Source organism: Streptomyces sp. NPDC002690 (assembly GCF_053592415.1).
In genome coordinates, this window is sequence record NZ_JBSFVR010000029.1 from 1 (window position 1) to 40,724 (window position 40,724).

General features: G+C 71.6%; 37 protein-coding genes. 15 read left to right on the top strand and 22 right to left on the bottom strand.

Translation table 11 applies throughout. The features are described from left to right. Positions 1–150 precede the first annotated feature (150 nt). Positions 151–852: a DUF2238 domain-containing protein gene (locus ACWD3D_RS06765; protein WP_451459841.1), complete on the bottom strand. Its 702-nt coding sequence runs from the start codon at positions 850–852 to the stop codon at positions 151–153. Positions 853–968: 116 nt separating this feature from the next. Next, positions 969–1,922, bottom strand: coding sequence for a LysR family transcriptional regulator (locus ACWD3D_RS06770; RefSeq protein WP_451459842.1), 954 nt, complete (start codon positions 1,920–1,922; stop codon positions 969–971). A gap of 62 nt (positions 1,923–1,984) precedes the next feature. On the opposite strand from ACWD3D_RS06770, the gene ACWD3D_RS06775 reads away from it, so the two are divergent. The 3 genes from ACWD3D_RS06775 (at position 1,985) to ACWD3D_RS06785 (ending at position 5,370) form a co-directional block, all read left to right on the top strand. After that, positions 1,985–3,343 (top strand): MFS transporter, encoded by a 1,359-nt coding sequence (locus ACWD3D_RS06775; RefSeq protein ID WP_451459843.1) that lies wholly within the window; start codon positions 1,985–1,987, stop codon positions 3,341–3,343. 115 nt (positions 3,344–3,458) lie between these two features. Further along, on the top strand, positions 3,459–4,220 hold the full coding sequence (locus ACWD3D_RS06780) for a L,D-transpeptidase family protein (protein WP_451459844.1): 762 nt from the start codon (positions 3,459–3,461) through the stop codon (positions 4,218–4,220). A gap of 91 nt (positions 4,221–4,311) precedes the next feature. Then, the gene (locus ACWD3D_RS06785; protein WP_451459845.1) at positions 4,312–5,370 is read left to right on the top strand and encodes a sigma-70 family RNA polymerase sigma factor; all 1,059 of its coding nucleotides are present in this window, start codon (positions 4,312–4,314) and stop codon (positions 5,368–5,370) included. Between the two features lie 7 nt (positions 5,371–5,377). Here ACWD3D_RS06785 and ACWD3D_RS06790 read toward each other — a convergent pair whose 3' ends face one another. From ACWD3D_RS06790 to ACWD3D_RS06845, 12 genes are all read right to left on the bottom strand, one after another. Continuing rightward, positions 5,378–5,716 (bottom strand): STAS domain-containing protein, encoded by a 339-nt coding sequence (locus ACWD3D_RS06790; protein WP_451459846.1) that lies wholly within the window; start codon positions 5,714–5,716, stop codon positions 5,378–5,380. Positions 5,717–5,862: 146 nt separating this feature from the next. Continuing rightward, positions 5,863–7,140: a thymidine phosphorylase gene (locus ACWD3D_RS06795; protein WP_451459847.1), complete on the bottom strand. Its 1,278-nt coding sequence runs from the start codon at positions 7,138–7,140 to the stop codon at positions 5,863–5,865. A gap of 151 nt (positions 7,141–7,291) precedes the next feature. Continuing rightward, the gene (locus tag ACWD3D_RS06800; RefSeq protein ID WP_451459848.1) at positions 7,292–7,690 is read right to left on the bottom strand and encodes a cytidine deaminase; all 399 of its coding nucleotides are present in this window, start codon (positions 7,688–7,690) and stop codon (positions 7,292–7,294) included. Beyond that, positions 7,687–8,955, bottom strand: coding sequence for an ABC transporter permease (locus ACWD3D_RS06805; protein ID WP_451459849.1), 1,269 nt, complete (start codon positions 8,953–8,955; stop codon positions 7,687–7,689). The genes ACWD3D_RS06800 and ACWD3D_RS06805 overlap by 4 nt, the downstream gene beginning before the upstream one ends. After that, a complete protein-coding gene (locus tag ACWD3D_RS06810; RefSeq protein WP_451459850.1) occupies positions 8,952–10,064 on the bottom strand; it encodes an ABC transporter permease in 1,113 nt (370 codons plus the stop codon). Before ACWD3D_RS06810 ends, ACWD3D_RS06805 begins: the two co-directional genes overlap by 4 nt. After that, the gene (locus ACWD3D_RS06815) at positions 10,061–11,638 is read right to left on the bottom strand and encodes an ABC transporter ATP-binding protein (RefSeq protein WP_451459871.1); all 1,578 of its coding nucleotides are present in this window, start codon (positions 11,636–11,638) and stop codon (positions 10,061–10,063) included. Before ACWD3D_RS06815 ends, ACWD3D_RS06810 begins: the two co-directional genes overlap by 4 nt. A gap of 278 nt (positions 11,639–11,916) precedes the next feature. After that, a complete protein-coding gene (locus ACWD3D_RS06820; protein WP_451459851.1) occupies positions 11,917–12,984 on the bottom strand; it encodes a BMP family lipoprotein in 1,068 nt (355 codons plus the stop codon). Positions 12,985–13,297: 313 nt separating this feature from the next. Continuing rightward, entirely contained in the window at positions 13,298–14,548 is a 1,251-nt protein-coding gene (locus ACWD3D_RS06825) for an amidohydrolase (protein WP_451459872.1), read from the bottom strand. Positions 14,549–14,830: 282 nt separating this feature from the next. Beyond that, entirely contained in the window at positions 14,831–15,880 is a 1,050-nt protein-coding gene (locus ACWD3D_RS06830) for a hypothetical protein (protein ID WP_451459852.1), read from the bottom strand. Positions 15,881–15,891: 11 nt separating this feature from the next. Further along, positions 15,892–16,824: an N-acetylneuraminate synthase family protein gene (locus tag ACWD3D_RS06835; protein WP_328719752.1), complete on the bottom strand. Its 933-nt coding sequence runs from the start codon at positions 16,822–16,824 to the stop codon at positions 15,892–15,894. A 14-nt stretch (positions 16,825–16,838) separates the two neighbouring features. Continuing rightward, entirely contained in the window at positions 16,839–18,125 is a 1,287-nt protein-coding gene (locus ACWD3D_RS06840; RefSeq protein WP_451459853.1) for a cytidylyltransferase domain-containing protein, read from the bottom strand. A 20-nt stretch (positions 18,126–18,145) separates the two neighbouring features. After that, positions 18,146–19,528, bottom strand: a complete 1,383-nt coding sequence (locus ACWD3D_RS06845; protein ID WP_451459854.1) for a DUF6716 putative glycosyltransferase — start codon at positions 19,526–19,528, stop codon at positions 18,146–18,148. Between the two features lie 206 nt (positions 19,529–19,734). Between ACWD3D_RS06845 and ACWD3D_RS06850 the strand changes: the two genes are divergently transcribed. The 3 genes from ACWD3D_RS06850 (at position 19,735) to ACWD3D_RS06860 (ending at position 22,353) form a co-directional block, all read left to right on the top strand. Then, the gene (locus ACWD3D_RS06850; protein ID WP_451459855.1) at positions 19,735–20,718 is read left to right on the top strand and encodes a glycosyltransferase family 2 protein; all 984 of its coding nucleotides are present in this window, start codon (positions 19,735–19,737) and stop codon (positions 20,716–20,718) included. After that, the gene (locus ACWD3D_RS06855) at positions 20,715–22,091 is read left to right on the top strand and encodes an alpha-2,8-polysialyltransferase family protein (protein WP_451459856.1); all 1,377 of its coding nucleotides are present in this window, start codon (positions 20,715–20,717) and stop codon (positions 22,089–22,091) included. The genes ACWD3D_RS06850 and ACWD3D_RS06855 overlap by 4 nt, the downstream gene beginning before the upstream one ends. Before the next feature lie 103 nt (positions 22,092–22,194). Then, positions 22,195–22,353 (top strand): hypothetical protein, encoded by a 159-nt coding sequence (locus ACWD3D_RS06860; RefSeq protein ID WP_451459857.1) that lies wholly within the window; start codon positions 22,195–22,197, stop codon positions 22,351–22,353. Between the two features lie 171 nt (positions 22,354–22,524). On the opposite strand, the gene ACWD3D_RS06865 is transcribed toward ACWD3D_RS06860, so the two are convergent. Further along, positions 22,525–23,169: a TetR/AcrR family transcriptional regulator C-terminal domain-containing protein gene (locus ACWD3D_RS06865; protein WP_451459858.1), complete on the bottom strand. Its 645-nt coding sequence runs from the start codon at positions 23,167–23,169 to the stop codon at positions 22,525–22,527. A 60-nt stretch (positions 23,170–23,229) separates the two neighbouring features. Between ACWD3D_RS06865 and ACWD3D_RS06870 the strand changes: the two genes are divergently transcribed. After that, positions 23,230–24,684, top strand: coding sequence for an FAD-dependent monooxygenase (locus tag ACWD3D_RS06870; RefSeq protein ID WP_451459859.1), 1,455 nt, complete (start codon positions 23,230–23,232; stop codon positions 24,682–24,684). Between the two features lie 13 nt (positions 24,685–24,697). Here the strand turns inward: ACWD3D_RS06870 and leuE are convergent, their stop codons facing one another. Continuing rightward, entirely contained in the window at positions 24,698–25,372 is a 675-nt protein-coding gene (leuE, locus tag ACWD3D_RS06875) for a leucine efflux protein LeuE (RefSeq protein ID WP_451459860.1), read from the bottom strand. Positions 25,373–25,444: 72 nt separating this feature from the next. Continuing rightward, entirely contained in the window at positions 25,445–26,719 is a 1,275-nt protein-coding gene (locus ACWD3D_RS06880) for a cytochrome P450 family protein (RefSeq protein ID WP_451459861.1), read from the bottom strand. Positions 26,720–27,229: 510 nt separating this feature from the next. Here ACWD3D_RS06880 and ACWD3D_RS06885 point away from each other — a divergent pair. Continuing rightward, positions 27,230–28,099, top strand: coding sequence for a L,D-transpeptidase family protein (locus tag ACWD3D_RS06885; protein WP_451459862.1), 870 nt, complete (start codon positions 27,230–27,232; stop codon positions 28,097–28,099). 243 nt (positions 28,100–28,342) lie between these two features. Here ACWD3D_RS06885 and ACWD3D_RS06890 read toward each other — a convergent pair whose 3' ends face one another. The 4 genes from ACWD3D_RS06890 to ACWD3D_RS06905 all read right to left on the bottom strand — a co-directional run bounded on the left by ACWD3D_RS06890 (position 28,343) and on the right by ACWD3D_RS06905 (position 33,974). Beyond that, positions 28,343–29,725 (bottom strand): hypothetical protein, encoded by a 1,383-nt coding sequence (locus ACWD3D_RS06890; RefSeq protein ID WP_451459863.1) that lies wholly within the window; start codon positions 29,723–29,725, stop codon positions 28,343–28,345. Next, positions 29,725–30,489: an RNA polymerase sigma factor gene (locus ACWD3D_RS06895; protein WP_451459864.1), complete on the bottom strand. Its 765-nt coding sequence runs from the start codon at positions 30,487–30,489 to the stop codon at positions 29,725–29,727. The genes ACWD3D_RS06890 and ACWD3D_RS06895 overlap by 1 nt, the downstream gene beginning before the upstream one ends. Before the next feature lie 869 nt (positions 30,490–31,358). Continuing rightward, complete coding sequence (locus tag ACWD3D_RS06900; protein WP_451459865.1) at positions 31,359–32,033, bottom strand: hypothetical protein; 675 nt, start codon at positions 32,031–32,033, stop codon at positions 31,359–31,361. A 318-nt stretch (positions 32,034–32,351) separates the two neighbouring features. Beyond that, on the bottom strand, positions 32,352–33,974 hold the full coding sequence (locus tag ACWD3D_RS06905) for a family 20 glycosylhydrolase (RefSeq protein ID WP_451459866.1): 1,623 nt from the start codon (positions 33,972–33,974) through the stop codon (positions 32,352–32,354). A gap of 375 nt (positions 33,975–34,349) precedes the next feature. On the opposite strand from ACWD3D_RS06905, the gene ACWD3D_RS06910 reads away from it, so the two are divergent. From ACWD3D_RS06910 to ACWD3D_RS06935, 6 genes are all read left to right on the top strand, one after another. Continuing rightward, positions 34,350–35,030 (top strand): 2-oxo-4-hydroxy-4-carboxy-5-ureidoimidazoline decarboxylase, encoded by a 681-nt coding sequence (locus ACWD3D_RS06910; protein ID WP_451459867.1) that lies wholly within the window; start codon positions 34,350–34,352, stop codon positions 35,028–35,030. A gap of 135 nt (positions 35,031–35,165) precedes the next feature. Further along, positions 35,166–35,546, top strand: a complete 381-nt coding sequence (gene sdhC, locus ACWD3D_RS06915; RefSeq protein ID WP_327177610.1) for a succinate dehydrogenase, cytochrome b556 subunit — start codon at positions 35,166–35,168, stop codon at positions 35,544–35,546. 5 nt (positions 35,547–35,551) lie between these two features. Continuing rightward, entirely contained in the window at positions 35,552–36,028 is a 477-nt protein-coding gene (locus ACWD3D_RS06920) for a succinate dehydrogenase hydrophobic membrane anchor subunit (protein WP_327177609.1), read from the top strand. Positions 36,029–36,057: 29 nt separating this feature from the next. Beyond that, positions 36,058–37,818, top strand: a complete 1,761-nt coding sequence (gene sdhA, locus ACWD3D_RS06925) for a succinate dehydrogenase flavoprotein subunit (RefSeq protein WP_451459868.1) — start codon at positions 36,058–36,060, stop codon at positions 37,816–37,818. After that, positions 37,818–38,585: a succinate dehydrogenase iron-sulfur subunit gene (locus ACWD3D_RS06930; protein ID WP_328719773.1), complete on the top strand. Its 768-nt coding sequence runs from the start codon at positions 37,818–37,820 to the stop codon at positions 38,583–38,585. Before sdhA ends, ACWD3D_RS06930 begins: the two co-directional genes overlap by 1 nt. Positions 38,586–38,715: 130 nt before the next feature. Continuing rightward, complete coding sequence (locus tag ACWD3D_RS06935; protein ID WP_451459873.1) at positions 38,716–39,306, top strand: hypothetical protein; 591 nt, start codon at positions 38,716–38,718, stop codon at positions 39,304–39,306. 34 nt (positions 39,307–39,340) lie between these two features. On the opposite strand, the gene ACWD3D_RS06940 is transcribed toward ACWD3D_RS06935, so the two are convergent. Next, complete coding sequence (locus ACWD3D_RS06940) at positions 39,341–39,850, bottom strand: MarR family winged helix-turn-helix transcriptional regulator (protein ID WP_451459869.1); 510 nt, start codon at positions 39,848–39,850, stop codon at positions 39,341–39,343. 350 nt (positions 39,851–40,200) lie between these two features. Here ACWD3D_RS06940 and ACWD3D_RS06945 point away from each other — a divergent pair, with 350 nt between their 5' ends. Beyond that, positions 40,201–40,629, top strand: a complete 429-nt coding sequence (locus ACWD3D_RS06945) for a hypothetical protein (protein ID WP_451459870.1) — start codon at positions 40,201–40,203, stop codon at positions 40,627–40,629. Positions 40,630–40,724: the final 95 nt, after the last annotated feature.

The window sequence follows — 40,724 nt, forward strand, 5'->3', positions numbered from 1 at the left end:
GCTGGTGTGTCTGTTTTTGTTTGGTTTGATTGTGTGCTCGCGCGCGGCGCCGCCGCGCCCGCCGCGGCCGCCGCCCCCCCCAGCCGGTCGACGGACCGTTCCCGGATACCGCGCCGGGTCCTCGCCGGGTCCTCGCCGGGTCCTCGCCGGTCAGAGCTTCTCGGCCGGTGGGAGCGTCTCGTGCGCCGCGAGGCGGGCGAGGCTGCGGTCGTGCAGGCGGCTGAGGAGCAGCAGGGAGCAGACGGCGCCGATCAGCGCGCAGAACATGTCCCACTGGGTGTCCCACACGTCGCCCTGGGTGGCGAGGAACGAGTCGGCGGCCTCCCCTCCGGTCACGGCGGCCAGCCACTCCAGCATCTCGAAGACGGCGCTGAAGGCGAGGCAGGCGCACACGGTCAGCGGCGGGAGCCAGCGGCTGCCACGCAAGGGCGAGGTGCGGACCAGGAGTTCCCGGACCAGGATCGCGGGGACGAAGCCCTGCGTGAGGTGGCCGAGGCGGTCGTACGGGTTGCGTTCCAGGCCGAGCCAGTCGCGTACCCAGTCACCGGCGGGCACCTCGGCGTACGTGTAGTGCCCGCCCACCATGAGGACGAGGGCGTGGAAGGCCAGCAGCCCGCAGAGCAGGCCACTGAGCGGGAAGCGGCGGCGCAGCAGGAACAGGACCGGCAGCCCCAGCATCACCCACACCGTCTCCAGTACCCACGTGCCGGGTTCCTTGGCGCCCCACGCGGACACCGCGAGCGCCACGGCGACGGCGGGCGCGAGAACGGTGGGCAGCAGACGGCCGGTGCGACCGGTGGCCGACGGGACGGCATCCGACGAAAGGTCCTCGGACTGGTGGGTGGCGGACATCGGGGGCTCCTCGTGTCTGGGCTGTGCCGCCATCCTCCGGCACCCCCGCGAGGCCCCGACTGAGTGCGGGTACTCAACGACCGTGCTTCTGCTACCTGGTCGAGGGACCGCGGGGTTCAGTCCGGGAGCAGGTGGCCGCGTCGTGAGATCAGGAACTGCTTGAAGGCGGCGACCGGCGGGGTGTCCGGGTGGCCGTCCAGCCAGGCGACGCCGATCTCGCGGACCGCGCGCGGGGCCGTGACCGTCAGCTCGACGACTCCGGGGCGGGCGACGGCGGGAGGGGGCAGCAGGGCGACACCGAGTCCGGCCGCGACCAGCCCGCGCAGGGTCTCCGCCTCCTCGCCCTCGAACGCGACCCTGGGCACGAACCCGGCCTCCGCGCAGAGGTCGTCGGTGATCCGCCGCAGGCCGTACCCCGGTTCCAGGGTCACGAAGGTCTCGTCGGCGGCCTCCGCGAGCCGGACCCGGCGGCGGGAGGCCAGCCGGTGGTCGTCGGGGACCACCAGCCGCAGGCGCTGTTCGTCCAGTCGGCGGGCCACCAGATCGGGCGCGTCCGGGACCGGTGAGGTGAGGCAGAGGTCCAGCCTCCCCGCGCGCAGCCGCTCGATCATCGCCTCGCCGTAGTTCTGCACCAGTTGGAAGCGGACGCCCGGGTGGTCGACGCGGAACGCCCGGATCAAGGCGGGTACGGTCTCCGATCCCATGGTGTGCAGGAACCCGAAGGCGACCTTGCCGGAGGCCGGGTCGGCGTCGGCCCGGACGGAGTCGGCGGCCTTCTCCACCTCGGCCAGCGCGCGTTCCGCGGAGCCGAGGAAGGTGCGCCCGGCGGGAGTGAGGGAGACGGTCCGGCCCCGGCGCGCGAACAGCGCGACACCGAGGTCCTGTTCGAGGCGGACCATGGCCCGCGACAGCGTGGACTGGGGCACCCCGAGCTCGTGCGCGGCACGGGTGACGTGCTCGTGGCGGGCGACCGCCTCGAAGTACGCGAGCCGGGGAGCTAGGACCGCGCGGATGTCTTCTTCGTAACTGCTCGGTGACAGTCGAGCCTGTGAGCTGCGGTCATGCGCCATGGGAACGATTATGGCTGTTTCATGCATTGGACGCATCAAACGCACCGGCCTACGGTCGCGGTATGCCTCCTGCCAGTACCGGGGCATCCACCCTCGCGGTGGATGCCTCCGCACAGCCCGTTCCGCACGCGTCCGCCACGGCCGTCGCGCCCGCCCCGCCCGTCGCGGCCACCACGCCCGCGGCGTCCGCCGACACGCGGCTCGAACCCGGCCGGCCCGGCTACCGCCGCATGAGCTTCGGGCTCTTCGCCGCCGGGGTCGCGACCTTCGCCCTCCTCTACTCCACCCAGGCCCTGCTGCCCTCGGTCTCCGCGTCGTTCGGCGCCACGGCAGGGCAGGCGAGCTGGACGGTCTCCGCCGCGACGGGGGCACTGGCGCTCGCCGTGCTGCCGCTGAGCGCGCTCTCCGAGCGCTTCGGCCGCCGGCAGATGATGACCGCCTCGCTGACCATCGCCGTCACGATCGGCATGCTGGTGCCGTTCGCCCCCTCGCTCGGCACCCTGATCGCCCTGCGCGCGGTGCAGGGCGCGGCACTGGCCGGGCTGCCCGCCTCCGCGATGGCCTTCCTCGCGGAGGAGGTCCGGCCCAAGGCGCTGGTCGCCGCGATCGGTCTGTTCGTGGCGGGCAACAGCATCGGCGGCATGAGCGGCCGCATCCTGACCGGCTGGATCGCCCAGCTCTGGGGCTGGCGGGTCTCGCTCGGCGCGGTCGGCCTGCTGGCCGTGGGCTGCGCGGTCGCCTTCCATCTGCTGATGCCGCGGGCACGGCACTTCGTGCCGGGCTCGCTGAACCCGAGGGCGCTGGCACGCACGGTCGGCGGGCACCTGTCCGACCCGCTGCTGCGCCGCCTCTTCCTCATCGGCGGACTCTTCATGACGGTGTTCGGTGCCGTCTACACGGTGATCGGCTACCGGCTGGTGGCCGCTCCGTTCGACCTGCCTCAGGGCGTGGTCGGTTCGATCTTCCTCGTCTACCTGGTCGGTACGGTCTCCTCCGCCGCGGCGGGCCGCCTGGTCGGCCGCCTGGGCCGCCGGGGCGCGCTCTACCTCGCCGTCTCCACCACCGCCGCCGGGCTGCTGCTCTCGCTCGCCGACCAGCTGGCCGCGGTGCTGCTGGGCCTGGTGCTGATCACGGCGGGGTTCTTCGCCGGCCACGCGGTCGCCTCCTCCTCGGTGAGCCGTACGGCCACCACGGGCCGCGCCCAGGCGTCGGCGCTCTACCAGTCCGCGTACTACCTCGGGTCCAGCGCGGGCGGCACGCTCGGCGCGGTCGCCTTCCACGCGGGCGGCTGGACCGGCACGGTCGGGCTCGGACTCCTCGCGGTGGCGGGTGTCGTCTCCGTGACGGTGTACGGGTCGCGGTGTGCGCGGGCCGAGCGCAGGGCGCACGCGCGGCACGCGGGGATGGCCGTCGCACGCTGAGCCGTACCCCATACGTACCGTCGCCACATCGGTACGCGTTCCCGGACAACCCCGACTCCCCTTCGCTCGTCTGTTAGGTGACCAACCTGGCGCGAGCGAAGGGGAGTTGGCGCACATGGACAACACGGAGAACTCAGGGACCACAGCGGGCGCGAAAGCCACGGCACCACCGGTGGCCGTACGGAGAACGTGGCGGCGGCGCGCGGGGGTGCTCTCGGTCGCCGGACTGGTGGCCGCCCCCGCACTGGTGCTCACCACGGGTACGGCCGCCGAGGCCGCCTCGTGCACCACGTCGAAGGGGCCCTACCAGAAACAGGTGGAGAAGTTCCTCGGCCGGCCGGTCGACGGCAAGCAGTCGACGACCGACTGCAAGGCGATCCAGAAGTTCCAGAAGACGCACGGGATCACGCCCACCATCGGCTACGCCGGGCCGATCACCTGGCGCACCATGAACACCATGCTGGCCCAGAAGGCGGCGGGGAAGAACCCGAACAAGGCGAAGAAGTGCCCCACGAACAAGGGGCGGATCGCCTGCGTCGACCTCACCCGGCAGCTGAGCTGGATCCAGGACGGCGCGAAGCTCGTCTACGGGCCGGTGCCCGTGCGGACCGGCCGGGACGGCGCGGAGACCCGTACCGGCGCCAAGAAGATCTACTGGCGGCACGCGAACCACTGGTCGACGATCTACCACGTGTGGATGCCGTACTCGCAGTTCTTCGACGGCGGCCAGGCGTTTCACTCGGTCACCAAGTCCATGTGGAACCCGCCCGGATCGGGTGGCTGCGTCAACATGCGCCCCACCGACGCGAAGGCATACTGGAATCTGCTGCGCAACGGCGACGACGTCTACGTGTACGGGCGCAAGCCCGGGACCTGAGCGGTTGTGCGCTTCCCGCCCGCTTGTCCGTGCGCTGCGGTAACTTCCCTACGTGCGGGGGGCGGTGTCACAGCGCGACAGGGGCAGAGCGATGAGTGATCTCGACGTGGCGGAGAACGCGACCGGGGACGCGGAGGCCGGAACGGCGGAGGCCGGAACGGCCGAGGCGGCGAGCGACGGCGGGAGCGTCGAGAGCCGGCTGGAGGGACACCGGGTCGAGCTCACCGGGTACTGCTACCGGATGCTCGGCTCGGCGTTCGAGGCCGAGGACGCGGTCCAGGACACCATGGTGCGCGCCTGGCGCAACTTCGAGAAGTTCGAGGGGCGTTCGTCGCTGCGCTCGTGGCTGTACCGGATCGCGACCAACGTCTGTCTGGACATGCTGACGGCCGGCAACAAGCGTGCCCGGCCCGTCGACCTGTCCGGGCCGACACCGCTCGCGCAGGCGGCGCTCAACCCGCTGCCGGAGAACACCTGGCTGGAGCCGATGCCGGACGGCCGGGTCCTCCCCTCCCCCGCCGACCCGGCGGAGGCGGCCGTCGCCCGGGAGTCGGTACGTCTCGCCTTCGTCGCGGCGCTGCAGCACCTGCCGCCCAAGCAGCGGGTGGTGCTCATCCTGCGCGAGGTCCTCGCGTGGAAGGCGTCCGAGGTCGCCGAGCTGCTCGACACCTCCGTCGCCTCGGTCAACAGCGCCCTCCAGCGGGCCCGCGCCACCCTGACCGAGGCCGGTGAACGCGGCCCGGACACCGCCGACTCGCTCGACGAGGAGCAGCGCAGACTCCTGGAGCGGTACGTCGCCGCCTTCGAGGGGTACGACATGAAGGCGCTCACCGCGCTCCTCCACGAGGACGCCGTGATGACCATGCCGCCGTTCGACCTCTGGCTCCAGGGACACGACGACATCACCGGCTTCATGCTCTCCATCGGCGCGGGCTGCGCGGGCTCCCGGCTGGTGGCCACCGCCGCCAACGGCACCCCGGCGTTCGCCCACTACAAGCCGAACCCGGACGGGCCGGGCTTCGTGCCGTGGGCGGTGCAGATCATCGACATCCAGGACGGTGCGATCACCGGGATGCACTGCTTCCTGGACACCCAGCGCTGGTTCCCTCTGTTCGGGCTGCCGGACAGTCTGGACGCAGACGGGAAGTAGGCCGCGCTCAGGCCCCGTCGGGGAAGCCGGCCAGGTCCGTCAGTCCCACCAGGTCGAGCAGGGTGCGCAGTTCGGGCGGTACGTCGCGCAGGCGCAGCGTACCGCCGCCCGCCCGGCGGGCGACCAGCGACAGCCGGGCCACCGCCTCCACGGCGGTGAGGTCGGGGCGGACCACTCCCGCCAGGTCGCACACGGCCGGGGCGGCGGCGCGACCGGGGCGGGCCAGGAGTCGTTCCAGCTCGGCGCAGAGCTCCGGCACCCGGGCGCGGGTGATCCGGCCGGTGACCACGAGGGTGACCGGGGGCGGGCCGGCCGGGGGCGTGAGGGGCGGGGGTGTGGCTTCCACACCTGTGGAGACCGTGCCGGGCGCCGTAACTCATCGGCGTGCGGCAGCGCCCTCGCCGACCCGCGGAAAGACCACGGCCGGCCGGTACGGAGTGCTCCGTACCGGCCGGCCGTCGCCGTCGCCGCAGTCAGGCGTGCCTGCCCGGGTTACGCGATGCGCTCGCGCACCACCGGGGAGGCGGTGAAGTCCGTGCCCGCCGGGGCGATGTCGTACGCGGCGGGCAGGGCGTCCAGAGCGTAGGAGAACTTCTCCGGGGTGTCCGTGTGCAGGGTCAGCAGCGGCTGGCCGGCGGTGACGGTGTCGCCGGGCTTGGCGTGCAGCTCGACGCCGGCTCCCGCCTGGACCGCGTCCTCCTTGCGGGCGCGGCCCGCGCCGAGGCGCCAGGCGGCGATGCCGATGTCGTACGCGTCGAGCCGGGTCAGCACACCGGAGGCCGGAGCGGTGAGGACGTGGCGCTCGCGGGCGACCGGGAGGGCCGCGTCCGGGTCGCCGCCCTGGGCGGAGATCATGCGGCGCCAGACGTCCATCGCGGAGCCGTCGGCGAGCGCCTTCTCGGGGTCGGCGTCCTTGAGGCCCGCCGCGTCGAGCATCTCGCGGGCGAGCGCCAGAGTGAGGGCGACGACGTCCCTCGGGCCGCCGCCGGCCAGCACCTCGACCGATTCGCGGACCTCCAGGGCGTTGCCCGCCGTGAGGCCGAGCGGGGTGGACATGTCGGTGAGCAGGGCGACCGTGCGCACCCCGCTGTCGGTGCCGAGGGCGACCATGGTGGAGGCCAGCTCGCGGGCGTCCTCGATGGTCTTCATGAAGGCGCCGCTGCCGACCTTCACGTCGAGGACGAGCGCTCCGGTGCCCTCGGCGATCTTCTTCGACATGATCGAGCTGGCGATCAGCGGGATCGACTCGACGGTGCCGGTGACGTCGCGGAGCGCGTAGAGCTTCTTGTCGGCGGGGGCGAGGCCGTCGCCCGCCGCGCAGATGACGGCGCCGGTCGTGTCGAGGACGCCGAGCATCTCCTCGTTGGTCAGGTGGGCGCGCCAGCCGGGGATGGACTCCAGCTTGTCGAGGGTTCCGCCGGTGTGGCCGAGGCCCCGGCCGCTGAGCTGCGGGACGGCCGCGCCGCAGGCGGCGACCAGCGGGGCGAGCGGCAGGGTGATCTTGTCGCCGACGCCGCCGGTGGAGTGCTTGTCGGTCGTGGGGCGGGAGAGCGCCGCGAAGTCCATCCGCTCGCCGGAGGCGATCATCGCGGCGGTCCAGCGGGCGATCTCGGTACGGTTCATGCCGTTCAGCAGGATCGCCATGGCCAGCGCGGACATCTGCTCGTCCGCGACCTCGCCGCGCGTGTACGCGTCGATGACCCAGTCGATCTGTTCGGGGGTCAGTTCGCCGCGGTCCCGCTTGGTGCGGATGACGGAGATGGCGTCCATGGGATTCCTTCCGGCAGGGAGCTCGATGATGAGGGCGCGGGTCGCGCCGGGCAAGAGGGCGGACCGGCCCGAACTCTACGCGCATAGAGGCAGAACGCGGAGGTGGCCCTCCCGACGCGCGGGAGGGCCACCGGAGTTGAGGAATACCGGCTCAGGCCAGGTTCTGCGGACCGAAGGCCTGGGGCAGCATCTCGTCGAGGGTGCGCAGCCCGTCCGGGGTCTCCAGGACGAGGTCCGGCCCCCCGAACTCGTACAGCAGCTGGCGGCAACGGCCGCACGGCACCAGGATCTCGCCCGAGCCGTCCACGCAGGTGAAGTGGGTCAGCCGGCCGCCGCCGGTGGCGACGAGCTCGGAGACCAGCCCGCACTCGGCGCAGAGGCCGATGCCGTACGAGGCGTTCTCCACGTTGCAGCCGGCGACGGTGCGGCCGTCGTCGACCAGGGCGGCGGCGCCGACCGGGTAGCCGGAGTACGGGGCGTACGCCCGGGACATCGCGTCCCGGGCCACCTTCCGCAGCCCCTCCCAGTCGGCCGCCGCCGGGGCCGTCACTTGCCCTGGCCCTTGAAGTACGGCACGCCGTCCGCCTTGGGCATCCGCAGCCGCTGCGCGGAGAGCGCGAGGACCAGCAGCGTCGCCACGTACGGGGCGGCGTCCACGAACTGGCTCGGCACCTCGTCCGTGAGCGCGTACCAGAGGAAGAGCAGCGCGGAGAAGACCGCCGAGACGGCCGCGCCCACCCAACGGCGCCGCACCAGCTGCCAGATCACGGCGGCGACCAGCAGGATCGCCAGGAAGAGCAGCACCGCGTGGACGTTCTCGGCGCCGCCGCGCAGCTTCAGACTGTCGGTGAAGCCGAAGAGGCCGGCGCCGAGCGCCATGCCGCCGGGCATCCAGTTGCCGAAGATCATCGCGGCGAGACCGATGTAACCGCGCCCGCCGGTCTGACCCTCCTGGTAGATACCGGTGGAGACGATCGTGAGGAACGCGCCCGCCAGGCCGGCGAGACCACCGGAGACGGCGACGGCGATGTACTTGTACGTGTACACGTTGACGCCGAGCGACTCGGCGGCCACCGGGTTCTCACCGCAGGAGCGCAGCCGCAGGCCGAAGGCGGTCCGCCAGAGCACCCACCAGGTGCCGGGGATCAGCAGGATCGCCACCACGGTCAGCAGCGAGAGGTGCGTGACCACACCGCCGATGATCCCGGCGAGGTCGGAGACGAAGAACCAGTGGTGGGCCTGGAGGTCCGCCATCCAGTCCGAGAGCCCCGGGACCGTGATGTCGGTGATCTCGCCGATGCGGGGCGACTGCTTGGAGGAGCCGCCCTCCGCCTCTGCGAAGGTGTAGTTCGACAGGTAGCGGGTCACACCCACCGCGAGGATGTTGATCGCCACACCGGAGACGATGTGGTTGACCTTGAACGTCACGGTCATCACGGCGTGCAGCAGGCCACCGAGGGCGCCGCCCACGATGCCCATCAGGACACCGGTCCACGGGCCCCACTGGTAGCCGGCCCAGGCACCGAACCAGGTGCCGAGGATCATCATGCCTTCGAGGCCGATGTTGACGACACCGGCGCGTTCGGCCCACAGGCCGCCGAGTCCGGCGAGGCCGATCGGGACGGCGAGCTGGAGCGCGCCGGAGACCTGGCCGACGGAGGTCAGGTCGTTCGCCCCGCTGATGACGCGGGTCAAGGAGAACAGCGCCAGACCTGCCGCGGCGATCAGGAGGACGACCGGCAGGCTCAGCCTGCGCCGGCCGCCGCCCTTCCCGGGCGCGGTGGTGGCGGTGGACGTCGTCGGGACGGTGCTCATGCCGCTGCTCCCTCACGGTTCTCGCGGGCCTGGGCGGCGAGTTCCTCGCCGACCTTCTGCTGCTGTCGGCGGAGCCCGTACTGGCGGACAAGTTCGTAGGAGACGACGACGGAGATCACGATCAGCCCCTGCATGATCATGGCGATCTCCTGCGGGTACCCGTACTGGTCCAGGGAGGCGGAGGTCTTCTCCAGGAAGGACATCAGCAGGGCCGCGAAGAACATGCCGACCGGGTTGTTGCGGCCGAGCAGGGCCACGGTGATGCCCATGAAGCCGACCCCGGCGGGAAAGCTGAGGTTGTACGTGTGGCTCTGGCCGAGCAGGATCGGCATGCCGACCAGGCCGGCGACCGCGCCGGAGATCAGCATCGCCGTCAGCACCATGCGCTTGGCGTCGACGCCGCTGGCCCGGGCGGCGCTCTCGCTGGCGCCGGTGGCGCGCAGGTCGAAGCCGAAGCGGGTGCGGCCCAGGGTGAACCAGTAGACGACGCCGAGGGCGAAGGCGACGAAGGTGAAGCCGTAGATCGTGCCGCCGTCACCGGCGTCCAGGCCGGGGAACCACCCGGAGGAGGCGATCTCGCCGGTGTTGAGGTCGTTGGAACCGGTCGGCTGGACACCGAAGTTGTCCGTCAGGATCAGCCAGGCGATCAGGCTGGTCGCGATGGCGTTGAGCATGATCGTGGAGACGACCTCGCTGACGCCCCGGAGGGTCTTGAGGAGACCCGCGATGCCGGACCAGAACGCGCCGACCGCCATCGCGGTGACCAGGATCAGCAGGATGTGCAGCGGACCCGGCAGCGTCACCGAGGCGCCGACCACGGCCGCGATCATCGCGGCGAGCCGGTACTGGCCGTCGACGCCGATGTTGAACAGGTTCATCCGGAACCCGACCGCTACGGCGAGGGCGGCGAGGTAGTACGTGCCCGTCTGGTTGACGATCAGCACCTGTACGTCGACGTACTGGGCGTTGTCGAACATCAGCCGGAACGGCTCGAAGGGGCTGTTGCCGGAGAGCAGCAGCACCACCGCGGTGAGCAGGAACGCCACCACCAGGGCGAGCGCCGGGCCGGCGACGCCCAGGAGCAGCCGGTCCCTGTCGAACTTCTTCATCGGCTCTCACCGTTCTCGTCGGGCGCGATGGTGTCGTCGTGCGCGATGTGGCCGGAGGCCGCGCCGGTCATGGCGGTGCCCAGCTCCTCCGGCGTGATGCTCGCCGGGTCGGCGTCCGCGACCAGCCGGCCCCGGTACATGACACGCAGCGTGTCGGACAGGCCGATCAGCTCGTCCAGGTCGGCCGAGATGAGCAGCACGGCGAGGCCCTCGCGGCGGGCTTCACGGATCTGGTCCCAGATCTGCGCCTGCGCGCCGACGTCCACGCCCCGGGTGGGGTGGGCGGCGATGAGGAGCTTCGGCCGGTGGCTCATCTCGCGGCCGACGATCAGCTTCTGCTGGTTGCCGCCGGAGAGGGAGGCCGCCGTGACGTCGATACCGGGGGTGCGGACGTCGTACTCGCGCACGATCCGCTCGGTGTCGGCGCGGGCCGCCTTCAGGTCGAGGAACACTCCCCGGCTGTTGGGCTTCTCGGTGACGTGGCCGAGGATGCGGTTCTCCCAGAGCGGGGACTCCAGCAGCAGTCCGTGGCGGTGCCGGTCCTCGGGGATGACACCGAGGCCGCCTTCGCGGCGCTTGCGGGTGGAGACGTGCGAGATGTCGGCGCCGTCCAGCGTGATGGTGCCGCCGTCCGGGTCGCGCAGGCCGGTGAGGGCCTCGATCAGCTCGCTCTGGCCGTTGCCCTCGACACCGGCGATGCCCAGGACCTCGCCCTTGTGGATGGTGAAGCCGATGCCGTCGAGCACCTCGCGGATCACGCCGTCGGAGTCGGTCGCGGTGAGCCGCAGCGCGTCCACGGTGAGCATGGGGACGTCGGTGACGGTCGACTCGCGGGTCTCCGGCGAGGGCAGCTCGCTGCCGACCATCAGCTCGGCGAGCTGCTTGGTCGTCGCGGTGCGCGGGTCGGCGGTGCCGACGGTGGTGCCCCGGCGGATGACGGTGATCTCGTCGGCCACGGAGAGCACTTCACCGAGCTTGTGCGAGATGAAGATGACCGTCAGGCCCTCGGCCTTGAGCTCGCGGAGGTTGGCGAAGAGCGCGTCGACCTCCTGCGGGACGAGCACCGCGGTGGGCTCGTCGAGGATGAGGGTGCGGGCGCCGCGGTAGAGAACCTTGAGGATCTCCACACGCTGGCGGTCGGCGACGCCGAGTTCCTCGACGAGGACGTCGGGGCGGACGCTGAGACCGTAGGCGTCGGAGATCTCCAGGATCTTGTTCCGGGCCGCGCCGCCGATGCCGTGCAGCTTCTCGGCGCCGAGGACGACGTTCTCCAGGACGGAGAGGTTGTCGGCGAGCATGAAGTGCTGGTGGACCATGCCGACCCCGCGCGCGATGGCGTCGGCGGGGCTGGCGAAAGTGACGGTCTCTCCGTCGATCGCGATGGTGCCCTCGTCCGGCTTCTGCATGCCGTAGAGGATCTTCATCAGGGTCGACTTGCCGGCGCCGTTCTCGCCGATGAGCGCGTGCACGGTGCCCTTGGCGACGGTGATGTCGATGTCGTGGTTGGCGACGACGCCGGGGAAACGCTTGGTGATGCCGCGGATTTCTACGGCAGGAGGGCTGGACGCGTTGATGACGCACTCTCCTTGGCGGGGAAGGAGCGGAGCACGGCTGCCGGGGATGGGGCCGTACGAGCAGGGGCCGGGGCGAAGCTACCGCGCCCGAGGGGCCTCTACACGCGTAGCGTTGCCGAATAGAAAGAACCGGACGGCGGAACGCCGTCCGGGGCCCGGAAGTTCGGCGCGTGCCGTTCTCCCTGGTCCCGGAATCATAGGGTTCCGCGTCCGGGTACCCGCGACCGCACCCGTGAGGGGCGGCGGTCGACCGCCGCCCCTCACGGGTGGTGAGGTCGTTACGGGGTGGTCTTGACCGTGATCGTGCCGGCGATGATGGCGGCCTTGGCCTTGTCGATCGCGGCGGTGACGTCCGTCATCGCGGTGAAGGCCGGGTTGGAGGTCGCGAGGCCGACACCGTCGGTGTCCAGGCCGGCGCGGATCTCACCGGTCTCCGGCTTGCCGTCCTTGACCGACTTGATCAGGTTGAAGACCGAGTCGGCGACGTCCTTGGTGACCGACGTCAGGATGTAGTCCTTGTAGTCGGCGAGACCGGCCTGGCTGTACTGGTCGGAGTCGACGCCGATGGACCACTTCTTGGCCTTCGAGGTGACCTCGATCGCGCCGGAACCGGCGAGACCGGCGGCGGAGTAGATCACGTCGGCGCCGGCGTCGAGCTGGCCCTGCGCGGCGGCCTTGCCGAGGTCAGGCTTGGAGAAGCCCGTGAAGTCCGGCGGCTGGGTCAGGTACTGGACCTTGACGTTGACACCCGCCTTGGTGTCCTTGACGCCCTGGACGAAGCCGGCCTCGAACTTCTTGATCAGCGGGGTCTCGACACCACCGATGAAGCCGACCGTGTCCGTCTTGGTGACCTTGGCGGCGGCGACACCGGCGAGGTAGGAGCCCTGCTCCTCGCTGAAGACCAGGTTCGCGGTGTTCTTGGTGGGCTTCGAGCTGTCGTCGATGATCCCGAACGTGGTGTCCGGGAACTTCGCGGCGACCTCGGCGATGGCGTTGGCGTAGACGAAGCCGACACCGATGACCGGGTTGTTGCCACCGCGCGCGAGCTCGGTCAGGCGCTGGATCTTGTCCGCGTCGCTCTCACCCTCGGAGGGCTCGGCCTCGACGCCCTTGTAGCCGAGCTCCTTCGTGGCCTTCTCCAGGCCGGCGTAGGCGGCGTCGTTGAACGACTGGTCGCCGCGGCCACCGATGTCGTAGGCGAGGGCGGTCTTGCCGCCGGCGGACGAGCTGCTGCTGCTGTCGCTGCTGCTGCCCTCGGAGGACGTCTTACCGCCACAAGCCGTGACGGACAGCGCGAAAGCCGCGGACGCAATGCCCACGGTGGCGATCCTGGTGATCCGGCGCACTGGGAGGCTCCTTAAAAACCTGACCGAAAGCGCCACTCCGGCGCTGGGTTCGCCGCGATCGTAACGCGCGTAGATGTCAGTTAAAGACACGTTCACCGGTCGTTATCGGATCGTCGTGAAGAGTTTTGGTCACATCGGGGCACCTGACACTCCGCCACAATTCGGGCGGAAGACTCCCGGTGGCGCTCCCGGGAGCCCGCGCCGGGCCCCCTATGTCCTCCACGGGGGACATCGCCGGACATCAGGGGGTGACACTCCCGAAAAGGGGACGTGACACGGAGCCCACGTCCCCCCGGGTGGCGCCCCGGTGTCACTACCTCGCGCCGTTGAGCAGAGCGGCGGCGGTGAACAGTTCGACCCCGACGGTGATGGCCTCCTCGTCCACGTCGAAGTCGCCCCGGTGCAGGTCGAGCCCCCGGGTGTCGCCGTGTGCCCGGACGCCGAGGCGGGCCATGGCGCCCGGCACGTGCTCCAGGTACCAGGAGAAGTCCTCGCCGCCGAGGCTCTGCTCGGTGTCCTCGATCGCGTAGGGTCCGCACCGCTCGGTCATGGCGGCGTCGAGCAGCCCGATGGACGCGGCGTCGTTGACGACGGGCGGCACGCCCCGGACGTAGTTGATGGCGGTCTTGGCGCCGTGCGTGGTCGCGATCTCGTCGACGGCCGCGTGCACCAGGTCGGGGGCCTCCCGCCAGGACTTCAGGTCGAGGCAGCGGACCGTGCCGGAGAGCTCCGCGTGCTGCGGGATCACGTTGCAGGCGTGCCCGGTGTGCAGTCGGCCCCAGGTGACGGCGAGGCCGGAGCGCGCGTCGACCCGGCGGGCGAGGAGCGCGGGCACGTCCACGGCGACGCGGGCGGCGGCGGTGACCAGGTCGGTGGTGAGGTGCGGGCGGGCGGTGTGGCCGCCCGCGCCGTCCAGGGTGACTTCCAGCCGGTCGCAGGCGGAGGTGATGGCCCCGATCCGCAGCCCGATCTTGCCCACGTCCACCTTGGGGTCGCAGTGCACGGCGATGATCCGGCCGACGCCCTCCAGCACCCCGGACTCGATGGCGTCGGGAGCGCCGCCGGGCAGCACCTCCTCGGCGGGCTGGAAGATCAGCCGGACCGCGTGCGGGAGCGCGCCCCTGCGGTCGAGTTCGGCGAGGACCAGGCCGGCGCCGAGGACCGTGGTGGTGTGCACGTCGTGGCCGCAGGCGTGCGCGCGGTCGGGGACGGTGGAGCGGTAGGGGACGCCCGCCTTGGCATCCGGGATCGGCAGCGCGTCGATGTCCGCGCGCAGCGCCAGCATCGGTGTCTCGCCGTCCCACTGCCCCACGTCGCACATCAGGCCCGTACCGGTGGAGAGCACCCGGGGGGCGAGCCCGGCCTGCTCCAGCCGGGCCTTGATGGCGGCGGTGGTGCGGAACTCCTGGTTGCCGAGCTCGGGGTGCATGTGGAGATCGCGGCGGAAGGCGATCAACTCGGCCCGGAGCTCTTCGGAGAGGGTGCCGGGCAGGGAGACCGCCCGGGCCGGTGAGCCACCGGCCGGTTCACCGTCGGCGTGGACGAGGGACGCGCGGGACTTCAACTGGTTCACCCATCGAAGGGTATGCCTACCAAACCCCCGATCGGACATGGATCAACAAAACTTCAGCACCTCGGATGAATATGAAACGGTGCCGAAACGTGTGGGGCGTACGACTGGTGGGTAGACTCCGCCGTTTTTCCCGACTGCGCCGTACGGGTGGGGCGTTCGGGCCCGTACGGCGTACGCGGGAACGCGCGCGGCCCCCACGCGAAACGGCGTACGCGGCTCGTGCCGCGTACGCCGTGAGGAGCGGGCCGACGGGCCGTCCCCGGGGGACCCCGGTCAGGGCCCCGCGTGCGGGACCGGCGGGGCGAAGGCCAGCCGGTGCGCGTCGCGGGCGGTCTCGGTGACCCCCGCGAGGAACCCCTGGGCGCGCGAGGACGCCGTGGCCCGCAGCCACTCGGGGTCGATGTCGCAGACCGCGACCTTGACCCCGGTTCCCGCCAGCGCGAGGGGCAGCGTGTGCACCACGGTGGAGGGGAAGCTCAGCACGGTACGGCCGATGGGGCCGCGCCGGGCGATGAGCTCCAGCGGCAGGTCGGGGCGGACGATCTCCAGACCGGTGGCGGCCTCCAGCGCGTGGAGCTTCTCCGTCGACTCGCGGCGGTGCGCGAAGTAGCGGGTGGCGCCGTGCGTACGGGCGAGGGCCGCCACCGCCTCCAGGTAGGGCGCCGTGTCGACCACGCCGGTCTCCACCAGGGAGGTGCCGACGATGTCGGCGCCCTTGGTGAGACGCGGCGGGCCGAAACGGGCGCGGGTCCAGGAGAAGGTGTTGGCGGTGACCTCGACCCCTTCGGGGGCCTCGACCGGCATCGCGGTGAACACTTCGACGCGGTGCCCGGAGGACGGGGTGAACCGACGTCGCGCGGAGGCGGTGACCGGCGCGAGCAGCAGCTCGCGCGGCCCCTTGTTCCCCTTGCGGTGCCAGCGCACCAGCCGCTCGCCGCGGGCGAGCTGTGCCACGAACTCCATCGTGGCGGTGCCGTCGTCGACCACCGTGAGATGAGCCGTCCGCACGATGCTCAGCAGGAGCTGTACGTAGCGGGAGAAAGGGTCACCGATCACGACCTGGTCGGCCTTGCGGACCAGAGCCACCAGGGCGCGCAGCGTCTTGAGCGGGGTGCCCTGTTCGCCGCGCGCCTCCTGCCAGCGCACGGTGATGCCCTCGTCGCGGGCCAGGTCGGCCATCCTGCGCAGCTGGCCGCGCGACATCGGGTCGACCGGGGGGAGGACGACGACCGTGGTGACGGCCGGCGTCTCCTCCCCCTTGGCGTGGGTCCACTCCAGAACGTTCAGGAGCTGGACCGGGCTCTCGACGAAGGCGAGATTCACCGGAGGTCGTCTCAGACCGCGGCCGGCTCGGCGGCCGTCGCGCTCTCGGTCTCGGCGACGACGCCCGCGACGCGGCGCAGCTTCTTCATCGGGCCGAGCTCCGACGCGTAGACCTTCTTGACGCCGTCACCGAGGGACGCCTCGATGGTGCGGATGTCGCGGACGAGACGGGCGAGGCCCTGCGGCTCGACGGACGCGGCCTGGTCGGAGCCCCACATGGCGCGGTCGAGGGTGATGTGGCGCTCGACGAAGGTGGCGCCCAGCGCGACGGCGGCCAGCGTGGTCTGGAGGCCGGTCTCGTGGCCGCTGTAGCCGATCGGGACGTTGGGGTACTCGGCCTGCAGGGTGTTGATGACGCGGAGGTTGAGCTCCTCGGCCACCGACGGGTACGTCGACGTGGCGTGGCACATGAGGATGTTGTCGCTGCCGAGGACCTCGACCGCGTGGCGGATCTGCTTCGGGGTCGACATGCCGGTGGAGAGGATGACGGTGCGGCCGGTGGCGCGCAGGGCGCGGAGCAGCTCGTCGTCGGTGAGGGAGGCGGAGGCGACCTTGTGGGCGGGGACGTCGAACTTCTCCAGGAAGGCGACGGCCTCGGTGTCCCACGGGGAGGCGAACCAGTCGATGCCGCGCTTGGCGCAGTGCTCGGCGATGGTGCGGTACTCGTCCTCGCCGAACTCGACGCGGTGGCGGTAGTCGATGTACGTCATCCGGCCCCAGGGGGTGTCGCGCTCGATGTCCCACTGGTCGCGCGGGGTGCAGATCTCCGGGGTCCGCTTCTGGAACTTGACGGCGTCACAGCCGGCGTCGGCGGCGACGTCGATCAGGGCGAGGGCGTTGTCCAGCTCGCCGTTGTGGTTGATGCCGATCTCGCCGGTGATGTACACGGGCCGGCCGGGGCCGGCGGTGCGGGTGCCGAAGCTGCGCAGACGGGAGTCGCTCATGGTGAGGGTGTTCCTTACTTGGTGGTGATCGTGGGGGTGTTGACGGTGGGGGTGGGGCCTGTGGGGGTGGTGGCCGGAGGGGTTCCGGCCCGGGTGAGGGTCAGTTCGGGGCCCAGCAGCCAGCCCGCGATCTCGCGGATCGCTCCCTGGCCGCCGGGGGTCCGGGTGACGGCGCGTGCCGCGGTCCGGACGGAGTCGTGGGCGCTCGCGACCGCGACGGGCCAGCCCGCCAGGGCGAAGCAGGCCAGGTCGTTGACGTCGTTGCCGGCGTAGAGGACCCGGTCGGGGCTGACGCCGTTCTCGTCGCACCACTGCTTGAGCGCGAGGTCCTTGCGGTCGATGCCGTGCAGCACGGGGACCTGGAGCTTGCGGGCGCGGGCGGCGACCACCGGGTTCTGCTCGGTCGACAGGATGAGGACGTCCAGCCCGGCGCGGCGCATGGCCGCGATGCCGAGGCCGTCGCCGCGGTGGACGGAGACCGTCTCGTGGCCGTCCTGGTCGACCATGACCCGGTCGTCGGTCTGGGTGCCGTCGAAGTCGAGGACGACGGCGTCCACGTCCGCGAGGGTCGGCAGCGCGGAGGGGTCCAGCAGCGGGGCGAGCGCGCGGGCGCGGGCCAGCTCGTGCTGGTCGTCGATCTCCAGCACCCGCGCCGGGTCCGTGCGGACCAGGGCGGTGTGTCCGAAGAAGCGGTGGCGGTGGGTGCGGAAGCCGGCCACGTCCATGGCGTACGCGGCCCCGGTCTCCAGCAGGTCCTGCGGGCGGTCCTGGCGGCGGGGGCGGAAGGCCTTGTCGTGGTTGACGCCGTAGCTGCTCTCCTCGACCGCTTCGCCGTCGCGCCACACGAAGCCGTGGAACGGGGCGACGGTGACGGCCGTGTCGGCGCCTTCCCGGGCGACCGCGCGGGCCACCCCGTCGACGTCCTCGCGGGAGAGGAACGGGCTGGTGCACTGGACGAGCAGCACCACGTCGGCGGCGGGGCCGCCGAGCGCCTCGTAGGCGTCGAGCGCGTGCAGCACGGCCGCCTCGCTCGTCGCGGTGTCCCCGGAGATGTCCGCGGGGCGCTGCACGACGTGCACCCGGCCGGGCGCTCGGGCGCTCTCGCCGGCGAGCCTGGCGGCTTCGGCGATGGCGGCGTCGTCGGTGGTGACGACGACGTCCGTGACCTCGGTGGAGCCGAGGCAGGCGCGGACCGCGCGGGCCACCAGCGGGACGCCGCCGACCTGCGCGAGGTTCTTGGCGGGGACGCCCTTGGATCCGCCCCGGGCGGGGATCACCGCGAGAACGGTGGGTGACGGCATGGATGCTCCTGAAGTGGTGGTCACAGTTCGCCCATCCGCCGGATCACGGGGGCGACGCGCTGGACGCCCTGCCGGTAGGCGCCGCGCGCCGCGTTGCGGACGGTCTCGCGCACCGCGCCCCTGATGCGGCCGGTGGCGACGGGGGCCGCAGCGCCGGGCAGCGGCCGGCCGTCGGGGCCGAGGTGATGGCGGGCGAGGATGCCGGGGAGGTATCCCGGCGCGGTGGCGGGGGTGTAGTAGGGGGCGAGCGGCGGCAGTTCGCCTGCCGCCAGCAGCGCGCCGACCCGGTCACGCGCCGCGTCGTAGGCGGTGGCGTACGTACCGTCGGCGGCGACGCCCTGGCCGGCGAGCCACTCGGGGTCCGGGACGGGGTGCAGGCCCTCGTCCAGCCGGTCCCAGGAGGTGATGAGGCCGGAGCCGACGAAGTGGTGGTTGCCGAGCGTCTCGCGGACGCCGAGGTCGCTGAGGATCGCGGTCGGGATGGACCGGTGCAGCGACTCCAGCGCGGCGGTGGAGGAGACGGTGACGAGCAGGTCGGTGCGGTCGAGCACCTCGCCCATGTGCCCGTACACCAGCTGGAAGTTGGCGGGCAGGCCACCGGGCAGCCGCTCGGCGAGCCGCTGGTAGGGCAGCTCCTCGATGTGCGTGGTCTGCTCGCCCGGCTTGGAGCGGAGCTTGAGCACCACCTCGCGGTCGGGGTGCTTGCGGGCGTGTTCGACGAGCCGGCGCAGCAGGTACGTACGGTCGGCGCGGGACGCCGGCACGGAGGGCTGCGCGGCGAACACGACCGTGTCGCGGCCTTCCCGTGCCCGGTGCGGCTCCCCGCCGAGGAACGGCAGGGCCGCCTCGGTGACGGCGCCCGCGTCGGCGCCGACCCCTTCGTACACGGCGCGGAAGCGCTCCGCGTCGTGGGCCGAGTTGGCGAGGACGACGTCCGCGCCGTGCCGGAGCAGCAGCCCGTCGGCGAGCTTCTCGTAGACGACGCCGACGTAGCCGGTGACGACGACGGGCCTGCGGGGCAGGTCCAGGGCGGCCAGTCCGTGCAGCATCGCCTGGACGCCGCCGCCGACGAGGGCGAGCACGACGACGTCGTACTTCTCCTCGCGCACGGTGTGCAGGAACTCGACGGCGGTGACCTCGCGGACCCGGCCTGCTTCCACCCCGACGTCGCCGACTTCGGCGAGCTGGCGTGCGGTGGGAGTGGCCCGTCCGCGCAGCAGGAGCCCGCTGATCTCGACCGGGCGCTCCGGGACGGAGGTTTCGCCCGAGGCGGTGAGACGGCGCGCGGTGAGCGCACCCCATTTCCACCGGGTGTCGGAGTCTGCGAGAACGGCCACCCGCAGCGCCGCGGAATTCACGGGGGCTTCGGCGGGTCCGGCCGGGTCATTGGTACGAGGAGGCACGTCCTAGAAGGTAGGAAGCCATTTCGTTCAGCGGCCCAACACGCGGGCAACAAACGGTTAACAGCGCACTGCCGCTTGGATTCGCCGCGAGAAATCGGCTCGCCACCCCGGGAAAGACGGATCATTCACGGTCTCGGCACGCGGAGTTCACCTCCCGTACTCCCTCCGGACGAGGAATGTGCCGGGTCCGCATCTAGCGTGAAGCCGTGGTCAAGCTCTCCGTCATCGTGCCGTTCTACAACGTGCAGACATACGCGCCCGACACCCTCAGAAGTCTGCGGGCGAATGCCCGCGAGGATTTCGAGTTCCTTCTCGTCGACGATTGTTCGAAGGACGGAACTGCGAAAATACTCGATCGAGCCCAGGAGGACATTCCGGGGGTGGTCGTACTCCGACACGAGCAGAATGGTGGACTGGCCACTGCCCGTAATACGGGACTGAACGCCGCACGCGGCGAATACGTCACCTTCCTGGACGGGGACGACTGGCTGGCTCCCGGTTACTACGAGGAACTCCTCACCCGTACCGAAGCGCTGGGCTGCGACTTCGTCCGAACCGACCACGTGGAGTCGAACCAGGCGGTGCGCAGTGTGCGCCGGGTCCCGCACGGCCGGCGCGACGAGGTGATGAACCCCCGGGACGCGATCCTGCCCGCCGAACGGTCCACCTCGGTGGACTACCCCTACGCCTGGGCCGGGGTCTACCACCGCCGGCTGCTCGACAAGGGGCTCCTCCACTTCACGGACGGGCTGCGCACCGCGGAGGACCGGCCCTGGATCTGGCGGCTCCACCGTCAGGCCGAGTCCTTCGCCGTACTGGACGTCCTGGGCCTCTTCTACCGGCGCGGGGTGACGTCCTCGCTGACCCAGATCGGCGACGTGCGCCAGCTGGACTTCATCCGCTCCTTCGACCAGGTCGTGCGGGAGACGGCCGAGGACAGGGACGCGGACGCGTTGCTGCCGAAGGCCGTGCGCACCTACTGCGCCATCATCTCGCACCACATCAAGTCGATCGAGCGGTTCGAACCGCCCGTCGCACGCGCCCTGAAGTCGATGAGCGGCGCCGCGCTGCGCCGGATGCCCCAGCCGGTGCTGGACGACGCACTCGACTCCATGGACCTGGAACGCGCCACGCTGCTCCGCCGCCTGCGGCGCCGGCCGGCGACCTCGAAGGAGAAGACCGCGGTATGAGGACCTTCCCCACCCCACGGCGCACCACGCAGATCTTCGTGGCGTCCACCCTGTACGGGGTGGCCACCCTCGCGGCGGCCCTGGACACCGACTGCTTCGGCCCCGCCGACCGCCGCATCCTGCTCGTCTGCAACAACGCGGGCGTCCCGGAGACGACCCTCCCCCTCGACGGGATGCCGGGGTTCGAGCGGCTCCGCGACCGCTTCGACGACGTGATCTCCTGGAACGCGACCATCGCCCCCTTCCACCCGAGCGGCTGGGCCCCGCGCCGGGACGACGCCCCCCTGTGGGAACGCCATCTGCGTCTGCTGTGGAACCTCGGCGACGACGCGGTCGAGCTCACGGTGGAGTCGATCCAGGTCAACCCGGCGCAGGCGATCGCCACGATCTTCACCGGCGCCCCGGTGGACGTGTACGCGGACGGGCTGATGAGCTACGGCCCCACCCGCAACAAGATCGACCCGTTGATCGGGACCCGGGTGCGCCGCCTGCTCCACCTCGACCTGGTGCCAGGTCTGGAACCCGTGCTGCTCGGCGAGTTCGGCGTGCGGCCCGAGATCGTGCCGACCGACGCCTTCCGGAAGGTGCTCGGTGAGCTCTCGGACGCGGCACCCCCGGTGGCCGCCGTGGAGTCCCCGGCCCTGCTGCTCGGCCAGTACCTCTCCGCGCTCGGCCTGATCTCGGCGGCCGAGGAGGAGGAGCTGCATCTGCGGATGATGCGGGGCGCGGTGGCCCTCGGCCACACCCGGCTCGTCTTCAAGCCGCACCCGACGGCACCCGCGCAGTGGTCGCAGGCCCTGAAGGAGCAGGCCGAGGCGCTGGGCGCGGAATTGACCGTCCTCGACGACGGGCTCCTCACCGCACCGGTGCTCGCCGAGGTGCTCTACGAGCGGATGCGGCCGGCCCTCGTCGTGGGCTGTTTCTCCACCGCCCTGATGACCGCCTCGGCCTTCTACGGTCTGCCGGTGGCACGGGTCGGCACCGAACTGCTGCTGGAGCGGCTCACCCCGTACGAGAACAGCAACCGGGTCCCGGTGACGCTGGTGGACGCGCTGCTCCCGGAACTCTCCGACACCGGGGCGGTGAAAGCCGGACGGCCCGGCGAGGGCTCCGAGACCGAGATCTCCGCACTGGTCCGGGCGGTGGGCTTCGCCATGCAGCCGAAGATCTACCCGAATCTGCGGTCCGAGGCCGAGTCCTACCTGTCGACCCGGCTGAACCGCACGACCTGGCGGTACTTCAAGCGGCGGCGGCTGACCTCACTCGGCCTGCCGGGCGGCGTGCCCGCCCAGTTCGCCTTCCTGCCGCGCAACACGACGGTCCGCAGGGTGGCGAAGCGGGCCCGCGCGCTGCGCCGGAACGTGGGGAAGTAGGCCACGTCCCCGTTCCGCCCGCCGGAACGGGGGCGGTGGGCCGCCCCACACCGCGCCTCACCGCACCTCACCGCGCCTCACCACCTGCCGTACGGAGCCCTGGGTGGAGGTGGAATTCCTCCACCGGCACCTGGGCATCCCGTCCGCGGCCACCATGGGGCTGACCATCGCGTCGATGCTGCTCCTCGCGTGGATCATCCACCGCCTGGTCGAGCGGCCCTTCACCCCGAAACTGCGCAACGTGCTGCTCACCGAGCTGTAGCCGGTCCGAGCGTTCGGGGAAGCCCCCGAACCCGGCCCGGACGGCGGGCCGTTCCCTCTCCCGGAGAATGCCACCGGGTGCGCGGGAGGTCGCCCCCGCCCGGTCACCCCCGCCCGGTCGACCCGCCCGGTCAGCCCCGCCCTGTCAGCCCCGCTCGGTCGACCCGCCCGGTCACGCCACTCCGTACCGCGCGCCGATCCCCGCGACGAGGATCTGGAGCCCGTCCGCGAACAACTCGTCGTACTCGGCGAAGAGTTCGGCACCGGCTGCGGCGACCAGCGGGAAGTCCGCCATCCGTGCGGCCCGCTCGGACACGTCGTAGCCGTCACGTCGTTCGCCGGGCATGGGCTGGACGCCCTGCTCCTCGGTGACGAAGCCCATCGTGTACGCGTTGACGGTGGCGGCGGCCCGTACGGCCTGTCGGAGGTCGAATCCGGCGTCGACCATCACGCGGAGGTGTTCCTCCATGCCTGGCGCGTGGTCGATTCCGGTGAAGCGCGCCCCGCTGAAGACCTTCGCGCCGTCGCGGTAGCGCAGAAGGGCGGTCCGCAGGGCGGTCTGCGAGGCGATGATCCGCTCCCGCCAGCCCCGGCCTGCGAGGTCCGCCGTCTCCTCGACAAGCATCCGGCGGTACATCGCCGTGGCCATCTCGTCGAGGAGTTCCTGCTTGTTCTTGAAATGCCAGTACAGGGCGGGCGCCTGGACGTCCAGTTCCTTGGCGATGGCGCGCAGGGTCAGCCCGTCGAGCCCCGTCTCGTTCAGCAGCCGCAGTGCGGTCTCCGCGACCTTCGCCCGGTCGATCTTCGTCGTGCCCATCCCGCGCACTCTACCCCTCACCCCTTGACTCCTTAACGACGTTAAGGGCACACTCGCCGCATGGAACTTAACAACGTTAAGGACGGCGGTTCGCTGAACGTGGACGTGGACGTGCTGATCGTCGGCGCGGGCCCCTGCGGTCTCGCGCTCGCCTGCGACCTGGCCCGCCGCGGGGTGCGCCACCTCCTCGTCGAACGCTCCGGAACCCTCTTCGCGGGCTCCCGGGGCAAGGGCATCCAGCCCCGCACCCGGGAGGTCCTCGACGACCTCGGGGTGGGCGGGGCGGTACGGGCGCACGGCGGGGCCGCGCCCGTCGGGATGCCCTGGAAGGACGGCGAGCGCCTGGGCGCGTACGACATGTTCCGCCGTGCGGCACCGACCGACGCGGAGCCGTACGGGGAGCCCTGGATGATGCCGCAGTGGCGGACGCAGGAGATCCTGCTCGCCCGGCTGCGCGAGCTGGGCGGCGACGTCGTCCTCTCGTCCGCCCTGACGGGGTTCTCCCAGGATGCCGACGGGGTCACCGCGCACCTCACCACCGGCGAGGTCCGCGCCCGCCACCTGGTCGCCGCGGACGGCGGACGCTCCACGGTCCGGCGTGCGCTCTCCCTCGCGATGGAGGGCGAGACCGTCGACCCGTCACCCACGCTGGTGGCGGACGTGCGGATCGAGCCGACGGCGCTCGACCGGCTCAACTGGCACATCTTCGTGCACGACGCGGGCCTGCTCACCCTCTGCCCACTGCCCGGCACGGAGGACTTCCAGCTGGTCGCGCAGTTCCCGGAGGGGACGCCCGACACCTCTGCCGGGGGCGTACAGGCACTCGTCGCCGCCCGCACCCACCTCGGCGCGGACGCGGTCACCGAGGTCCGCTGGTCCTCGGACTTCCGGCCCCGCGCGGCGCTCGTCGAACGCTTCCGCCAGGGGCGCGTCCTCCTCGCCGGGGACGCCGCCCATGTGCACTCCCCGGCGGGCGGCCAGGGGCTGAACACCAGCGTCCAGGACGCGTACAACCTCGGCTGGAAGCTCGGCCAGGTGCTGCTGCACGGCGCACCCGAAGCCCTCCTGGAGACGTACGAGCAGGAGCGCCGCCCGATCGCCGCCGAGATGCTGGGCCTCTCCACCCGCATCCACCGGGGTGAGCGGCGACGCGGCAAGGAGGCGCAGCAGCTGGGCCTGGGCTACCGCGGGGGGCCGCTCTCCGAGGGCGCGGCCGGCGTCCTGGTGGCGGGCGACCGGGCGCCGGACGGGGACTCGGGCGACGGGCGGCGGCTCTTCGACGTGTTCCGTGGCCCGCACTTCACCCTGCTGGCGGTCGGCACGGACGCCCCGCTGCCGGTGCCGGACGACGCCATGGTCCGGGTGCACCGCGCGCCGCTCTCGGCGGCTTACGGTTCCGGGCTTTTCCTGGTCCGCCCGGACGGGTACGTCGGCTGGGCGGGCACCAGCGCCGAGGGCTTGGGCGCGTACGCCGCACGACTGGGCCTCGCCCTGCCGGAACCGGCCGCCCGTTGACGCCGGTCGGAACTCAGATCCCGCTGAGCGAGAGCTTCGCGGCGAAGCCGAGGAAGAGCAGGCCGGCCGCCGAAGTCGCCGTCGCCGACAGCCGCTTGCGGCGACGGAAGGCGGCGGCGAGGCGGGTGCCGCCGAAGATCAGCGCGGAGAGGTAGAGGAAGCTCGCCAGCTGCAGCAGCCCGCCCAGCACCACGAACGACAGCGCCGGGTAGGCGTAGTCGGGGTCCACGAACTGCACGAAGAAGGAGATCAGAAAGAGAATGGCCTTCGGGTTGAAGATGCTGACGACCAACGCCCGGCGGTAGGGCCGCTCGCGCGCCCCGGCGGTCCCCGGCTCCCCGGCGGCCGGGGCGTCCTCAGTGAGTTCGGCCACCCGCCGGGTACGCTCCCGCCACAGCTCACGGGCGGTGCGGAGCATCCCGAACGCCAGCCAGGTCAGATAGCCGGCGCCCGCGTACTTGACGACGGCGAAGAGCAGCGGCGTCGTCTGGAGCAGGGAGGCGGCGCCGAGGGCGGCGAGGGTCATCAGGACCGTGTCACCGGTCCAGACCCCGGCCGCCGCGACGTATCCGGTGCGTACGCCGCGCCGGGCGGCGACGGAGAGCACGTAGAGCGAGTTCGGTCCCGGCAGCAGAACGATGAGGACGAGGCCGACGAGGTAGGTCGGCAGATCAGTGACACCCAGCATGGAACGGAGTTTCGCACGCGCGTTCCGTGTTCTGTCCAGCGCCGGGGGCCGCCACCGGACGTTCCGGGAGGGTCACAGCCGGACCGGAAGTGCCTTCAGATGCCAGTTGACGGGGTTGGTGCCGCGTTCCAGGAGCTCCGGACCGGTGGCGAGGCGTAGCCCGGGGAAGGTGTCGAGCAGGGCGGTCAGGGCGACGGCGGTCTCCTCCTGGGCCAGGTTCGCGCCCAGGCAGCGGTGGGCGCCGTGGCCGAATCCGATGTGGTGTTCCCTGCTGCGGCGGGTGCGGGTGATGTCCAGTCGGCCCGGGTCGGTGAAGGCGGCCGGGTCGCGGTTGGCGGCGGACACGATGGGCAGGACGGCCTCCCCGGCGCACACCGGGGTGGTACCGACGGCGGTGTCGCGGAGCGCGTAGCGGGGCAGCGCGCGCACGACGGGTCCGCAGTAGCGCATGAGCTCGTCGACGGCGTGCGGCATCAGGGAGGGGTCCGCGCGCAGCAGGGCGAGCTGGCCGGGGTGGGCCAGGAGCGCCTCGGTGCCGTTGGCGATGAGGTTGACGGTGGTGATGTGTCCGGCGACGACGAGATTGACCACGAGCGCGACGAGTTCCTCGGTGCTCAGCCGTTCGCGGCACCCGGGAGCGAGGAGTTCGGAGACGAGGTCGGAGCCGGGACGGCGGGTGTGCTGCTCGACGAGGGCGTGTGCGTCGGCGACCATGCCCGCAAGCGCGTTCCCGAGTTCCTCGCCGCAGACCCCTGCGGTGAGTGCGGCACTGCGGGTCCGCCAGCGGGCGCGGTCGCCCTCGGGCACGGCGATGAGCTCGCAGATGACGGTGATGGGCAGGGGCCGGGCGAAGTGCTCCACCAGATCCACGACACCGTCCTCGGCGTGCTCGGGCAGCCGGTCGGCCAGGTGGCGGGCGATGGCTTCGATCCTCGGCCTCAGCGCGGCCACCCGCGCCGGGGAGAACGCGGCCGTCACCAGGCCGCGCAGACGCCGGTGGTCGGGGCCGTCGGCGTCGAAGATCCCCGCGCGGAGGTACTTCTCGTGGTCCGGGTGCATGCCGCGCGCCTGCCAGGTCTGCTCCGTACGGTGGGCCACCGGAGCACCGGGCACGGCGGTGGCGTCCACCGTGAAGCGGGGATCTCCCATGATCGTACGAATGTCGTCGAACCGGGTCGCCACCCACATCGGGTCGACTCCGGGGACTCGTCCTCGCACCATCCGCCGACGCGCGTCGTGGTCGGGGGCGTAGGCGGTGAAGGGATCGCGGACCAGCTCCCGGTCCGTGAGGTCGATGGGTTCGTCGGTGGATTCGGTGACGCCCGCTTCCGGGTCCGGTACGACCATGTCAGCTGCTCCCGCGGGTTCGTGTTCCGGTGGGGGAAAGCCCGGCGGACCGGATCCGGAACCCTCCCCCGGCATCGTCCACCCGGGCCGCCCGGCACGGCCGGGGCCGGAGTCCAATCCACCCGGACGAGCGCAATCGCGGTGGGGCGGGGCGTGCCGTCACCGTCCCGGGACGTTCGGCAACCGCCCGGGCCGGGAACGCGTCCCCAGTGACACGGAACGCGCGGCATTGCGGGCCGCGGGGACCTCACGGGCCACGGGGAGGCCGAAGTGAGACGTACACGAGCGACACGTTCACCCTCGACGGCGACTTCGCGAGCGAATCCGGAATCGACGCCGCCAACCGGTCCGACGCCGGCCTCGGCCCGGGCAACGGCATCCGCGTCGGGACGGGCCACGGCATCCGCGTCGGCCGGGGCAGAGGCATCCGCGTCGGCCGGGGCAACGGCATCCGCGTCGGCCTCGCTCCCCGCCTCCGGACGAGGCCGGTCGTCCGCGCGGAGGGCGGCCGTGACCGCCGCCGTCCTGCTCGTCGGGGCGGTCCTGGCGACGGGGTGCGAGCCGGTGGAGGTGAACGGCGGGGCGAGCGCCTCGCCCGTACCCGTACCCGCCGCACCGTCCCCCACCGGGGCGTCCGCCGCACCGCCGCCGTCCGCGACGCCCTCGCCGTCCCGGCCCTCGGACGACAAGCCGGTCGCTCCGGGCACGAGTTCGGCCGCCCCGGCGGCACCGGCGCCCACACCGTCCGCCTCGGTCCTGATGACGGTCGGCTCGGAGGGTGCGCGGGTGCGCGAACTCCAGGCCCGGCTGCGGCAGGCCGAGCACTTCGCCCGCAACCCCACCGGCTACTACGGGACGCTCACCTCCCGGGCGGTGGAGGACTTCCAGCGCGAGCTCGGCCTCCGGGTGACGGGCCGCACGGATTCCGTCACCTGGCAGCGGCTGCTGGCCGCCACGCGCACGCCCACGGCGTCCGAGCTCGACCCGCCGACCGAACTCCCGGTGGCAGCCCCGGACCCGCGCTGCCTGAAGGGGAGGGTGCTCTGTGTCAGCAAGGAGAGCCGGACCCTGGCGTGGATGATCGACGGGCGGGTGGTCTCGGTGATGGACGTACGGTTCGGCTCGGAGTACACGCCGACCCGCGAGGGCGTCTTCTCCGTCTACTGGAAGTCGCGCGACCACGTCTCCACGCTGTACGGCTCCGCGATGCCGTACGCGATGTTCTTCAGCGGCGGCCAAGCGGTGCACTACTCGGCCGACTTCGACGCGCGCGGCTACGCCGGCGCGTCCCACGGCTGCGTCAACGTCCGCGACGAGAAGAAGATCTCCGCGCTCTACGAGCAGGTGAGGAACGGCGACAAGGTCGTGATCTACCACTGAGGCGCCGCTCGACCGGAGGAGCGAGGAAAAGGGGCGCGGAGAAGGAGCGAGAAAAAGGGGCGCGGACGGGACCGGGGGAACGTGTCCCGCCCGCGCCGATGCGCGGAGCCGAAGGTACGGGGGGAACCCCGGCTCGATGCGCCGCCGATGACCAGTCGGCTCACTTCCTACTGCGTCACCGATCCGAAAAACGTCACTGCTGCGGCCCGGATGTGACCGGCCCCACAGGGGCGGCCCTACGGCCTACCCGCCGAAGTCGCAGCCGTCGCCGTGTCCGCCCTGCCCGGCCGTCGCGCCCTGCCCGGCCGTCGCGCTCTCCGCGCTCCCCTCGGAAACGGGTGCGGAAGCGGGTGTGGAAACGGGTGCGGGGGTGGCCGGGCCGGGGCCCGCCGCCCACACCGCACCGGGCGCGCCCGCGAACGGCGCCGCCGACGGAGCGGCCTTCGCGGAAGACCCGGGAGGCGCGGAAGACGCGGGAGGCGCGGGAGGCGCGGAAGACGCGGGAGGCGTCGCGGCAAAGGTGGTGGCCCTTTTGGCTACCGGTGTCGCGGCCATGGTGGCGGCGGGGCCCTCCGCAGGGGCCTGCCGGAGCGAGAAGGAGGAGGACCGGCCCTGCTGAGAGGTGTCCTGGTTCCACTCGTACGTGTCGCCACCGGGGCGGTCGGAGCCGTCGCCCGAGCCGTTCTGGTCCGGCCCGTCCGGCCCGCCCGGCCCGTCCCCCGCGCCGGAGCCCTTGGAGGAGGAGCCCGCGAGGGTCGCGCAGTAGGCCGGAATGTTCCCCTCGCCCCGGGCCAGTTGGGCGAGGCGGCGGCGCTCCCGGTCGTCCAGGTGTCCGTCCCGGTAGTCGTGGCAGTCCTCCAGGACGGCGGCGTACCGGTCGGTGTCGGTGCCGCCGGAGCCGCCTTGGTCGCCGAACGCGCCCCGGTCCGCGACCCCGTCCAGGTAGCCGCCCGCCCGGCCGCCGGTGCCGACCCCGCCGCCCGGTCCGCCGGTACCCGGGGTGGCGCTCGCGCCGCCCGCTCCCCCGGAGGTTCCTCCGGCGCTCCCTCCGGAGGCGTCGCCCGTACCGTCCGGAGCGCCGGAAGGGGCGTCCGTACCAGGCGGCTCCGGAGCGGTACCGTCCGGCGAGGCGGCCACCGAGACGGAGGCCGCCGGACCGCTTTCCGCGCCGCCGAACGCGCCGGTCAGCGCACCCGTACCGGCGGCCACGGCGACTCCGCCGAGTGCGCAGCCCGCGAGCGAGGCCACCAGGCCGATGCGTACCGGCCCGCCGAAGCGGGGGCGCTCCCGGCGGCCGGACGAGGAGGGCGGCGTGCCGAGTCGCACCGGGTCGAGCGTGCCCCCGCCCGGGGCGGTGCCGGCTTCCGCGGCGGGTCCGACGGGCCGCCGGTGGCGCCCGGTGCCGGCGGACCCGCGAGCCGGACCCACCTGACGGAACGCGGCCAACGCGGCTTCCTCGCCCGCGAGTTCACCGTCCGACGAGGGTCCCGGCCGGGCCGCGCCGAGCGTCTCGGCGAGGTTCCGTGCGGCGAAGCGCGCCTGAGCCCCGGGAGGCACGACCGGTTCGCCGCGGAGCAGTTTCTCCGCCGCGTCCCTGTCGAGCCACTCGTCCTGCTCGTCGGCCATCACATGTCCTTCTGCGTCCACGGACGCGAATGCGTCACTCCGGGAACCACTCCCGCGGGCGCCACCACGCCACCCCGTCCGACGCGTTGCGCGGGTACGGCACCGAGTTCCGGCGCGGGCCCGTCCCGGCTCCCGGCGCCAGGCTCCACTCCGTGCTCCGCCCCGTCGTTCAGCGGCCCCCGAGGGACCGTACCGGCCCATTCCGCTTCCCGCTGCTCCCCCGCCAGCATCTCCGCGAGCCGCTTCAACCCGCGGTGCGCGGCGGTGCGTACGGCACCGGGCCGCTTCCCCAGGGTCTGCGCGGCGCTCTTCGCGTCGAGGCCGACGACCACCCGCAGCACCACCGCTTCCGCCTGGTCCCGCGGAAGCCGGGCTATGAGCGCCATGGCCCGGCCGGTGTCGATGGCCTCCAGGGCCTCTCCCTCGGTGTCCGAATCCGCCGGACGACCCGTCAGCTCCATCTCGTCCCCGCCGATCGCGGGCCTCCGGCCACGCATCCGCAGATGATCGAGGGAACGGTTACGCGCGATCCTGGCAGCCCATCCACGGAACCGGTCGGCGTCACCGCTGAACCGGCCCAGGTCGCGGGCCATCTGGAACCACGTCTCGGACGCCACGTCCTCCGCGTCCGCTTCCCCCACCAGCGTTCGTATGTACCCCAACAGCCTCGGCTGCACAGCGCGGTACACAACGCGGAAGGCTTCCTCGCTCCCGCCCTGCGCCGCGAGCACCGCGGCGGTCAGCTCCGCGTCGTCCCCCAGCACCCCTCAACCGCCCTGCTGTCCCGAATCGCGGCTGGTCACCGCCGCTGCGCCACCCTGCGCGATCAGCACGCTACGTGCTGGGCGGGTGTCGCGTCCATGGCTTGTACAAGTCGCAACAAACCGTCGGCACCTGCTGGTGTGACAGAAAACGCGGTCGCGGCGCTGAGTGGGGTACGGGGCCGCACTGCGGCTTCGCGGAAGACGGCCGGGGCCTCTCCTGTGGGGGGTGGCGGCCCCGGTCGTTTTCCTCAACACATCCTCTGGCCCGACCATATGCAGGCCCAGAGTCCCCCGTCGAGGAGAACAACTGCTCGACGGCCCGTCCGGTCGTCCCGAACTCCCCTTGACCCGGATCACGTTCGGGCGGTCCCGGAAGCCGGGGGGGCAGGAGCGCGGGGACGGGTCCGCCGAAGCCCTCCGCGCCGCTCGTCGGCCCGAGGCCATGACGCCCCTGCCGTCCCGGCTCAGGGGAGCCACTCTTCGCGGTAGTTCGACACGGATCTCGCGAGCGTTTCCGAGAATGCCGTCGTTGGAATGGAACACCGTGTCGTAGCGGGGGCGGCGGGGATCGACCGGAACGTGGACCGGTCCCTCGCGGGCGACGTCGAGGAAGGGGTGCGCGGTCTCCCGGAAGCCCTTCGCGCTGCCGGTCATGAAGAGCGTCTCGGCGTGCGGGTGCTGGTCGAACAGGCCGCGGTTCTCGCGGTGGTGGCGCGCCGCGCCGACCACCGCGGTCCGCTCACGCTCGACCTCGGGCAGACTCGCGGTCTGCGGGATCCCGGGACCGAGACGGCCTCGCAGCCGCTTCCAGCGCGCGGGGGCGCCGAGGCGGATGCCGGGAAGTCGGCACCCCCACGCCAGGGCGCCGCTCACGCCTGGTTGCGGGCCCGGCGGGACATGACCGCGCGCAGCACGCGGCGGCCCTCCGTCGAATGGTCGAGCGCCCGTCGCAGCCCGGCGCCGCTGCCGGGTGAGCCGGCGGTCTCGGCGAGGATCTCCAGCAGCTCCCGCTGGCGGCGCAGTTCGCCCGAGACGAGCGGGCCCGCGTCGGCCTCGGCCCCGGCGGAGCCGATCCTCAGCAGCTCCAGCGCCTCCCGTTCACCGCCCTCCGGCGCCTCCCGCACACCCGCGGCGTCCGCCGCCGGGGCCCCCGCGCCCGGTGCGGGCGGCTGGTCGGCGCGGCGGTGGATCTCCAGGGAGAGCAGGGAGCAGGCGTCGGCCCAGGCGCGCAGGGGCCCCGCCTCGAAGGTCTCCGGGGCGGCGTCCAGTACCGCACGGATGCGCGCCAGGGACTCGTCGGGCGCCTCGCCGACTCCGTCACCGGCGCCGCCACCCGCCGGTTCGTCCAGGGCGGCGACGGTCTCGCGCGCGGCGGTGAGGCGGGCGGCCCAGGCGGTGCCGTCCTCGCAGCTCGCCCAGAGCGGGCGCAGCGGTTCCGGACCCTCGCCCTCCGGGGCCGGGGGCAGACAGCGGTCCAGGCAGGCGAGGCCGCTCGCGGCCAGTGCACGCGCATCGGCGCGGGCGATGAGATCCCACAGGTTCATGACGTACCCCCACGGTCTTCGTTGTCGCGTACAGCGCCGTGTGGCGCGAATACGTCACCGCACGTCGGCAGGAAACGCCCGCCAGGGCACCGCCGGAGCGCCCCACCAGCCACAACAATCCCAGAAAGTAGGAAAAATGACTCCGGCTCGGCGCGATATTGATGGAGGAATCCGGGAGGAAACCAGGAGGACCCGAGGTGGCCGCCCCCCCCGCCCCGACGGTCGGATGGCTTGATTCCGATTCCGCTCGTCCCCGGGGCTCCCCCCGGCCCCCGGCATTCCCAGGACCTCCGGGGCCCCCGGGGCCCTCGTCGCCCCTCACCCCCGTCCGTCGATCTCCGAGGCCAGCGCGGTGAACTCCGCCCAGCTCAGCGCCGGCTTCCCCGGTACCCAGAGCTTCTGGGCCGTGGCCGCGAGCGGCAGCCGGATGCCCTCGGCCACCTGCGCCTGCGTCTGCGCGTTCGGGAAGTCGCCCCAGACGGCGAACCGGCCGCCCAGGATCTGGTCGGAGTACTTCGCCGGGACCGGCCGGGTGCCGCGCAGCACGAGCGGGGTCCACTGTTCGTAGATCCGCTTGCCGGTCGGGTAGACGAAGGTGTTCGGCTGGCCGAGCACGTAGTAGAGGAACTCGTCGTTGAGGTTCACCACCGGGCGCCCCTCGCTCAGGTACGCCTCGGGTTCGCGGGCGCCGATCTCCTTGCCCGTCCAGTACTCGATCTCGATCCGCTTGTCGGCAGTCACAGTGCCGCCGCTGAAGAGGCCGTCGTTCCACGCCTTCGCGGTCATCCCCTTCGGGCGGACGACGGCGGCGCGGTCGTTGAGCCAGCCGGTGGCGAGGTCCTCGATGGTGGCGCCGTCGCCGTACTTCTGCCGGGCGGCGGCGAGGAGCTGCGGGTACGAGGCATCGGGGTCCGGGACCGTGAGCGCCTGGTACTCGTCGGCGCCCAGGTGCCAGAACGTGCCCCCGAAGAGGCCGCTGAACTCGTCGAGCAGTTCGTCGATCAGCTTCGCCGCCCCCGGTTTCGAGATGTCGAGGGACCCCTTGGACGCCGCCCCGGAGACGCTGCGGAGCTGGAGGTCGGGGTGGGCCCGCAGGACGGCGCCGAGGTGTCCGGGCGAGTCGATCTCGGGGACCACCTCGATGTGCAGGCTCTTCGCCAGCGCCAGGATCTGCTTCACCTGGGCCTGGCTCAGGTGGTCCGGGGAGACCACCTCGGGGTGCGAGCGGGACTCGATGCGGAACGCCTGGTCGTCGGAGAAGTGCAGGCCGAGCTGGTTCATCTTGAGGTCCGCCAGTTCACGGAGTCGGCTCTCGATCCAGTCGACGCTGTACGGCTTGCGCGCGATGTCCAGGTTGAGTCCGCGCTGCGGCCGGTCGGGACGGTCGTTGACGACTCCCTCGGGAAAGGTGCCGTCCGCCTCGACCGACTGCTTGAGGGTGCGGGTGCCCCAGAAGACGCCGGCCTCGTCGGGTCCGCTGATGGTCACCCGCCCGTCCCGCACGGTGAGCTCGTACGACTCGGCGCCGGTCTTCGCTCCCTTGTCCAGGGAGAGTTCGACGTCACCCGTACGGGGGGTCGCCTCGCCCCGGTAGTGCAGCTCGAGCTCCCCGGCGAGCAGCCGGGCCTCGTCGGCGAGGGCGCCGCTGCCGTCCGCGACGACCACCGCGCCCGAGGAGGCGGGCTTCCAGCCGGGGCCGCGCGCGGCGGTGTGCTCGCGTACGGCCGGGATGGTGCGGGGCGCCTTGGACAGGGGGTAGCTGCGGGTGGGCGACGGGGAGGGGGATATGGCGGGCGCCGACGACGCGGCGTCCCCGGTGGGCTCGGAGCCGCCGCCGTCACCCGAACCGCAGGAGACGAGGGCGAGCGCGGCGACGGTGGTGAGGGCGGCTCGGGCAAGGAGGGCGCCGCGTGAAGGGGACGTGCCGCGTGAGGGGGACATGGGGGTGGAACCTCCGGGGCGTGGGGGGCGTGGAGGGCGGGGCGGGAGGGAGATGCGCACGACGCAGAGATAGCGCGCCGGGGCACGGAGAGGGGCCTCCGGGCCTTACTTAGCCCGATCGAGGGACACGACGACCGGACGGAATGTCACTCAAACGTTCCGAAACTCTCTCGTTCGGGTGGTTTTCTGGGTTCCGCCGGACGGGTGTCGTCTGATCTCGCTACCGTTGCGGCACATACGCCACTCCCTTCACTTTCGTCCCCCCGCGCGACCTCGCTGCCTTCCCGACCCCTCTCCAGGGTCACCGGTGTTCATTCGTCCGAGGAGTTCACGCTGTCCAGGTCCAGCGAGCCCACCACCGGTCTGCCGGAGCAGGTGCGGCAGACCGGCCGGACGGGCCGTGCCGTCCGCGACCGTGTCCCCGCGCCCGCCCCACCGCACCGCTGCCCCGCCGACCCGGCCGGCCCGGCCACGGCCGCGGAGGACCCGGCCGGCACCGCAGGCCCGCCGGACCCCCGCCTCGCGGGACTCGCCCGGTTCAACGGTGCCCCGTTCCTGGTGGCGGAGGCCGCCCTGCTGGAGTGCTGCGGCAGCACCCGGTGGGCGCACCGCGTGGCCTCGTACCGTCCGTATCCCGATCTGGACTCCTTGCTCGCCGCCTCGGACGAAGCGGGTTACGACCTGTCTCCCACGGATGTCGCCGAAGCGCTCGCCGGCGAGGCGGCGCCCTCGCTGCACGAGGACGCGCCCCACGCGGCGCGTCTCGCGCTGCACGCGGCACACGCGGCGTACGTGACCAAGTTCGGGTACCCCTTCGTGATCTGCCTGGACGGCCACCGGCCCTCCCACCACGTGGACCAGGTGCTCGCCGGCATCAGGGCCCGGCTGGCCCACGACGAGGACGAGGAGCGCTCGCTGACCGCGGAGGAGATGCGGCGGCTCGCCCGGGAACGCATCATCGAGCTGGTGACGGCGCCCTCCTCGGGCACGGCGCCGGACACGGGTGCGGGCTGCGAAACCCCTAGCCCGTCCGTGGCTGATCGATTGCCTCTTTGATCACAGCGAGGGCCCCGGCGCGAACGAACCGACAAAGCGTCGCTACCATGGCCGGGGCCGGTGGACCGTACCCGGCCGGGTCAGACCGACAGTCAAGCCGGCCGACCCCAATCCCCGCTCCCGGAGGGTTCTTCCGTGCCGGCTGGAACGCTGTACCGCGGCCGGGAAGGCATGTGGTCCTGGGTGGCTCATCGAGTCACCGGTGTCCTCATTTTCTTCTTCCTGTTCGTACACGTCCTGGACACCGCTCTCGTCCGTGTCTCCCCCGAGGCGTACGACGACGTCGTCAACACCTACAAGACCCCGATCGTCGCGCTCCTCGAGTACGGCCTGGTCGCCGCCATCCTGTTCCACGCGCTCAACGGTCTGCGGATCGTCGCCGTGGACTTCTGGTCCAAGGGACCGCGCTTCCAGAAGCAGATGCTCTGGACCGTGCTGGGCATCTGGATCGTGCTGATGGTCGGGGCCCTGTACCCCGTCCTCGGTCACGCCGTACGTGAAATCTTCGGGAGCTGAGGCCCATGTCGACCGAGACCTCCTCCGCGATCGGTGACGTCGAAGGCGTGAGCCTGTACGACGTCGACCACCCGGCTCCGGTGATCGAGCCCCCGCGCAAGCGGACCGGCAAGACGCCGAAGTCGACGCGCGGCAACTTCGAGATGTACGCCTGGCTCTTCATGCGCCTGTCGGGCATCGTGCTGGTCGTCCTCGTCATCGGCCACCTGCTGATCCAGCTGGTGCTCGACGGCGGCGTCTCCAAGATCGGTTTCGCCTTCGTGGCGGGCCGGTGGGCCTCGCCGTTCTGGCAGGTCTGGGACCTGGCGATGCTCTGGCTCGCCATGCTCCACGGCTCCAACGGCCTCCGTACGGTCATCAACGACTACGCCGAACGGGCCAACACCCGCTTCTGGCTCAAGATGCTCCTGTACACCGCCACGGTCTTCACCGTCCTGCTGGGCACGCTGGTGATCTTCACCTTCGACCCGAACATCCGCTAGGCGCCGGGCCAGAGGGACCAGAGGAAATCATGCAGATCCACAAGTACGACACCGTCATCGTCGGTGCCGGCGGCGCCGGTATGCGCGCGGCCATCGAGTCCACGAAGCGCAGCCGCACCGCGGTGCTGACGAAGCTCTACCCCACCCGCTCCCACACGGGCGCGGCGCAGGGCGGCATGGCCGCCGCGCTGGCGAACGTGGAGGAGGACAACTGGGAGTGGCACACCTTCGACACGATCAAGGGCGGCGACTACCTGGTCGACCAGGACGCCGCCGAGATCCTGGCGAAGGAGGCCATCGACGCCGTCCTCGACCTGGAGAAGATGGGCCTGCCGTTCAACCGCACGCCCGAGGGCCGTATCGACCAGCGCCGCTTCGGCGGGCACACCCGCAGCCACGGTGAAGCCCCCGTCCGCCGGTCCTGCTACGCCTCGGACCGCACGGGCCACATGATCCTCCAGACGCTGTACCAGAACTGCGTCAAGGAGGGTGTGGAGTTCTTCAACGAGTTCTACGTCCTGGACCTCCTGCTCCAGGAGGACCCCGAGACCGGCGTGAAGAAGTCCGCCGGTGTGGTGGCGTACGAGCTCTCCACGGGCGAGATCCACGTCTTCCAGGCGAAGGCGATCATCTTCGCCTCCGGCGGCACCGGCAAGTTCTTCAAGGTGACGTCGAACGCGCACACCCTGACCGGTGACGGCCAGGCCGCCGCGTGGCGCCGCGGGCTGCCGCTGGAGGACATGGAGTTCTTCCAGTTCCACCCGACGGGCATCTGGCGCATGGGCATCCTGCTGACGGAGGGCGCCCGCGGTGAGGGCGGCATCCTCCGCAACAAGGACGGCGAGCGCTTCATGGAGAAGTACGCGCCGGTCATGAAGGACCTCGCGTCCCGTGACGTCGTGTCCCGCTCCATCTACACGGAGATCCGTGAGGGCCGCGGCTGCGGTCCCGAGGGCGACCACGTCTACCTCGACCTCACGCACCTCCCGCCGGAGCAGCTGGACGCGAAGCTCCCGGACATCACGGAGTTCGCGCGTACCTACCTCGGCATCGAGCCCTACACGGACCCGATCCCGATCCAGCCGACCGCGCACTACGCCATGGGCGGCATCCCGACCAACGTCATGGGCGAGGTGCTCTCGGACAACACGACCGTCGTCCCGGGCCTCTACGCCGCCGGCGAGGTCGCGTGCGTGTCCGTGCACGGTGCCAACCGTCTGGGTACCAACTCGCTGCTCGACATCAACGTCTTCGGACGCCGGTCGGGCATCGCCGCCGCCGAGTACTCCGCGGAGAACGACTTCGTCGAGCTTCCCGAGAACCCGGCACAGATGGTCGTGGACCAGGTCGAGCGCCTGCGGAACTCCACCGGTACCGAGCGCGTCTCGGCGATCCGCCTGGAGCTCCAGGAGTGCATGGACGCCAACGTGATGGTGTTCCGCACCGAGCAGACGATCAAGACGGCGGTCGACAAGATCGCCGAGCTGCGCAAGCGCTACCTGAACGTGTCCATCCAGGACAAGGGCAAGCGGTTCAACACGGACCTGCTGGAAGCCGTCGAGCTGGGCAACCTGCTCGAACTGGCCGAGGTCATGGCGACCTCCGCGCTGGCCCGCAAGGAGTCCCGCGGCGGTCACTACCGCGAGGACTTCCCCAACCGCGACGACGTCAACTTCATGCGCCACACCATGGCGTACCGCGAGGTCGCGGCCGACGGCACCGAGTCGATCCGGCTCGACTACAAGCCGGTCGTCCAGACCCGCTACCAGCCGATGGAGCGTAAGTACTGATGGCTACCCCGACCCTGGAGAAGACGAGCGCCCCCGAGCCGGGCTTCGCCGACACCCCGTACATCACCGCCACGATCCGGATCCGCCGCTTCAACCCGGAGGTCTCCGAGGAAGCGGTCTGGCAGGACTTCCAGATCGAGATCGACCCGAAGGAGCGTGTCCTCGACGCCCTTCACAAGATCAAGTGGGAGCTGGACGGCACTCTGACGTTCCGCCGTTCCTGCGCGCACGGCATCTGCGGCTCCGACGCGATGCGGATCAACGGCAAGAACAGGCTCGCCTGCAAGACGCTGATCAAGGACATCAACCCGGAGAAGCCGATCACGGTCGAGGCCATCAAGGGCCTCACGGTCCTCAAGGACCTCGTGGTCGACATGGACCCGTTCTTCCAGGCGTACCGCGACGTCATGCCGTTCCTCGTCACCAAGGGGAACGAGCCGACCCGCGAGCGTCTGCAGTCCGCCGAGGACCGCGAGCGCTTCGACGACACCACCAAGTGCATCCTGTGCGCCGCGTGCACGTCCTCGTGCCCGGTGTTCTGGAACGACGGCCAGTACTTCGGCCCGGCGGCGATCGTCAACGCGCACCGCTTCATCTTCGACTCGCGCGACGAGGCCGGGGAGCAGCGGCTGGAGATCCTCAACGACCGTGACGGCGTGTGGCGTTGCCGCACGACGTTCAACTGCACGGACGCCTGCCCGCGTGGCATCGAGGTCACCAAGGCCATCCAGGAAGTGAAGCGCGCGCTGATCACGCGTCGTTTCTGATCCGAACGGTCCGACGGGAGGCCCCGTCCACCGCACGCGAAAGCGGCGGAGGACGGGGCCTCTTGGGTGTTTTCCGGGCCGGAACGGTACGGTCGTGTGCGCAGCGCCGGACGAATGAATCGGGGACATGGTGAGCGAGCCGAATCCGTACGCGGACGATGCCTACAAGTGGGGCCCGGCCCAACAGCCCGCCAATCCGCCAACGGTGGCGGACGGCCAGGGGTACGGCTACCCGGCGGGCGGCCCGCCGGCGTACGGCTATCCGCAGCCACTGCCCGAGTCCGCGGCCCAGCAGGGGCCGGGATACGGCTACCCGGGGCCGGGGCAGCAGCCGACGCAGGGCGGCAACTTCCCTGTCCCGCAGCAGGGTTACGGCGGCGGGCCGATGCTGAGCATAGGTGACATAGCCATAATGAACGACTCGGTCGTCACCCCGTCCGGGACAATGCCCCTCAAGGGCGCGGTGTGGACGGCGACGGACATGTCACGCACCGAGGAGAAGATACCCACGGTGGCGATCGTGCTGGCGATCGTCTTCGCGCTGCTCTGCCTGGTGGGTCTGCTCTTCCTCCTGATGAAGGAGAAGAAGACCACCGGCTTCGTGCAGGTGACGGTGACCAGCGGCGGCCGTCACCACTCGACGATGATCCCGGCGCGGGACGCGAACACGTTCCCGATGGTCATGTCACAGGTCAACACTGCACGCTCGATGAGCGTCTGACCCGCCCGCCCCACTCCGTGCCGCCCCTCGCCGCTCAGGCGCCGGGGGCGTCCGGCCCTTGCTCGGCGGCCAGCAGGACGCGCCGCAGCAGGGAGTTGAGCTGGACGCGCCCCTCGGCGTCCAGCACACCGATCAGCCGGGTCTCCTCGTGGCCGAGGTAGTCCATGGTTCCCATCCAGACGGCCCGGCCGGCCGGGGTGAGTTCCACGACGACCCTGCGCCGGTCGGTGGTGGAGGGGGTGCGGCGCACGTAGCCGCGGCCCTCCAGCACGTCGAGCCGGCCGGTGACGGAGGCGGGCGCCAAGTCGAGGGCGGCGGCCAGTTCGGACGGGGCGGCGGAGCCGCCGCGCCCGGCCAGCTCGTGGAGAGTCTCGAACTCCGGGCGGTCCAGGTCGGCGTCGGCGAGCGACTGCTCCCGGACCCGGCGCAGATGTGCGGTGATCTTCTGCATGCGGGTCACCGCGCCCTCGACGTCGGAATCGAGTCCGGGAAGTACCGGCTTCCACCGCTCTATGTGACTGTCGACCCGGTCGCGTGGCTGCATGGCGGAATCGTACGCCTGCGGCGACGAGCTCCCTCACCGCGTCCGCGCTCGCCGGGACGACCGTGAACTGTCGTATCCCGATAACAAATTATTCGAAATCGAAATAAACCGAGCAGCCCCCTCGCCCTCGCCGGCCCGGGGCACCCCGGGCCGGTCCGGAACACCTTGAGATGCCGACCGTCCGGGCGCGGACGTCGGCCCGGGCCACCTCGCACGACTGGCCGATACGGATCCCCGCGATGACACCGGAGACAGCCCCGCGACCATTCCGACCTCTTCTTGAACATGTTCAAGAAGAGGTCTACAGTCCATGACAACGGGTTGTTGAACACGTTCAAAGGGGCTGGGGCATGGACCTCACCGTGGTCGCGTACATCATCTATCTGGTCGTCAGCGTGGCGCTCACCGTCTGGGTGGCGCGCACACTGAGCCGTAACGGGCGCATCTTCATCGCGGACGTCCTGAAGGGGAACGAGAAACTCGCCGACGCCGTGAACCACCTGCTGGTGGTCGGCTTCTACCTGGTGAACCTGGGCTTCGTGACGCTCTACCTGCGCAACACCGACACCATCGAGAACGCCCGCGCACTCTTCGACGCGCTCTCGCCGAAGATCGGCGTCGTGCTCCTGGTACTCGGCGCCATGCACCTGGGCAACGTCTTCGTCCTCAACCGGATGCGCCGACGGGGCCTGATGGAGCGTGAGCAGACCCCGCCGGTACCGCCGCAGGGCTGGACCGGGCCGCAGGGCCCGTGGACGGTACCCGCCGCCGGAAGGTGAGCGGCATGGCCCACTCCTCGACGCCGTCGAAGGTGATGGAGCCGGCACCGTCCGGGAGCTGCATGGTCTCGCCGGGCGCGAGGCGCTGCTTGAGG

Bases quoted from the DNA above. Each gene is read 5' to 3' on its own strand.
- ACWD3D_RS06765 (WP_451459841.1), bottom strand. From the start codon at position 852: ATGTCCGCCACCCACCAGTCCGAGGACCTTTCGTCGGATGCCGTCCCG.
- ACWD3D_RS06770 (WP_451459842.1), bottom strand. From the start codon at position 1,922: ATGGCGCATGACCGCAGCTCACAGGCTCGACTGTCACCGAGCAGTTAC.
- ACWD3D_RS06775 (WP_451459843.1), top strand. From the start codon at position 1,985: ATGCCTCCTGCCAGTACCGGGGCATCCACCCTCGCGGTGGATGCCTCC.
- ACWD3D_RS06780 (WP_451459844.1), top strand. From the start codon at position 3,459: ATGGACAACACGGAGAACTCAGGGACCACAGCGGGCGCGAAAGCCACG.
- ACWD3D_RS06785 (WP_451459845.1), top strand. From the start codon at position 4,312: ATGAGTGATCTCGACGTGGCGGAGAACGCGACCGGGGACGCGGAGGCC.
- ACWD3D_RS06795 (WP_451459847.1), bottom strand. From the start codon at position 7,140: ATGGACGCCATCTCCGTCATCCGCACCAAGCGGGACCGCGGCGAACTG.
- ACWD3D_RS06805 (WP_451459849.1), bottom strand. From the start codon at position 8,955: ATGAGCACCGTCCCGACGACGTCCACCGCCACCACCGCGCCCGGGAAG.
- ACWD3D_RS06810 (WP_451459850.1), bottom strand. From the start codon at position 10,064: ATGAAGAAGTTCGACAGGGACCGGCTGCTCCTGGGCGTCGCCGGCCCG.
- ACWD3D_RS06835 (WP_328719752.1), bottom strand. From the start codon at position 16,824: ATGAGCGACTCCCGTCTGCGCAGCTTCGGCACCCGCACCGCCGGCCCC.
- ACWD3D_RS06840 (WP_451459853.1), bottom strand. From the start codon at position 18,125: ATGCCGTCACCCACCGTTCTCGCGGTGATCCCCGCCCGGGGCGGATCC.
- ACWD3D_RS06855 (WP_451459856.1), top strand. From the start codon at position 20,715: ATGAGGACCTTCCCCACCCCACGGCGCACCACGCAGATCTTCGTGGCG.
- ACWD3D_RS06865 (WP_451459858.1), bottom strand. From the start codon at position 23,169: ATGGGCACGACGAAGATCGACCGGGCGAAGGTCGCGGAGACCGCACTG.
- ACWD3D_RS06870 (WP_451459859.1), top strand. From the start codon at position 23,230: ATGGAACTTAACAACGTTAAGGACGGCGGTTCGCTGAACGTGGACGTG.
- leuE (WP_451459860.1), bottom strand. From the start codon at position 25,372: ATGCTGGGTGTCACTGATCTGCCGACCTACCTCGTCGGCCTCGTCCTC.
- ACWD3D_RS06880 (WP_451459861.1), bottom strand. From the start codon at position 26,719: ATGGTCGTACCGGACCCGGAAGCGGGCGTCACCGAATCCACCGACGAA.
- ACWD3D_RS06890 (WP_451459863.1), bottom strand. From the start codon at position 29,725: ATGGCCGACGAGCAGGACGAGTGGCTCGACAGGGACGCGGCGGAGAAA.
- ACWD3D_RS06900 (WP_451459865.1), bottom strand. From the start codon at position 32,033: ATGAACCTGTGGGATCTCATCGCCCGCGCCGATGCGCGTGCACTGGCC.
- ACWD3D_RS06905 (WP_451459866.1), bottom strand. From the start codon at position 33,974: ATGTCCCCCTCACGCGGCACGTCCCCTTCACGCGGCGCCCTCCTTGCC.
- ACWD3D_RS06920 (WP_327177609.1), top strand. From the start codon at position 35,552: ATGTCGACCGAGACCTCCTCCGCGATCGGTGACGTCGAAGGCGTGAGC.
- sdhA (WP_451459868.1), top strand. From the start codon at position 36,058: ATGCAGATCCACAAGTACGACACCGTCATCGTCGGTGCCGGCGGCGCC.
- ACWD3D_RS06930 (WP_328719773.1), top strand. From the start codon at position 37,818: ATGGCTACCCCGACCCTGGAGAAGACGAGCGCCCCCGAGCCGGGCTTC.
- ACWD3D_RS06940 (WP_451459869.1), bottom strand. From the start codon at position 39,850: ATGCAGCCACGCGACCGGGTCGACAGTCACATAGAGCGGTGGAAGCCG.
- ACWD3D_RS06945 (WP_451459870.1), top strand. From the start codon at position 40,201: ATGGACCTCACCGTGGTCGCGTACATCATCTATCTGGTCGTCAGCGTG.